Raw genomic sequence first — 57049 nt, forward strand, 5'->3', positions numbered from 1 at the left:
GGGTGCTGCCTGCGTCGAGTAACGCCAGCGCCCGTTGCCGCGCCCGTAACTCAATAAAACTGCTGTCGTTACGCATGAGCGACCTCCTCAAACACCTGTTCAATACGAATACGTGCGACACCCGGTGTAGCGCCAAAGTCATGAATCACCAGCTGGCCCGCAGGCAAATCAGTGAGCTGGGACAGGCGGTTAAACAGCGCTTCCCAGCGCGCCTGACTGTTGTTCACCGACGTGGTAATCGCGATATTCAGGACGTTTTTATCGTCAGCTGTAAACAGCACCTCCATATCACCCGATCCCACAACCCCCGCCAGCGCCTTACCGCTGAGCGTGCGGCTGGACGGGTATGACAACGTTATGTGTTCCATAGCTACCTCTTATTCATTGAGTGGCAATGCGTGAGCGCCCGTCATCCGGTCAAGAAACAATGTGGCGGCCAGTAAATCGGCGGCCCCGCCCGGTGAGGCGTTGAACCCCAGCATCGCGTTATCCAGTTTTTCCAGCGCCCTGCGCCCTGCCGGTTGTGCATAGCCCCCGGCGGCCAGGACCTGACGCGCGCCGTTCTGCAGGGCGCGCAGCGCTGGCAACCCGGCCCGGTGCAATACGCAGGTATCGGTCAGAGAAGTCAGAATGGCCATCAGCGCATCAATGCGCGCCGCCGTTTCATCGGCCCCGTTACGTCGGCTGGCCTGCAACTGCGGCAGCGCCAGTCGGGTGATATGGGGAAAGCCCTGCTGTGCTTCTTCGCGTGCACCGGGAACCCGGAAGCGATGCACCACCCGTAACCCTTTGCTGAAGGTTTTCGGCGCGGCGCGATCCGGCAAGGTTGCCAGCTGAGCAGCCAGCTCACAGATGTGCTGGCTGGTACCCGCCCCTGCCTGCATGGCGCAGGCACTGACCAGCAATCCCAGTGCCCAGATGGCACCGCGATGGGTATTCACCCCGGCGGTCACCATCATCATTTGTCTCTCACCTTCACGCCCCAGTTGCCCGATGGTTTCCCGCAGAGCGATATCCGCCGGACGTTGCCAGCTTTGCTGCGCCAGCGCGTAGAAAGTCGGTGTCAGGCTGCGGGCGGATTGCTCCATCAATGCCAGCGTGAGATCGTGATGTGCACCGCTACCGCGACGATCAACCAACCCAGGCTTGGGCGTGAGGTTCACTTCTTCAATCAGGCAATCGGTCGCCACCTGCGCCAGCCATTGCAGGCCATGTTCAACCGGGGTGGGTGAGAGTCGTTTCATTACCAGCTCCGGAATTTCGCGGGCGGGTTGTACAGGCCGTCTGACCATTCAACCAGGTCAGCGACGCTACCGGCCGCCAGCAGAGAACGGGTGGCATCTGAACGACGAATACCGATATCTTCCGGGAACACCACTTTGCCGCTGCGGCGCAGTTCGGCGACGCGTTTCGCATCTACGCCCAGACCGATATCGGTGATACCCGCCACCGCCGCCACCATCGCCCGACGTTCTTCAAGGCTGGTGGCGCGATACAGGTAAGCGATACCCTCTTCCGTCAGTACGTGGGTGACGTCATCGCCATAGATCATCACCGGAGCCAGCGGCATACCGGCGCTTTTCGCCACATCAACTGCATCCAGTTTTTCCACAAAGGTCGGTTTCACCCCGGCCTGGAAGGTTTCCACCATCTGCACCACCAGCTTACGGCCACGCTGGAGCGGATCAGGCTCGTTGATCATTGCCAGCCATGCGGGTGTGGCGTGACGACGGCCATGTGGATCGTGGCCCATGTTAGGTGCGCCACCAAAGCCCGCGAGACGGCCACGGGTAACAGTGGAGGAGTTCCCTGAGCCATCAACCTGCAAGGTGGAACCGATAAACATATCGACTGCGTACTGCCCGGCAAGCTGACACATGGCGCGGTTGGAACGCATGGAACCGTCAGCACCGGTGAAGAAAATATCGGGACGAGCGCGGATGTATTCTTCCATTCCCAGTTCACCGCCGAAGCAGTGCACGCTTTCCACCCAGCCGCTTTCGATAGCGGGAATCAGCGTGGGGTGCGGGTTGAGGGTCCAGTGTTTACAGATTTTGCCTTTCAGGCCGAGTTGTTCGCCGTAGGTTGGCAGCAGCAGCTCAATCGCCGCCGTGTTGAACCCGATACCGTGATTCAGCGACTGCACCTGATGTTCGGCGTAGATGCCCTTGATGGCCATCATCGCCATCAGGATATGTTCCTGCTTGATCAGACGTGGGTCACGGGTAAATAACGGTTCGATAAAGAAGGGTTTATCTGCCACCACCACGTAGTCAATCCACGAGCCGGGTATATCAACGCGTGGCAGATCGCATTCGTCATCCACCAGTTCATTCACCTGAGCAATGACAATGCCATCGTGGAAGGCGGCGGCTTCCACCAGCGCCGGGGTATCTTCGGTGCTGGGACCGGTGTACAGGTTACCTTTACGGTCGGCTTTGTAACCGGCAATCAGCGCGACGTTGGGCGCTAAATCGACATACAGACGCGAGTACAACTCTATATAGGTATGGATGGAACCGATTTCGAGAATGTTATCTTCCAGTAACTGGGAGATACGCAAGCTCTGCGTACCGGCAAAAGAGAAATCGAGCTTACGGGCGATCCCTTTCTCAAAAATATCCAGGTGCTCACTGCGCCCAACGCTCGGCATGATCATATGCAGATTGTTGACCTTAGCAGGATTGACCTGCGCCAGCATGCGTGAGAGGAAATCGGCCTGTTTCTGGTTATTCCCCTCCAGCACCACCCGGTCACCTGGTGAAATCAACCGTTCAAGCATTTCTACCAGTTGATCGCCCGGAAGCACTTTGCCCGCTACCGGTACGGATGCCAGTCTCCGCTGTTTTTCGATGCGCCGCGTATTCCAGACACGCGGCGTATTCTGTCCTGATGACATGACTAACCTCCTGAATTAGCGAATCTCAATGATTGCTGCAACTGGATTGAGTCTGGTCTTCAGGGGCAATTTCATCAATCAAGTCCTGGGACAGATTGTTAGCCTAAGAGTAATGATTGGATGTTAAAAAGTTTGATGGGGATCAACGACATGATGATAAATTGCGCGATAACCACGCTGCTACATCCTGTTCCTGACGGCAGCAGCGTGATTTTGAACGGGGTTATCTTTGCTGCCAGAACGATTTTTGCAGCGCAAATATTTCCTCATCCAGCTCATCGATCGGACCGACCAGATGAATCGCTTTCTGCCCATGCGCAAAAACCTCACTCGCCGCCAGGCTCATGGTTGGGTTTTCCTCATGGCTGCAGGTGCATTCCAGCAAGCGCGCTTCGCTCATGCCATACACCACTCGCCCGATATTCGCCCAATAGATGGTCCCGGCACACATACAGCAGGGTTCGACTGCGGTATAAAGCGTACATTGCCACAAATACTCGGGAGAAAAATTCGTTGCAGCGTTGCGCGCCAGCGTCGATTCCGCATGGTTCACGCTATCGATATTGCATTGTGTCAGCAGCACGGTTTTATTGTCTGGTGCCACCAGTACCGCACCAAACGGATGTTTTCCCAGCGCAATCGCACGTCTGCCTACCTCATTGGATAAGCGGATAAATTCAACATCATAATCATTAAGCATGGGTGCGCTCCGTTTGCGAGGCATGGCGATTCAGTACCGCGTTCAATAACACAGCGGTGAATCCCCCCAGGAAGATTCCGCTGTCGAAGACTAACTTTAACGACGGAGGCAAGGCATGGAAAATTGCCGGAAAAGCCATCGGCACGATCCCCACCGCTATCGAGACAGCGATAATTAATATGTTCTTTTCATTATTAAAATCTGTGTTCTTTAGCTCCTGAATCCCGGCGCTGATCGTCATACCAAACATCAGAATCCCTACCCCGCCCAATACCGGGCTGGGAATGGCGGCAATGATGGCACCCAGCTTAGGAAACACGCCAAGCCCCACCAGAATGGCTCCCGCCGCAATCAGCACCAGCCGACTGGTCACTTTTGTCAGCATGATCAGCCCGGCATTTTGCGAAAATGCATTGTAGGGAAAGCTGTTCAGGCAACCTCCGAGCAGAGTGGACAACCCATCAGCGCGAATCGCATCCGCCAGACGGTGTGAGGTCGTCGGTTGGCCAATCAGTTTGTCGATTAACAGAACATTGCCGGTGGTTTCCGTCATCACAATCAGCATCGAGAGGCACATCACCAGTATCGGCGCAAAATGAAACTCAGGCAGGCCAAAGGCGAATGGCATGCTCAACCCCACCCACCCCGCACTGGAGACCGCAGAAAAATGGGTCATGCCCATCATCCAGGCCAGCGCGGAACCGCAAAACAGGCCAAAAAGAATACTGAAATTACGAATCACCCCACGCGTCATGCAGTAGAAAATCAGGGTAATGATCAAGGTTCCGGCACCGAGCAGCAGCTTATCGACGCTGGCAAAATCCGGGGCGTCAGGATTGCCGCCTCCCAGCCAAATCGCAGCGGCGGGCATTAGCGATATGCCGATTAGCGTGATCACGCAACCAATCACCACGTGAGGGAAAAACCTCACCAGTTGACTGAAAACAGGTGCAACAAGCAAGGTAAATAAGCCACAGGCAATCGCGCCACCAAATACCGAGGTAATGCCATATTGCTGGCCGACCATCAACATCGGCCCGAGTACCACAAAAGAGCACCCCTGGATCAAAGGCAGGCGCGCACCGAAACGCCCTACCCCTAGCGATTGCAAAATAGTGGCTAACCCCGATGTCAGTAAACAGGCATTAATCAATACGATGGTTTCGCTGCCCGGGAGTTTTAACACCGATGCCAGAATCAGCGGAACCGTCACGGTACCTGCATACATCACCAATACATGCTGAAATCCCAGCGTCAAAATACGCCTTAAGGTCAATGGGTTATCCGCCCGCCCGCTATTTAACACGCTTTCCATACTGCCCCCTGAGAAATGAAAACGTTGACTGAACGACCGTTCGACTATATGTAATTAAAAATGGCAACCGATAATCAGCTGCTTTCAATAAAACTGAAAGGTGAGGCATTACGTGAAGTATTCATTGGATCAACTTATGACCTTCGAACAAGTCGCGAAGTCAGGTTCATTTTCAGCAGCAGCCCGAGTAATGAAGCGCTCACAATCTTCGGTCAATATGGCGATGAGCAATCTTGAGGACGAGTTCAACCTCAGCCTTTTTGTTCGCACGCCGCGCCAGATAAGCCTGACTCCGGAAGGCAACACCTTGCGTGAATATGTCAAAACCGTTCTGGAACAATGCAATGCTCTGGAGCAGCGTGTCAGTGCCTTCAACATTGAAACTGAAGCGCATGTCAGCCTGGCAATCGAAGTTCCCTATAAGACGGTCGCCACCGTGCTATACGAATTTGCTATGCATTTCCCGCAAGTAGATATTCATGTCCGTGAACCCTTTCAGGGTGATGTGGAAGCGATGGTGCGGAAAAATGAAGTGGATGTCGGTATCTCCATGTCGCGTCCGGTGGACAGTGATGCCATTGAGTTCGCCCAGTTAGGCAAGCTTTTCATGGTGCACGTGGTCAGTTCAGAACATCCGCTCGCGAAACGTCTGCCGGTGTCATTTGCCGATTTGCACCGCTGGCGACATATCACCTTTGGCGAACAACAGAAAACCATCCCCAGCACCGAATATCTCGGCAGCCCGCTGGTCTGGCGTGTCGAGAGTTACAATGCAATGATCGATGCGGCCCTTGCCGGACTCGGCTGGGCTTCGGTTCCACGCATTTTTGTACAGCGCGAACTGGAGACAGGGGTATTAACTGAGTTACGGCAAAAGGAGTATCCGCATACGGACTGGATTGTCGGAGTAGACCTGTTGTGGTCGCGAAAAAAACGCGCCGGACGCGCCATGAGCTGGTTAATTGATCGTTTACTTAAAAATAAAATTTTCGAAAAAGATCATGCCGGAAATAGCACTACGCTTTGAGGGGAATCCACACTATTTACGACCCTACACAAGCTTGTCTGTATAATTAGTTACTTTTAGATAAAAGACTAAGACAAAACTATACAATCACTCTACATTGACGTGCAGACATGGCTATTTTTTGTTTTTAATCAACGATTTCAAAAAAATTATTACGATAAACTTCACGAAACAAAAATCCAATTTCCGTGAAAAAGATCTGCATACGCCATGCGGGGAAGTTAATTATTCTATTTATCATTGAGATACGCTACTCAACAATTAAGTAATCCGTCAAAATGCTTCATGCGGTAGAACGAAATCTCGAAAAAAACTTTAGCAAATAATGCGATTTTTTTATTGATCAAAACTTCAATTTCTCCGGAAATATCCTATACACCCCAGAATCATCCTACCTAATTAGAGTTATGTACTCTTTTAGATAAAGCCTAAATTACGAAAACTCAATAACATCTCTCATTAAATGCTTACGGCTACTTTTAAGAATTTTCCCAGGCCACAAAAACACAACCAATTTTAACCCATTGAATTGGAAGGATTAAAACCTTAGGATTGTCTCAACTCTCTTACGAAGCGGTCGAGATCAGCTTATGAAGAACATAACCAGAGAGGACATTTGCTGCGTCAGTTGTAAGTTTGGTTGTCAGCTTACAGGCGAAGCAACAGACCTACTTAACCGGTGTCCCCTACAGAAGATCGCCGTATGGCCAGGTAGAAATTACTTCATGACTAAGGGGGTACTTTCTATTGTTAGCGGCCAATACGAAAGCGTATTTTGCAGAGGGTGTGTATTTGTTGATTTTTCAGCCAGGAACCTGCGTTATTTCACCAATAGAAATTGGATAGATTATCTCAGGTTGACAAAACTGAATATTATTCTGATCTGTGACGCCCCTATGGAGGCACTCGCCCTTTATTGGAAAAGAGAAGATCAGGCAATCAGCACCGTAATCACTGGTCGGGAAAGTCTTGAAGAAATCAAGAAGTCAATTAATTACTCCTATTACGGCATAAAGGGAGGGGGAAAGTATAAAGGAAATCCGTTAACTAAAGATGAAGTCAGATTTCTCGATCTGGTCGTTAATGATCGATCACTCATTTCGATTTCCAGAGAATTGATGGTCGAGGTCAAGAAAATTTATAACATGAAAGACTCTATCCGCAGAAAAACCGGTATCAGTCTTAATAAGCTTCTTTCAAGATAATAGAGATAAAGGAACTATTCGATGGCTAACAAAGTAACGAAAACATGTTTGTCACTGATCATGAGCGCAAGTCTGGTTTCGGGTTTTGCGTATTCAGCCTCTGATAACACCATCAGTTTCCAGGGCGAAGTCACCGCTGAGACTTGCTCCGTCACAGTCAATGGCAACACCACGTCACCGGTTGTATTGATGCCAACAGTAAGTACCACTGATTTAGCAGCCAGCGGTGATACTGCCGGTGAAACCACCTTCACCATGGGCCTGACCGGTTGTACTGGCGACTCAACGGCATCAACCAGTGTATCAACCGTTTTTGTCGGTAATAACGTCAGTTCAACCGGCAACCTGACCAACACCGGAACCGCGCAAAATGTAGAAGTTCAGATTCTGGACCCGCAAGACACGGTGATTGACCTGACTGACGGATACACCGCCAGCGGCGACCTCACCCTGGCGACGGGTGAAACCGAATCCAGCGCCAACTATAGCGTTCAATATTACGCTACAGGCGTGCCTACAGCAGGTACGGTTGTCGCTTCACTCCAGTATGCAGTGAGCTATCAGTAATATTTTTTGGTGCGTATCGGTTACAGGATACGCACTTTTTCTATTTGAGAACCCAGGTATGTTTGTAAGTCGTAATCTCTCGCTATTCAAAACAGTTCTGACCCTTTTATTGTTGTCATGCTTTATTTCAGTAACGGCTGAAGCCAGCGTCACCATTCAGGGAAGTCGTATTATTTATCCGGCGAATGCTAAGTCAGTTGATGTGCAGTTAAAAAATAATGACAACCTGCCTTATGTTATGCAGACATGGTTTGATGACGGTGATATTGATTCCCGACCGGAACAGACAACTCAGACGCCGTTTATTGTCACTCCACCGGTATTTCGTATTCAACCCAAATCAGGCCAAATTGTTCGGGTGATATTCAGTGGCAATCAATCTCTGCCTCAGGATAGAGAATCGGTTTTCTGGTTTAATGTCCTGCAAATCCCACCGGCAAATCGGGCAGGCGCGACACAACAAAATGCGATGATGGTGATGTTACGCAATCGTATCAAGATCTTCTACCGCCCTGCGGCTGTCGGTAAGCCGGGCAATATTTTAGACGGGCTCAAAATTCGGCATATCAGGGACAGCAAAAAAGGCAATGGTCTTGAGATTGATAATCCACAGCCGTGGCATGCCTCACTTGTTACCGTATCGCTGAAAATTGCAGGCCAGACATTTCAAGCCCGACCGGACATGGTCGCACCATTTTCTAAACAAATATTTTGGTTTCCGGCTTCGGGTAAACACTTGCAGGGTGCGGGTGTGGCATCGCTAGCTGCTATTAATGATCAGGGAGCAAGGATAAGTGAAAATTATACGGTTGAAGTGCAGTAACGTTAAATTCACTTTTTTCGCTTTAAGTATTTCCACGTATTTGCCAGCCAAAGGTTTTTGTGATGAATATTATTTTGATTCATCACTCTTCAAAGGCTCGGCTTTTGGCCAGAATCTCGAAAAATTTAATGAGAGCAGCACGCCTGCGGGAAACTATTTGGTCGATATTTACCTTAACAACCAACTGATCAAATCTGGCGTAAAGATCAACTTTGCGGCAGATAATGCCGGGAACAAATCTGAGCCTTGTATTCCTGATTCCATCGCTAAGTTAATGCAAATCAAAGCAATGCCAGATGGCAAAAATGACGATCAATGCCATCCCCTTTCATGGTGGGTAAAAACCGGAAAGTGGGAATTTGACCAGTCCTCCCTGCGCTTGCAATTGATGATTCCAATGGCCGATCTCCAGAGGACACCCAGAGGATATATTCCAGCTGCTGAGTGGGATGATGGGATGACGGCCTTATTTATTCGCCATAACACCAACTATACCTGGACGGAAAATCCAGGTACCGGGTACAGCTACCAATATCTATGGAGTGGTATTACTGCTGGCACCAATATTGCCAACTGGCAATTTCGTCACCAGGGAAACTTACGCTACCTCCAAACCAGCAGCAGCGGCAGCAGTTATCGCTACAATGCGGTGAAAACCTGGGTCCAGCATCCACTGGAAAGCATCAATAGCCTGATGTCAATTGGGGACAACTATACCGAAAGCTCACTTTTCGGCAGCTTGTCCTTTAATGGTATCAAACTGGCGACTGATGAACGCATGTGGCCACAGGGTCGGCGTGGTTATGCGCCTGAAGTCCGGGGCGTCGCCTCCTCTAACGCACGCGTGGTGATTAAACAGTTAAACAAAGTGATCTACGAGACGACGGTTCCTCCTGGTCCATTTGTCATCAACGATCTGTATAACACACGCAGCCAGGGTGATCTGGAAGTTGAAGTGATTGAAGCGAACGGTAAAACCTCTACTTTTACCGTGCCTTACTCCTCGGTTCCGGATTCAGTCCGTCCCGGAAACTGGCACTATTCGCTCGCTCTGGGCCGGGTACGGCAATATTACTCGGTGGATAATGCGTTCTTTGAAGGGATACTGCAAAAAGGTATCAGCAACCGCTTGACCGCCACTGCGGGTTCACGGCTGGCCAAAGACTACCAGGCATGGTTGTTGGGGGGTGTGCTGGCAACCGAAGCGGGTGCGCTGGGTGTTAACACCACGTTCTCCGATGCCAAAGCCGAGCAAAATAAAAATGTCACTGGCTGGCGTGCCGAAGTCAGTTACAGCAAAACATTCCAGACAGGCACTAACCTGGTGCTGGCCGCTTACCGTTATTCCACCAGCGGGTTCAGAGACCTGGAAGATGTGCTGGGCGTGAGGCGCCAGAGCCAATCAGGCGTCAGCTACTACTCGGATACTTTGCATCAGCGCAATCGCTTATCGGCCACCCTCAGCCAGTCTTTTGATGGTCTGGGAATGGTTAGCCTGAATGCCAGCACAGCAGATTACTATAATAATCAGTCACGTATTACACAGTTGCAGATGGGATACAGCAATACCTGGAAAAAGATTAGCTATAGCTTCAATGTCGCACGGCAACGCACATCCTATAACTACGATCGCTACAATGTTAGCGTCAATGATTCCGATGATGACTCCAGCAAACAGAAATACACGGAAAATACCGTCTCTTTGAATATTTCTATTCCACTGAACTGGGGCAACAACCTGTCGTCAGTGGCATACAACTATAACCAATCGAAGGAAACCCGCTCCTCAACCGTTTCATTAACCGGTTCTGCCGGACAAAACCGCGACTTCAGCTATTCAGTCTACGCAGGTACCGATCAGGATCGTACGGACGGCAACAGCAATTCCACCACCTTTGGTGGCAGCGTTCAGCAGAATACGCGCGTGGGTAACTTCCGTGCCAATTATGGTCAGGGAAGTAACTATCGGCAGGCAGGCCTGGGGGCATCAGGAACCCTCCTGATTCATAGCGGCGGGGTCACCCTCGGCCCTTACACCAGCGATACATTTGCCTTAATCCATGCTGATGGTGCTCAAGGTGCAGCAGTGCGCAATGGTCAGGGCGCGGTAGTCGATAGCTTTGGCTACGCCATTCTGCCCTCTCTGACACCTTATCGTGCCAATACGGTCAGTCTCGATACGCTGAATATGAGTTCGGATGCAGAACTGAGTGGTGGTAGCCAACGAGTTGTGCCCTATGCCGGTGCAGTGGCGAAAATTAACTTCGCCACTATCCGAGGTAAAGCCGTGCTCATTAATCTGATGATGCGTAATGGTGAAGTTCCGCCGATGGGCGCTGAAGTTCGTGATGCTGATAATACATTAATTGGTGTTGTTGGCCAGGGCGGACAGTTATATGCCCGCGTACCCCATGATTCCGGCACATTAAAAGTGAACTGGGGCGAATCAGCCACCAGCACCTGTTACGTCAATTATCAGATTACAGGACGTGATGACGAAGGAATTATTCACCTCAATAGCTCATGCAGCAAGGAATAACCCTGTGCGTTTAAAAATTTATTTCCCCATATTATTTATTTTTTACTTTATTAGCTTCTCAATTCAGGCGAGCTGCACCAAAGTCACCAGTTCCTCTTCCTTATCTTCTGCCGCGATTGCGGCAGGATATACGGCAACGTCCTGGACAGGAGCCTGTGATACCTGCAATGGCAACATAGGCTTACCTGCGGTGATAAGCATCAATAGTGGCAGCACATTCCAGGCTTCTGGCACATTGCTGGCAAGCGCTGTCGGTAACTTCCTGACCTCGGCCAGTAATACAGCGTACACAGCCAATCAGATTTTATATCGCTGTGATGTCGCCGACGCCGATAGTTTATATGAAATGTATGCAACCAATGGCGATGACAGCTACACCGGAAAATATACCACTTCTGAAGTGGACGGGGCATATTACGATCAGGCCAAAAATGTTGCTGTGCGCATGACTAACCTCAGCACCGGAGAATATTACAGCCGTTACTGGAAGCAACGGCAATTAACATCCGATAATTGGTACTCCGATGGTACTTATATTTACATACCCGCCAGCGCCTTCAGTAATGTGCTGTATGAAATGTTTAAGATCGATTCAACGACTTATTATTATAATTCCAGCAACTATTGGCTTGATTCCAGGAGCCAGCCGAGGGGATATATTGCGTTCAAAGGTCCGGGACTGGATACCAATAGCCTTACGGTCGGTATGGATAGCGCCAGCTATTTTTATGGCTGGTATGGCAACTGGCCAGGTACCTGGAGCAGCTACAGTGACGTGACCTATGTGCGTGGCGCACTGTGCGAGGTCAAGGATTATCCTTCCGTGGTCCTTTTGCCTACGGTCAGTATCAGTACACTTTCGGCCGGTGGCAGCAGTCAGGCTCCCTTCTCAGTCAGTATTGAGTGTGAGTCAGGTGCTATTTCCAGCACCAGTACATCCTCCTCAAGCTCTGCAAATGTCGCGATGGGTTTTTTAGTTAACCAATCAAACGCTGTCACCCAGGCAACGAATCTGGGCCTGGTCACTTCTGGCGGCGGGCTAACCTGGTTGCTTGATACCAATTATGGCAGCAGCGGCGTGGCATCTGGCGTAGGAATCAAAATCTATAACAGTAACGGCACAGCAATAAATCTGCTGCCAGACCTCACCAGCACCGGAACAGGAAATACCCGTGGGTGGTATGCCTATAAAGATCTCACCACGTTGGTTTCATCAGACTCCACCAGCATCTATAGCGGGGATTTCACCGCATCTCTCGAAGCCATCGATGGGCAAACTATTACAGCAGGAACAGTCAATGCACAATTGCAAGTTGTCATCAGCTTTCAGTAAGACAATGATTTTAATAATGACGATGGCTACTTTCACTGCCTCTGCTGTAGTCAATGTTGACAAAACGAGGGTTATTTTTAACGCCTCGGCGAATATGCAGTCGATTAATTTAGTTAACAGCAGTGAAAGCCCAACCATTGTTCAGGTATGGACTGATGATGGCGACATCAATGCCTCACCAGATCAAAGCAGAACACCCGTGATAGCTTTACCGCCTGTTATGAAGATGTTTCCTGGTGAACTCCGTTCACTGCGTCTGATGTTAACATCAAGGGGGTCTATTCCTGCTGACAGAGAAAGCCTCTATTGGCTGAATATCTATCAGATACCCTCGTTGAAAAGCGATATGAGTAAAGTTGAGAAGAAGGTGGTGTTGCCCTTACGGATTCGGCTTAAGGTGTTTGTACGACCTGCAGGGCTTAATGCACCGCAGATTGCCGACCCGGCAAAAATCCAGTTTATGGCAAAAGACAGGCAGTTGATTGTAAAGAATCCGACTCCCTGGTACATGAGTATCAATGCCACCATTGGCAGTCACGATAATTTAAAAAATCTCCTTATTGAGCCCCAATCCCAGTTAGTCGTGCCACTCAGCGAGGTGTTCAAACCAGGGGAGAAAGTTAAATATGACGTGATCGATGATAATGGCAATCCGGTAAATTACTCCGCCAACATTTTGCCTTTGGTGTAACTTTGGGCTGTGCTGTGCCGAATCTGGCGCAGCACAGCGAGGGACACATCATTGCCCTCTTCTTTCTTCCTCTTAACTGCATGATTATTTCAGATGAAACGCCAGCGCTGATACATTCGGATTCATGTGCCAGCAGCGAAAATAGGCCACCGTTTTTGGCCCCTTTTATTAAGACGATTCTCAGAAACAGGCCCGAAATTTAAACAGGCAAACAACAGAAGCCTATCTTATTTTACAGCATCAATTAACACCAATAGCGCCATCGCATTAACGAAACGGATATATTTTACAAAAAAATAATCCCTTGCAGCACAGAACATTATGCCAATCCCTTCAGTTAAATCCGTAAAAAAAGCCATTTCATTTTTCTCACCGCTTGCACTAAAGGAATATTGCATTAGGATTAATTGCGTAACACACATGTGATGTGAGTTGACCGTCATGTTATTTTTTACTCATGAAGAGGATATATTATGGTTGAACATAGAGGCGGTTCAGGAAATTTCGATGAAGACAAACACAAAGCATCCGAAACAGGAAAGAAAGGCGGCCAGAACAGCGGCGGTAACTTTAAAAATGACCGTGACAGAGCGTCAGACGCAGGTAAAAAAGGCGGCCAGCATAACAATCGCGGCTCCTGATCTGCGCTAACTGATTCAGGGATGACAGGCGCTGGAGCAGGGATGCTCCGTTGGAATTTTACATTCTCTACTGGCTTTTAAAATGTCTAAATATTCACAAAAAAGAGCTTTATTCCTTCAATTCATTCCATGAACAAAGCAAACTTCTCTTTACTGCTTGTATTAACAAAATCATAAACCACATTTTAAAACATCACTTCAAATTTCCATTAAGATTATTCACTCTGGATATGAAAGAGCATGAGAACCCCGCTCATTACTGGTGACTGGTCGGCAAGCCGGTAAGAATTGCGGTTTAAACCTGGATATTCCTCAAAGCAAGAGCATCGCAATCGTGCAGGCGATGATTTTGTTAAACACCTGATGCGGAACGAAAGACTGCACTCTCGTTACCTCACAGCTATCGTCATACTCTCTGATTAAAAAACTAATCCTCACGGTCGATTTTCTTCATTTAACATTATCTTTACATCTTTCTGGCCGTTGCTAATATAGCGACGCAAAGCACACACAGCAACGTGCTGCGAACGAGAGTTTTCCTGGTTTCGAATCTGATGCATTTTAACCCGCGATTCGCGGGTTTTTTCTTTCCGTTAACATGAATGCTGGTCTTGAAAAACGTCGAACTTTCAGTTGCTACACCGAAAAGTCAGCGAGCGGTATTCGTGTTGTTAAAGATTTCCTTCGCTGCAAAGATACCGTTAAGCGCCGCCGGGAATCCGGCATAAATAGCCATCTGTTGTATGACTTCGGTAATTTCAACCGGGGTTACCCCAACATTAAGCGCTGCGCTGATATGCACTTTTAACTGCGGCAGAGCCGAGCCAAGCGCAGTCAGCATAGCAACAATAGCCAGTTCTTTAGTGCGATGATTGATCACCGTCCGGGACAAGATATCCCCGTATGAAAACTCAACCACAAACCGGGCCAGGTCAGGCGCTATCCCCATCAGGCTTTGCGTAACGTTTTTACCCGCTCCGGCACTGATCGCTTCCAGTGCCGCCATGCCAGTTGCGTAGCGGTTGTCAGAGGCAGCTTGCATTACTGGCTGAAAAGAGGAGCCACGTTCGGCTAAAACTTCTTTAGCCACCAGTATGGCGTTCCCGGCGGCAGGAAAGCCCGCAAAGACCGCACAGAGCATGATCACTTCAATAACTGCTTCAGGCTTACAGCCTGCATTAAGCGCTCCCGCAATATGATACCTGAGCTGTGGCTGCGCATTCCCCATTGCCGCAAGAGCCGCGACGGTACTCAACTGGCGGGTCTGCAAGTCAAGCTCGCTACGTGACATGATGTCGCCATAGCAAAATTCAACCGTAAAACGGGCCAGATCCGGTGCGACATCTTTTAATTGATTCAGTGGGCCATCATAGCCGGCTCCGCCAACCTGCTTTAACGTTGCCAGACCTGAATCATAGCGAGTTGATGTTGACATAGTTCTCTCCTGAAATGATTAAGTTGACGAACTCTACAACCCGCGAAAGGATGTGGCGAATACCCTTTCTGTGATACCTTTTCGGTATGAATACTTCTATCGATCTTCGCCAGTTCCGCTACTTCCTTGCAGTCAGTGAGGAGCGTAACTTCGGGCGTGCTGCCCGGCGTCTGCATATTTCTCAGCCACCGCTCAGCAGACAAATCCGGCAATTAGAAGAACAGCTGGGCGTTGAATTATTTATACGCACAGGGAGTGGTGTCACCCTGACAGCGGCAGGAGAAAAATTTCTTCCGGAAGTGAAACGCACACTGGCACAGGCAGAAAAAGCGATTGCGGCGGCCAGATCGGCACAAGACGTGACTCAGGGAAAAATCGTTATTGGCTACACCACTGTTTTTGACAGAAGCGTATTTCCCGATGTTTTTTCCCGCTTTCAGCAACGCTTTCCCCAATGGCAGCTCATCACCAAAGGCAATCACTCAATCAACCTGGTGCGGGATATCAGGAACGGCGTAATGGATGTGGCATTTATTGGTTTACATACCGATACTGCCGAGCTTGCTACAGAAGTCGTTCACCGAGAATCGATGGTGGTGGCCCTGCCTGCGCATCATGCCCTCGCGCGTAAACGCAAAGTTAGCTTCAGCGATCTCAGTTACGAGTCAATGTTTTGGTTTGAGCGTCCGCTGAATCCCGGCTTTTATGATTATTGCCAGTCATTCTTCGATAAACTCGCTTTCCGGCCAACGATGTTGCCAGAACCACCGGATCATCACATCCTGCTTGGATTGATTGCCGAAGGGAAAGGGTTCGCGCTGATTCCCTCCTCATTGAGGAATATTAAACGGCAGGGGGTGGTGTTTCGCGAACTGAAACCGGAAGCCAGCACGCTGTCAATCGGTGTTAGCGTGGCGTTTCTCAAATCCAATACATCCCCCGCCTTACAGGCATTGCTTGAGATGGTCAGAAGCGCATGATAACGCCCGCCAGCGCGGGCGAATGTTCCCGAACCCGGGATAAATCAGGCACCAAATGCGCCATCGATAGTATGCATTGCCCCGGTGACAAAACCCGCTTCCGGGCCAGCCAGCCATGCGACCATCCCTGCAACTTCTTCAGGCCGCCCATGACGCTTAATCGCCATAAACCCGTGCATCAGATCTTTTAATGGCCCTTCCGCCGGGTTTGCATCCGTATCGACGGGGCCAGGCTGCACCACATTGATCGTGATACCACGCGGGCCGAAATCACGTGCCAGCCCTCGCGCCATGCCCTGCAAGGCAGATTTACTCAGGGCGTAAGACGCCATGCCGGGTATCGGCATGCGATCGCCATTTACTGAACCCATAATGATAATGCGCCCACCTTCTGGCATCTGACGGGCTGCTTCGACAGAGGCAAAATAAGGTGCATTGATATTGATACGAAAAAGCCGTTCAACCTCGTCAGGATCCTGCTCTAACGCATCGCCGAAGGCAATGATGCCCGCATTGACCACCAGCACATCCAGCGGGCCACAGTCCCTTACGCGGGCAATCACGGCATCGCGGTCTGCGCTATCAGTCTGGAAAGGCTGGCTACCCGTTGATTCAGCAAGTTGTCTGGCGGCATCGGGCGATCCGGCATAGGTGAAGATGACGTTAGCGCCTTCAGCACAAAAACGCCGGACAATCGCCGCACCAATTCCCCGGCTGCCGCCGAGCACCAGGACAGACTTACCTTGGAAATAAGACATGGGCACTCCTTAGTGATTTCGGGTAGCCGCCATTGGCTACGATGCACTCAGTTTAGCTGACGTTTATCGCGCTATCGCCGCACGTTTCCCGACAAAGACGTAACCTGAAGTTCGCAGATGCATTTTCGTGCCAGCGAAAACTTTATCTTTCAAAATCAGTGCGCCCGGCGTAACCTATATATAAACCATATACGTTTCATATAGGCCATGTGATGGGTATCGTAAAAATCTCCGATCTGATGCACGAGAATCTGCGCGTAGCGAGCACGGCGTTAAGCCGCTCGATCAACGCTCAGGCGGAGCATTGGATGAAAATCGGCATGCTGGCCGAACTCTATCCACAATTAAGCCATCAGGAACTGACACGTCTGCTGATGCGGGTAGAAATCGATGGCGGCTCCGATCTGGCTAAGCTGCTTAACACCTCTTTACTGACACCGCAGGGAACCGCGCAATGAACGACATCAAATTGCATTCACCCCAGGAAATTGAACTGGCACGCGCTGCCGGTCATGATGCCGCCAAAGTGCTGGCAATGATCACCCCTTATGTCAAACCCGGCGTCACGACCGACGAACTGGACCGCATCTGTCACGATTTTATCGTTAACGAATTAAAGGTGATTCCGGCCAATATCGGCTATCACGGTTATACCCGTACCACCTGCACTTCCGTTAATCATGTGGTGTGCCACGGTATTCCGGGGGAGAAGAAGCTGAAAGACGGCGATATCGTTAATATCGACGTGGCGATCATCAAAGATGGCTGGTACGGCGACACCAGCCGGATGTATTTCGTTGGCACGCCGTCAGTGCGCGCCAAACGTCTGGTGGAGATCACCTATGAATCGATGGTGGCTGGCATACGCGTAGTGAAACCCGGCGCAACGCTGGGTGATATTGGCGCAGCGATCCAGCAGGTCGCGGAGAAAGCCGGTTTTTCGGTGGTGCGTGAGTATTGCGGTCACGGCGTCGGTGAAATTTATCATGGTGACCCACAAATTCTGCATTACGGTACAGCAGGAACGGGGATGCCGCTGGAAGCCGGCATGATTTTCACTATCGAACCGATGATCAATGCCGGTAAGGCGGGCACCAGCGTGTTGTCCGATGGCTGGACGGTGGTGACAAAAGATCGTTCGTTGTCAGCCCAATGGGAGCATACCGTGGCGGTGACGGAAAGCGGATTTGACCTGCTGACGCCGTGGCCGGACGGCACCGGAGAATACCCGGCCATCTGACATGTCGGACGATGGCGCTTTCCCTGCCAGTGATGTAGGGTAGCGCCATCATTTATTTCAGGGTCAGGATATTAGCGTGAAAAGTGAAAGCGCGATTTTTGCCGGTGGCTGCTTCTGGTGCACCGAGGCGATTTTTCAGTCCATCGATGGTGTAATCTCAGTGGAAAGTGGTTATATCGGCGGCCATGTGGCCTCTCCGACTTATGACCAGGTGTATAGCGATACCACCGGCCATGCTGAAGCGGTCAGAATCGTGTTTGATGCCGACATCGTCAGCTACGACGATCTGCTGGATATCCACTTCGCGACTCATGATCCAAGCCAGCCGAATATCAAAGATGGCGTTGAACGTTCCCGCTACCGTTCTTCATTGTTCCCCACCTCTGAAGTACAACGTATTGCCGCTAAACAGGGTATCGCACGCGCAGAAGCTGAAATCGGTAAGCCTCTGGTGACCACGCTTGAACCGCTAAGCGAATGGTATCCAGCCGAAGATTACCATCAGAACTTCTGGGAAAAAGAGGGCCAGGAAAATGCCTTCTGCATGATGAATATCCCCGCCAAACTGCAAAAACTGCGCAACAAGTTCCCGAAACAGGCAAAAGAAAACCCGAACTGACTTATCGCAGCGGGTTGTAGCGGCGTGATTTATCACGCGGGGTTTACGCACCGTGCACAGAATAGCGCGATAAATCGCGCCGCTACGGCTCCGTGTGGTTATTGACCTGGTCGGCGTTTCCACCTCAGCGTTAACCGTTAAAGCACAGGTTGTTTTCAACCAGCAACGGAACGCTAATTATGCATGATGACAATGGAGTAAAAATCGCCCTCTCGCCTGTGCAGATGGCGGCCGTGCTGTCGGATAAAAGTATCAGCGAAGGTGAGACGCTCAGCCACCGGGCGGCGTCATCTCATCAATCACTTCGGTAATGCGCTGAATCACCCGTTGTGCGGCACGCGACAGCTGGCGGGAAGGTGCCGTACACAGTGCCAGCGTCAGGGGGCGCAATACGCTGTTTTTCAGCGGCACAAAGTTCAACTGCTTTTCTTCCACTTCACTCATCACATCCAGTCGGCTTAACACGCAGATACCGGTGCCCTGGGCAATCAGGCTGCGGATCAGCCGAATATCGTTGCAGGCGATGATATTATCCGGTTCCAGCCCCTGCTTGCGATACAACGCAGCGACGCGTTCATGCACCACCAGCGACTCACCGGGAATGATATGGCGTTCACCACTCAGCTCACTGAGCGATAACGATGCCCGGCCACTCAGCGCATGTTCTGGTGGCAGCACCACCCCCATATCCAGTTCGACAAACGCCAGCACTTCCAGCCCGCTTTGTCCGGCGGGATCGAGAATCAGGCCAAAATCAATTTCCGCCTGGCGGATTAACTGGCTGATGGCATGGCTATTGTCTACCGTCAGCTCCAGCCGCAGCCACTGATGTTGCCGGGCGATTTCCGCCAGCGCATCGGCCACTCTGCCTCTGGTCAACGCCTGCACCAGTCCGGCGCTGACATTGCCGCGTTTCAGCCCCTGAATATCATCAAAACGCTGGCGAGTGACGCGGAACTCGCGCTGCCAGCGCATCACATCGTCATACAACAATTCACCGGCGGTCGTCATACGCAGACCATCAGGCAGACGCTCAAACAGCGGTGTACCGAAACCTTCCTCTGCCTGCAAAATCTGCCGGTTGATGGCAGATGCCGATACATGCAACTTCTCCGCCGCTTTGCGCAGACTGCCGCTGCGCGCCACCTCGGCAAAATAAACCGCGAATCGGGAAAATGGACTCATGTCTCACCTGTACTAATTTTTGCAACACATAATTGAATTAATGCTGATGGATTTGTACAGGGATAATTATCAACAATGACCAGACAAAAATGAAGTCTTTTAATGTGAGCAACCGACAGGACATCGCTATGAACACCATCACCCCACCCGCCCACTGCACTTTTGAACCTGATGACTGGTTGCGTCTGGCAAGCCAATGGCATCCGGTGGCACGTTCCTGTGACATCGCCGGTGCCCCCACCAAAGCGGTGCTGCTGGATGAGCAGCTGGTGGTGTATCGCATCAAAGGTCAGGTGGTGGTGGCACGCGATGTGTGTCCGCACCGCGGTGTGCCACTGACCCTCGGTTTTCATGATGAAGAAGGGGTGGTGTGTCCTTATCACGGCCTGCGCTTCGGTGAAGGCGGGCGTTGTAACCGTATCCCTTCCAGCCCTGGACAACCGATCCCCGCCAAACTCAACCTGATCAATTATCAGGTGGAAGAACGTTACGGGCTGATCTGGGTGTGCATGGCCCCGGACGCTGACAACCCCGCTCCGCTGCCGGTGATGCCGCACTGGGATGATGCCGGATTCCAGCAGATTAACTGCCCGGGCTTTGATGTTAACGGCTTTGCCGGTCGTCAGGTGGAAGGCTTTCTCGATGTGGCGCATTTCGCCTGGGTGCATACCGAAACCTTTGCCGACCCGGCGAACCAGACCGTTCCGCCTTATAATCCCATCGAAACCGCCTATGGTTTCGCGGTGGATTACTGGAGTTCCGTCAGTAACTTCGCCGCCGACAGCGGCCAGCAGGCGCCGGAAGGCTTCGAGTGGCTGCGTCATTTTGAGATGCACCTGCCCTTCACTGCCACGCTGACTATCCATTTTCCCGGCGAGGCGCGACTGGTAATCATGAATGCGGCGTCACCGGTTTCAGCACGTAAAACCCGCATGTTCGCCCCGATTGCCCGCAATTTTGATTTGCACATTCCGGTGGAAGATGTCCACGCCTTTAACCAGCGTGTGTTCGAAGAGGACCGGCTGATGGTGGAAACCCAAATGCCAGAACGCCTGCCGCTTGACCTGACGCTGGAGGCACATATCCCGGCAGATCGCAGCTCGATCGCCTATCGTCGCGGCCTGAAACGTATGGGCTTTGGTGAGTTTTTCCTGGTGTAATGGAGGCGATGATGAGCAACATGTTACGGGTCGTGGTTGATGGGATTTATCGCCAGGGTCGTCACAATCTGGGGATTAATCTGGTGGCAGAAAATGGGCAGCCTTTACCCTGCTGGCAGCCAGGGGCGCATATCGATGTCCATCTCCGTGAGGGGCTGGTACGGCAATATTCGCTGACCGGACACAGCGAAAACACCGGCCATTACCAGATTTGCATCGCGCGCGATAAGCAATCACGCGGTGGATCGCGCTACGTGCACGATATCCTGCGCCCTGGCCAGGTGATTGACATTTCTCCGCCACGTAACCTTTTCCCGCTCACTCTCGCTGGAAAAGTGATTCTGATGGCAGCGGGTATCGGTATTACACCGCTGTATGCCATGGCGCAGGCGCTGGAAACCGCCGGTGTCCCCTTTGTGCTCCATTACTATGTCAGGGAACGGGGTGACGAAGCTTTTTTGCCGGAATTATCCCAACCCTTTCAACACGGTTTCTGCGAAATCTGGCACAGCAGCGAAGGACGCAGTCCGCGTAATCATGTCCCGGCAGAGTTGCTGGAACCGGCAGACGATACCCATCTTTATTTGTGTGGCCCGGAAGGGTTTATGGCCCATATGCGTACCACGGCAACGCAGCACGGCTGGCATGAGGAGAATATCCATATTGAGGCCTTTAAGCCCCTGACGACTGCCCTGACGAGTGGCAACGAAGAGAGTTTTACCATCACCCTCGCCTCCAGTGGTCAGCAATGGCCGGTGCCGCCAGAAAAAACCATCGCCACGGTGTTACTGGAAAACGGCGTCGATGTTCCGCTCTCCTGCGAGATGGGTATGTGTGGTGCCTGTCTGACGCGCGTGGCCGCAGGGGAAGCCGATCATCGCGATACGGTACAATCAGACGCCGAGAAAAGCGCGGCAGAGCAATATATCGCCCTGTGCTGTTCGCGCAGTTTGTCGCGCAATCTGGTGATTGACCTTTAGAACATTTCCCACAGGTTATAGCCCACGCCAGCAAGGGCAATCAGCAGCAGAAAGCATTGGGATAACACCTCCAGCCGCCGTTGTTGTTTGCCCGTCACCCAGTGACGTACCACCAGGATATAGCAAGTCATCACGCTGAAATCGAACACCATCCACACCACTGTCAGCAGCATCAGGCTGGTGCTGACGTGAGGCGTGACGCTGATGAATTGAGGAAACAGCGCGGCGAAAAACAGAATATCTTTCGGATTCGCCACCCCGACCCAAAAACCCTGACACACCCCGCCCTGCATAACATGTTGCTGTCCTGCGGGTGATGCTGACGCGGTTAATCCCCGCCATGCGCCAAAACCGATATAACCGCATCCCACCAGCGCCGCGATGCGCAAACTTAGTATATTGATCGAAACCAATCCAACCAGCATCAGGGTTGCCAGCATAATCAGCACCAGCGACGCACCGTGTGTGCCCATCACCGTAGCAAAGGCCCGCCGTGTACCGTGGCGTGCAGCGGTGCCGGTTACCAGCGCCACCACCGGGCCTGGCGTCGCTAATAGGGTGAGAACGGTCAACATATAGGTACTGAGCAACACCAGGTTCATAAGCGACATCTGCGGAGAAAAAGGAAGCGCCAGTATCCCCTGCTCTGATCCAGTTGAAAAACGGATAAAACTGACGTTGAATATGAGTTTTACTCACAATAGAAGACGATGATGTCGCTTCCACCTCTCTATGCTCTGCGCGCCTTCGCCTGTGCGGCCCGGCTTGGGTCCTTCAGCCAGGCTGCTGCTGTGTTGCATGTCACCCCCGGAGCCATCAGCCGTCATATCCGTACGCTGGAAACCGTGTTTGGCTGTGAACTCTTCATCAGACGTGGGCCAAAGGTGGAAGTCAGCCCGACGGGAAAAATACTGGCGCTGCAATTGCAGGAGGGATTCGACAACCTTGAACGTGCCTGTGCCGCCTTCAGCCAGCAGGGTAAAGCATTGCGTCTGAAAGCACCGTCAACGCTGACCATGCGCTGGTTGCTCGATGTATTGCAGGCCTATCGTGAGCGAAACTCAACACAACCCGTGGCAATCACCAGCGTCTGGATGGAAACCGACAGTGTCGATTTCAGCAGTGAGCCTTTTGATTGCGCTATCCTGCTCGGCAACGGTGATTTTGGCCCTGATAGCGAAAGTCGGTTGTTATTTAAAGAGTGGCTGATTCCGCTATGTGCCCCGGCCCTGAAACACCAGGCGCAGCAGGATCTTGCCAACTGTGAATTAATTCATCCCACGGCCGATCGGCGCGACTGGCGACGCTGGTTGCACGCCACCGGGCACACCCCCGCCCCCAATCTCTGGCAGGGCAAGGTGTTCGACACACTGGAACAAGGCAATATGGCGGCAATCAGCGGCCACGGTATTTCGGTGGGTGACCTGATGTTGAGTCTCACGGCGGTGCGCGATGGATTGCTGACGCTGCCTTTTACACAGGCGGTGGCAACCGGTGACGGATATTATTTTGTCTGGCCCCGCGCCTGCGCGAAAACCTCTCAGACCGAAGCGTTGTGTTGCTGGCTGAAAGAACATGTCCCTGCCGAACTGCCGGAGGAAGTACAACGGTTAAACATCGGCGATTAGAACATTAGGCTGGGAATTATTTTGTAGCTATCGAAATCAACGAAAATAATTTTCGCAACAGAATTTAAATCCGACAAAACTGCAAACTTAGGATTATTCCTAGACCACGATAATTAAAATCACCGCTACAGTTACTCTTGCTTCATGAGGTAAAAGAAGCATGTACCGTTAATCGCCAAATACATCGATGAGGAATAAACAATGACACAACGTCGTGGTGGTTCAGGTAACTTTGCAGAAGATAAGCAGCGCGCGGCTGAAGCGGGTCGCAAAGGTGGTCAGATGAGTGGCGGAAACTTCCGCAATGACCCGGAACGCGCCATCGAAGCAGGCCGAAAAGGTGGAAAAATCAGCCGCCGCAAGTAACGAAAACATCCAAATATTCCATATTTACTTCTTCCTTTTGTGGGAAATTCTTTCCTGACGAACATGTTAAATGCTATCGGAGAGTTATTTTCCCACAAACACCAGGATATTCCCCGCCATCTTATACAAGCAGCCTATTTAATTTGTACAAGGATATTATCCTTGTACAAATTAAAAAAAATCCAGAACTGAATATATCTCAATTAATAAATGGACCTGACACTAACTAACCTTATAAAAAGTCGTGATTTCTTGCATTTCTGATGCTACTTTCCTGAAGCATATGTGTTTCGGTATGACGAATTATGCGAAGTGATACTTTGATGATTTGTACAGAATCACAACATCAGTCGCGATAAATCGCGCCGCTACAATTCCGCAGCGCGTTTTCGCACAGGTTTAACGATTAATGTTCTGCCATTTGCGCAGGCAGCCGCAGTGATGTGCGCTGTTTCGCCACGTCGTCAGTGGTCACCGCGGGCGCAGCATTGCCCCAGCTGTTACGCAGGTAAGTCGCTACCGCCGCCACTTGGGTATCCGAGAGTTTCCATGCAAAGGATGGCATCGCACCGCTGGTAGGATTGCCGGTGGTGACAGCCCCGCGCCCACCCTGCAACACGGTGGTGATGATTGATGATGTATCTTCAGCCATCAGCCCCGGATTCCCTGCCAGACTGCTCGCCAGGTTGGGTATGCCTTCACCATCACTGTTATGGCAGGCACTGCAGTTGGCCGAATAGACATTTTCACCCATCTTCATTTGTGCAGTATCCGCAGACAGGGGGTGCGGACGCTGCGTTGCTGAAGCCGGTACCGATTTCAGATACACCGCAATCGCCTGCAAATCCTGATTGGTCAGATGCTGAGTCGAGTTGGTCACCGCCTCAGCCATCGGACCCGATGCCACCGCAACAGGGTTGCTGCCCAGCTTCAGGTACTGCACGATTTGGTCATTGCTCCAGCCACCGATGCCGGTGTAATCATTCGGCGTGATGTCCGGTGCGTGCCACTCCGCAAGGTTGCTGCCCTGCAAATAATCGCTGGTGTCACCGCCAATCAGGTTTTTCGCAGTATGGCACGCGGCACAGTGCTCCGGCCCTTCCACCAAGTAAGCCCCACGATTCCACTCGGCGGAATGATTCGGATCCGACTGGAAACCGGCATTTTTGAAGAACAAAAGATTCCAGCCCATCATCGCCAGACGGATGTTATACGGGAAACCGAGGTGTGTTTCCGGCACCTTGTAGTGCACCGGCTGCACGGAACGCATATACATCCACAAGTCATGCATATCCTGATCGGTCAGCTTAACGTAGGCGTTATAAGGCATCGCCGGATAAAGGTTCTCACCCTGTTTGCCTTTGCCATGTCGTACCGCGCGGAAAAAATCCCGCTCGGTCCAGCTGCCAATACCGGTTTCCGCATCAGGCGTGATGTTGCTGGCGTAGATGCCACCAAATGGCGTGCTGATCGAATAACCTCCGGCCAGATGCAATTTGCTCTCCGGCATGGTGTGGCACGCCGTGCAGTCACTGGCAATCGCGACATAGCGACCACGAGCGACGGCCGCAACATCATCAGCACCTGGCGGCTGGCTGGTCAGCACATCCTGACTTGCGACATCATCCGCCGATGTGTTCCCGTTTTGCCACAGCAATGCCGCAGCCACGGCGGCGGCCACAATGACCACACCACCTGCAATCGTTGTTTTTTTCATGTCACACCTTCACCAGCGGGCCAGGGTTTTTCCAGTACTGCTCGATAATGGCTTTCGCCGTCCACAGACTGAGTGCACCAATGGTGCCGGTGGGGTTGTAGCCCGCATTGTTCGGAAAGGACGATGCCCCGAGAACAAACAGGTTATGTACATCCCAGCTCTGCTGATAACGGTTCAAAACGCTGGTTTTCGGGTCGGTGCCCATCACCGCACCACCAATGGTGTGATCGCTGGCGAAGTTATAAGGGGAATAGCTACCCGATGCCGAGTTGGTGCCAATCACCTGTTGTGCGCCCATTGCTTTACCAATTTCGACGCTTTTTTCTTCGATGAACTTCGCTGAGCGACGGTCGTTCTCGTTGTAGTCATAGGTGACGCGCAGCAGTGGATTGCCGTTGTCGTCTTTGTATTCCGGGTCGAGATCGAGGTAGTAATCTTCGTGCGAGTAACTGGTGCCCTGACCGAAAATAAAGGTGGCGTTCTGGAACGCGTGGGTATACGCCTGTTTCCACTCTTTACCCCAACGCGGCGTACCCGGTGGCAGCACATCGGCGTTACCAATCGGTCGCGCACCGCGCGCGACCACCAGAATGCCCGCACCACCGATAAAACCGAGGCCAGTATGGTCGAAGTTATCACCGTTATAATCATCAACCTGCTGTGATAACGCACCGGCCCCGATGTACTGATTAAGGTTCTCATCGGCAAAAAACAAATTGGCACCGGACACGGTCTGGAAGCTGTAGGCACGGCCCACTACGCCGGTTTTGCTCACCGGATCGTAAGGCTTACCAATTTGCGACAGCAGCAGCAGGCGCACGTTTTGCATCTGGAATGCGGACAAAATCACGATATCCGCTGGTTGCTCCCACTCTTTCTTGTTCTTGTCGATATAGGTCACGCCGGTGGCCGTTTTACCGTCGGCGGCTTTATTGACGCGTACGACGGCAGAATCCGTCAGCACGGTGAAGTTTTCACGCTGCATCAGCGCCGGAATCACACAGGCGTTGGGGCTGGATTTGGAGAAGTTGCCGCAGCCGTAATACAGGCAGTAGCCACAATAGGTGCAGGGCCCCATACGCACGCCCAGCGGATTGACATAGGCGCGCGAGGCCTGCCCGGCAGGCACCATAAATGGATTAAGACCCAGCTTCTTCGCACCATCCCGGAACAGATCGGTCAGACGCATACTTTCCAGCGCGGGTAACGGATATTCGCTGCTGCGATTGCCTTCGAACGGGTTGCCATCGGGGATGATTTCGCCATTCAGCTTGCCCGCTTTGCCCGACACCCCGGCAATCTTCTCGAAACGGTCATAGAAAGGTTCCAGTTCGTCATAAGTGACACCCCAGTCCTGCAAAATCAGACCTTCGGCGATCTGTTTTTTGCCATAGCGGGTGACAGTTTGCGTGTAAGGTTCAAAATCGAACGGGGTAAAACGCCAGGCCATCCCGGCCCAGTGGGTGCCGGACCCGCCGACGTTGTAGCCCAGTTCGTTCAGGTTCCACTCCCGCGACGGCAGCGCGGTCTGGCTGCGGTTGTTACGGAACGTGGTGGTTTCCACTGCGGGCGGCAGCAGCATACTGCGACGGGTATCCCAGCGCAGTTCATCGGTATCAATCGAAGGGGGGAAGTCAGTCGCGGTTTCAAACCACGGGCCACGTTCAATGGCAACGACATTCAAACCAGCACGGGTCAATTCTTCGGCGATCAAAGAACCACACCAACCCAGACCGACGATGACGACATCAGCTTTTGGACGGACATTATTCATGTTCAGAACTCGTTATTGCGCAGCAGGCAAAGAATTAAAGGGTGTTATCGATCAGGCTAGTGGGAATGATATTGAGCTTCTGCCCTTTCTTCGCCAGCAGGTCACGGAAGTCGTAGCGTGCGCCAGGGAAGCCAATCATCTTCCAGCTGGCCATCTCTTTATTGCCACCGTAGATCGGATCAGAAAGGAAGCCTTCGCGGACGTTTTGCAGCAGCAGTTCGAAGAACACCTTCGTCTCCACTTGCTGGCCGAGATCCAGCTTGTTGTTCTCCATAGCCTGTAAAACCCCATCCTGTTGCTCACCTGTTAGCGCCACAAACGTATTGCCGTACTGTTTTTGCGTCGCGTTATCGAGCGCCGTAAGGCCCAGACGATAGCGTTGTGCGGGAGTCAGCGGTGACTGTGGGCCTTGTTCCGGAGTGCCTTTAACAAAGCGGCCAAGACGATAGACCGCCACACCATTGCCGTAATCACCGGCCAGCTGACGATCGATAAAAATGGCGCAACCAGCGTCTTTGCCGCTGATGCTCATATCATCAGCCGGAATAAAACGTTCGGCGATAGCACCTACGGTGTCGAATTCGTGTTGCGTGAGGTATTGCAGCCCCCCTTTTTTCGGGGGTGCTGGTGGCGTTTGCACTTTGCCCGGTTCCCACGGCTGCCCGCCATTAACAACGTCGGCCTGTGCCAGCGTAGGCATCGAGGACGCCACTCCCAATGCAGTGATGGAGGTGAGAAATTCTCTGCGTTTCATATTTTCCCTGCCAATGAATTTGTCACATTGCTAACCGGGCTAAATAACAGACGTGTTTTAGCCTGGCGATAAACTTGCCATAAAGAAAAGCTGTATGAATTAAATACAGACATGCCCATTGGGCGTTTAATAATCAGAATAACAACGAGGTAATAACCTTTACATTCAAATCAAGGAATTAAATAAAATTTAACAACGTTGCAAAGGTTAATTTCTCACCCTGCATTTTGGAAGGGTTTTCTTGATGGTTTCCCATCATTGATTTTTTTAATTGCGGCAACGATAAGTTGTACAGTGCGTTTTTGTTTCGCAACATTTAGTCGCTTGCACGCGATGATCGCCTGAGCATAATACGGCGCAAAAATAAGCCCTGCTGTGATGTAAAACGCAAACTTTGCTGCCGGATGATGCAGCACAATTTTTATACTGGTGCGCTGAGGAAAAAATGAAAAAACTCACCCTGATTAAAGTGGCCGAACTGGCCGGGGTTGGGATTGCGACCGTCGACAGGGTGTTAAATGAACGAGGTGGCGTCCGGCCAGAGACAGCTCGCAAAGTGTTGCGCGCCGCGCGTCAGGCGGGTTTGCAGCGTTTGCTGCCGGAGGAATCACAGCAACCCTGGCAAATTGAGGTCTTTTTAAGCAGCAACAACACCTGGTTTTTCCGTCAGCTGGCGGAAGAATTCGCCCATATTGCCGATCGGATTGGCTATCGAAAAATAAAATTATTCCGTACGCTGGTGGCGGAATCACAACCGGAAAAACTGGCAGAAAAGATAAATAAAAGTAGTGAGTTACGCGACGGTATTATTGTCTTTGGTCACGATTATTCGGTTATTCACCAGGCATTGTCAGAGTGCCAGCAAAAATCGGTTCCGGTGATTTCACTGGCCAGTGACTTACCCGAATCTCATCGTTTATGTCATGTGGGAATAAATCAATATCAGGCCGGGCGTACTGCCGGTTTATTAATGAGCCGCAGTATGCCAACGGAAGGCGACGTCATTATGGTCAGTGGCCGTTTTGATTTTCGCGCCCATATTCAACGTATTTCCGGTTTCCGTGATGCCATCAGTCAACGCGCCCCGTGGCTGCGGCTGCGTGAAGTGCTGGCCGGTGAAGATGAACGCCACAAAATACGCGCTCTGTTACACCAGACATTGCAGCAATCAAACAAGGTGGTCGGCTTATATAATTCCGGCGACAGCAATAGCGATATCAGCGAACTGCTGCACCTGCATGGTCTGGCTGGTCACTGCTGCTATATCACCCATGAGCTGTATGATGTGACCCACCGTTTATTACAGGAAGACGTGCTGGCCTATACCCTCGACCAGAACGCACGCCAGCATGCTGAACTGGCCACACAGCTGCTGCTGCGTCATCTTGAGCAAGGCTACCAGCCTGATATATATCAGGATGGCAGCGTAGAACTAAGGATTGTCACCGCCGAAAACCTCCCGCACAATCGGTAAAACTCTGCACAGACGATTTATCAGGCTTAAACAGCAAAAGGAGCGACAACGATGGCAGCACGGGAACATCATTATCAGGTGACGGTTCGCTGGACCGGCAATCGCGGTGACGGCACCGCCAGTTACACTGCTTATGACCGCAATGGCGAGCTGCTGGCAAACGGCAAGCCCACCATGCCGCTGAGTGCCGATCCCGCCTTTCGTGGTGATGCCACACGCTGGAACCCGGAAGAATTGCTGCTGGCGGCAGCCTCAGCCTGCCATAAATTGTGGTATCTGCATCTGTGTGCGGACGCAGGGATCATCGTTGAGGGTTATGAGGATGCAGCGGAAGGGACAATGGTGGAAGGTACGCGCGGTCGGTTTACGCAAATCACCTTAAAACCGCGCATCACCTTGCGCAATCCGGCAGATGCTGACCGCGCGCGGGAGCTGCATCATCAGGCTCATGAAGCCTGTTATGTTGCCAACTCCTTTAACTTTCCAGTGAACTGCGAACCCCGCTTCGATTAAGTTTCAGGCCGCGCCAGCCAGCGCGGGTTGCCACAAGCGTACCCCGTTCCGTCCGGCGCGTTTCACCTGATATAAAGCTTCATCGGCGTGACGCAACCAGTAGCCGAGCGATTCCGCGCTGGCGGCACCCGCAATGCCAATGCTCACCGAGCAACTGAAATCGGCTGATGCCGGCAACCGCAGCTGCGCAATTTTTTCTTTTAAACGCTCCGCCAGTGCCACCACCGATTCGTCGCAGGCATGGTGCACAATCACCCCTAACTCATCGCCGCCAAAACGGGCCGGGATGTCCTGCAGCCCAACATAATTGCGCAACAACGCTGAGATCTCAGCCAGCAGAAAGTCGCCCGCTTCATGTCCCCAGGTATCATTGACCGCCTTAAAATTATCGACATCGATCAGCAGCAGATAGGCGGAACTGTCACCCCGACGCGTACTGAGGAATTCACTCTCCAGTCGCCGTTCGAACAAGCGCCGATTGGGGATTTCCAGACCCGGATCCATCAGCGCGATGCGCTCCAGTTCGCGGTTACGTTTACGTAATTGCCAGGTCAGATTGTAGGAAGCTACGCTCAGCGCCAGCATATACACCGTTGCCAGAGGCAGCGTTAGCCAGACTGTCTGGGTACTGAACGCCCAATGGAAACCTTTGCCATCGAACAACCACACCACCATAAAGGTGCAAAAGAATGCCTGAAGGGCCGCCAGCAGTTGTGCACCACCGCCAGCGGCATAGCGGTCCGATGCCAGCACCGCCATGATGACAAATGACGGCATCGGGCTCATCCCCATCAGCGCCACCCAGATGCCACCGAAGGCGGCATCCAGAGTCAGATTTCGTCTCTCTGTCGCGGTAGAATCTTCTGCCCGTAACGCGAGGCGATAAGCTATCCAGGGCCAGATGAACGCGTTGGTAAACAGCAAACCACAGAATGCCAAGCCGCGATTCATTTCCATCAGAACCGAGAGGATCGGGAAGAAACACAGGATCGTGCCAAGCTGGCGCATCAGGAACATGCGACGGACGAAGCGAACAGACCGTCGCTTCAGGTGGTTATCATCAGGTGAGTAGTAATTCATTCACGGGAAATATCAGATCGTCAAGAAATCCAGTTTATCGGAAAAGCACGAATCCGAGCGGACTTTTTCAGATTTTTTCCCTTGCGCATAAGTAACAGAATAAATTTCTGACGATATGCGAGTAAAACCAGCATCGCAGGCCATACAGGCGGCCTGCGATGCCTTTTTTATTTAGCGGGCAGTTCCCTGTAAACGGAACTGTGCCACCAGACGTTCCAGCATAACCGCCTGTTCTTCCAGCGAGTTAGCCGAAACCGATGAAGCGCTCACCAGAGAAGCGTTTTGCTGGGTGGTGGTATCCAGTTCACCCACCGCGCGGGCAATCTGTTCAATACCGCGACTCTGCTCATCCGAGGCTGCCGAAATCTCTTCCATGATTTCATTGACGCGCGCAATGCTGCTGAGAATGTGATCCATGGTTTCACCGGCGCGTGCCACCTGCTGATGACCATTGCTGATGCGGCTGACCGATTCACTGATCAACTGTTCGATGTCTTTTGCGGCCTGCGAGCTACGCTGCGATAAGTTACGCACCTCACTTGCTACCACCGCAAAGCCACGACCCTGTTCACCGGCGCGCGCCGCTTCAACCGCCGCGTTCAGTGCCAGGATATTGGTCTGGAAAGCGATGCTGTTGATGACGGCGGTAATATCGGCGATTTTCTTCGAACTTTCCGAAATCTCGCCCATGGTACTCACCACATCCCGCACCGCGACGCCGCCCTGATTGGCATTGCGGGTGGCCTCCGCGGCAATCTGGCTGGCCTGACGGGCGTTTTCAGCATTGTTTTTCACCGTCGCGGTGAGCTGTTCCATGCTGGCAGCCGTTTCGACCACCGCCGCCGCCTGCTGCTCAGTACGCGAAGACAGATCAAGGTTGCCCTGATTGATGGCGCTGGCCGCGTGCGACACGCTGTTAACGCTGCTTAATACATCGCCAATCATGCTGCGCAACCGTTCGTTCATTCTCCCCATCGCCGACGTCAGCTTGCCGAGTTCATCATGCCGATCGGTGGCAAACTGCGAGCTGAGATCGCCATTGGCAATGCGCTCCGCCAGTTCAAGGTTATGAAAGACCGGCTGAGTAATCTGACGGATAATGTACCAGGCTACCAGCACACCAAACAGAATCGCCAGCCCACCAATCAGCAATAACAGCGCAGAAGAGCCGTTAGCCAGTTCATCATTGCGTGCTTTCACGATGGTGATGATTTGTTTGATCGCCGCACTGCTTTTATCACCCGCGACTTTCACACCATCTTCCGCGCTACGCAGTTGCGTATAAGCCTGTGCTGACTGCAGGCTGAGATCTTTAAAACGCTCGGTGTCCTGCCACAGCGCGTTAAATCCACCCTGCTGTTCCGGCGGTAATTGCGCCAGCAGCGCTTTCATCCCTTGTTCCGCCTGGCTGAAATGGGTTTCCAGCGTTTTGCGCAACGGTTCGCTCACGTTAAACCGCAGCGCCAGCGCTTCTTCGCGCACGTTGCTGATGGCGAACAACTGGTCATAGATTTGGTTGGTGAGTTCCGGGGTGGCAACCGGGGTACGGATCAGTTGCGTGTAGCGTGAGGTGGTGTCCCGCTGGCTGATGCTATCAAGCTGCGCACGCAGGCTATTGAGTTGCTGTGTTGCCTGGGTCATCGCCCCAATGCGTTGCTGAAAACTCGCCAGCTGGGTACTGATGTCGTTGATGATTTCCGTGCCGCCATCTGCCCAGCTAAGTTTTTTGGCTTCATCGGTCAGTTGCTGTGCATGCGTGACATACTTCGCCATCACCGCGCCTGACGCATCATCGCCATAGAGATATTTAAGGCGGTTAATTTTCGCCTGGAAGACCTCAATGTTGATGTCATAAATCAGGTTGGTTTTCTGATAGATATTATGGATTTCATTAAAGCGCTGCACACTCAGCCCGGAGGCAAGCGCCACCAGCAGCAGCACGATGCCGAATCCCGCCGACAATTTTCTGGTGATGCGCACGTTCCGCAATCGCGATACCAATCCCATGTTTCCCACTCCTGCGTTTTTCGTTTTTGTTAAGTTTGCTGCTGGAGTTATCGGAGGAATTGCGGAATTGTTTATTGTCTGCCGCATAAAAAAGCGCGATAAATCGCGCCGCTACCGATCGCATCAAACCGGAGCGGCACGATTTATCGTGCAATGATTTCCGTCACCCTTGCCAGCGGCGGAAAATCAGGCTGGCATTAACCCCGCCAAAGCCAAATCCATTGGAGAGTACGTACTCCATCGGCATCGGGCGAGCCGTCAACGCCACTAAATCGAGGCCGGTAGCCGCCTCGTCGGGCTGATGCAGATTCAGTGTTGGCGGTGCCAGCTGGTCGCGCAGCGCCAGGATGCTGAAAATCGCCTCAACGCCGCCTGCTGCACCCAGCAGATGCCCGGTCGCGGATTTGGTTGAAGTGATCGCCACTGGATTGTCGGCAAAAACGGAACGAATGGCGGCCAGTTCGCCTTTATCACCCACCTGCGTTGAAGTGGCGTGGGCGTTGATATGCTGGATAGCGTCAGGGGTGATCCCTGCCTGACGAATCGCCGTCTCCATCGCCCGGCGAGCACCGCTGCCATCTTCCGGTCCGGCCGTCAGATGGTAGGCATCAGCACTGGTGCCATAACCCACCACCTCCGCCAGCGGCGTAGCACCGCGCTCCAGCGCATGATCGAGCGATTCAATCACCAGCAAGCCCGCCCCTTCACCCATCACAAAACCGTCGCGTTGCTGGTCAAAAGGACGTGAGGCGCTGGTGGGTTGATCGTTAAAGCCACTGGAGAGCGCTTTCGCCGCCGCAAAACCGCCAAGGCTGACGCGATGGATTGCCGCCTCGCTTCCACCACACAAGGCAATATCCGCCTCGCCACTGCGAATCATCCGCGCGGCATCACCGATCGCCTGCGCACCGGCGGCACAGGCGGTGACGGGCGCGCCAATCGGACCGCGAAAGCCATGCGCAATCGAAACATGACCGGCCGCCAGATTGGCAAGGAATGATGGCACGGTGAACGGTGATAAACGGCGTGGGCCGCGATTGTTGGTGGTTTCTACTGCCGCCGCGATTTCGTTAAAGCCGCCGATACCGGTCGCAATGATGGTCGCGGTACGCTCACGCAGCGCCTCCAGCTGCGGGAACCAGTTGGCCTGCGTCAGAGCTTCCTGAGCCGCAACCAGCGCGAATTCGATAAAGCGATCCATTTTTTTGCGCTCTTTGGCCGGGATAACCGCCAGCGGGTCGAAACCATGTTGCGGATCCTGTTCAACCGAAGGCACCTGGCCCGCCACTTTGCAGGGAATATCCTGCGCAATAGCTTCAGGTAGCGGGCTGATGCCGGACTGTCCTTTCACCAGGTTACGCCAGACATGTTCCACACCACATCCCAACGGGCTGACAATACCCATGCCAGTCACGACGATGCGCTTTAATGAGATATCCATATGATCTCCGGATAGTGAGACTTAAGTTTTTGGCACTTTCATAAACGGCACCAGTAAGGCGGCGATAAAAAACCCGATCATGATCAGCCAGAAAGCATCCGCGAAAGCCTGGGTTTTGGCTTCGCGGAGCGTAAGTGCCGCAAGATTTTTCAGCGCGGCGGTCTGTGCAGCATCGGGGCTGAAGCCCTGTTTTATCAGTGCTGCGGTGGAAGATTGCATAAATTCGCCCAACGACAGGCTGGCGCTATTGAGATGGTCCGCGAGGCGACTGTAATGCAGGTTTGTTCGATCATTAAGTATAGTGCCGCACAACGCGATGCCGATGGCGCCGCCCAGGTTACGCATCAGATTGAACAACCCGGATGCCAGTTTGAGACGTGGCGGCGGCAAGCTGCCGAGGGTGAGCGTCACCGTCGGTGCCACCGCGAACTGCTGGGCCATGCCGCGAAAGGCCTGCGGCAACAACAGTTGTTGCGCGCCCCAGTCGTGGGTAATGGGCACAAAACTGTACATCGACACACCAAAAGCAATCAGCCCCGCTGCCAGCAGCCAGCGCAAATCAACCCGGTTGGCTAACCAGGAATAAAGCGGGATAGAAAGCACCTGAAACAGGCCGGTAGAGAAGATAGCCAGCCCAATTTGCAATGCGCTATAGCCGCGCACCGTGCCGAGAAACAGTGGCGTCAGATAGATGGTGGCAAAAATGCCGACCCCGGCCATAAAGGAAAAATAGCAGCCGAGGGTAAAGGTGCGGTCTTTTAACGCGTATAAATCCATCACCGGTTGCTTATGACGCAGCGTGCGCACAATAAACAGCACCCCGCAAATCAGCGCCAGCCAGCCGGTGATGGTCAGGGTACTGTCGTCAAACCAGCCCCAGCGCGGGCCTTCTTCCAGCGTGTATTCCAGACATCCCAGCGACACCGCCAGCAGAACAATGCTGAGATAGTCGGCACCGCGCAACAGCGAGGTATCCGGTGAGTCAATGTTCACCAGCGCGGGTACGGCGAACGTGATGTAGATGCCCGGCAGGATGTTGATAAAGAACAGCCAGTGCCAGTTAAAATTCTCGGTGATCCAGCCGCCGACAGTAGGGCCAAGGGTAGGTGCCAGAGATGCCAGACCGCCGATGGTGGCGGCGGCGATCACCCGCTGTTTTCCCTGAAAGAACGCAAACGCCGTGGTGAACACCAGCGGAATCATCGAACCACCTGCCAGCCCCTGCAACGCACGGAAGGCAATCATGCTTTGAATATTCCACGCCCAGCCGCATAACACGCTCATCAGGGTAAAACCTGCTGCTGAGGCGGCGAATAGCCAGCGCGTAGACATCACCCGTGCCAGCCAGCCGGAAAGCGGGATGATGATGATCTCTGCAATCAGGTAGCTGGTCTGCACCCAGACGGTTTCGTCATCTCCTGCCGACAACCCCCCGCCGATATCCCGTAACGAAGCGGAGACGATCTGAATATCCAGCAAGGCGATAAACATCCCCAGACACATGGTGGCAAAGGCAATCACCTTCTGGCTGACCGGCATCTGCAATGTCGGAATGGCAGGCAGAGCAGTCTGGTTGCTCATGGCAATGGCTTCTCATCAACCGTTACCGTGACTGACAGCCCAGGGCGCAGCAGGCCGAGATTCGCTGCATCGCCCTCCAGCGCGATACGCACCGGTACGCGCTGAACAATTTTGGTGAAATTGCCGGTGGCATTTTCCGCTGGCAGGATACTGAAACGCGAACCGGTAGCCGGAGACAGGCTGACAACATGGCCGGTAAAAGTACGCCCCGGTAATACATCGGCAACGATCTGCGCCTTTTGCCCCGCCTGTAAATGTGCCAGCTGGTTTTCTTTAAAATTGGCATCCACCCATAATCCCTGCGCGGGCACCAGCGACAACAATTGCGTACCGCTGGTGACATAAGCTCCCGACCAGGCGCGCCGGTTGCCGATCACGCCGTCAAAAGGCGCTCGTATCTCGGTGTAGCTCAGGTTGAGTTTTGCCATCTCCAGCCCCGCCTGCGCCTGGACCAGCGCCGCCTGAGTCTGCTTTTCACGCGCATCCAGCACCATCAACTGACGTTCTGCCACATTTTTGTCGGCGCGCGCCTTCCCTTCCTGGGCCACCGCCTGGTGATAATCAGCCTGCGCATATTCGCGGGTCTGTGCTGAAACGATAGAATTCAGCGCCAGCGCACCATAACGTCGGCTGTCTCCGGCGGTTTTCTCCGTCACCGCCTGAGCGGCATTCACCGCCGCAGACGACCCGACAATGGTCGCCAGCTGCAATTCACGTGTGGCGGCGATATCAGCCAGGGCGGCCTGTTGCGCATCCACCTCGCCGCTGGCCTGCATCAGCGCGGCCTGATAATCACGCGCGTCGAGCCGCACCAGCAGCTCGCCTTTTTTCACTCGCATGTTGTCCTGCACCGCAATATCCTGCACGTAGCCCGCCACTTTGGCGGAGATGGCGCTAATATCGCCGCCAACATAGGCATCATCGGTTGACTCGATAAAGCGACCTGATTGCCACCACCACAGGCCGTAACCGGATGCCAGCACCACCGCTGCGACGGCCACCACCGGGATCACCACGCGTCTGTTCATGGCTGTACGCCTTTTTGCGTCTGCGGCATAAACTTCAGCGCAGCCTCACCCGCGCGTTTTTTCTGCAAATACTCGTAGCGATAGTGGAGGATGGGTGCCGCTGCGGGGGCGGGGATCATGCTGTATTTATCTGACGTGACTGGCTGGCCGGTTGCACTATCCACCATAATCGCCTGCACCGGGCGTTGAGTGGCGGTTTCCACCAGCTGCATCTGACGCCCTTCCGGTGAAAAATGGCGGCTACCCCATTCGGCCAGCGCCAGCATCACCGGCCGGAAATCCCGTCCCCGCTCGGTGAGATGGTATTCGTAGCGCGGCGGCGTGCTGCTGTAGCACACCTTTTCCAGCAGACCATCATCCACTAGCTCTTTCAGGCGACGGGAAAGGATGTTGGGCGCAATGTCAGCGCTTTTCTGGAACTCATCAAAACGGGTAAATCCAGCCAGGGCATCGCGCAGGATGATCATGCTCCAGCTGTCACCAATCCTCCCGAGGCTGCGCGCAATCGGACATGGGGTCTGGCAAAGCGGTTCGTTTTTCATGGTGCTGACTCAGATAAGGTCTTAATGCGCACAGATTTCCATAGTGACTTTCAAAATGCAAGTCACTACAGTATCGACAGCTCAAAGTGGATAACGACTGTACAAAACGTCGCGGCGCAATTTATTGCGCGTCTTTTGGCCTGGAAAACGCTGAACACTGCGCGATAAATCGCGCCACTACGGGATCAAAGCGGAAATTAAGGTTTCGGAGCGGGTCCGACTGATTCGCGCATGATCAGGCTGGCATTGAAACTTTTGCGCTGGCCGATCTCGCCGCCGTCCAGCATCGAAACCAGCTGTGCAATGGTTTGCTGCACCATCTCCGTCACCGGGATTTTCATGCTGGATAAGGACGGGATGGTGTAAGGTGCCAGGGGGATATCATCAAACCCCACCACGGAAACCTGTTCAGGAATGGCGATGCTGGCCGCAGCAAGTTGTTTCATGGCCCCCACGGCCATTTCATCGTTGCTGGCGATAATCGCCGTGAAGCGGCAACCGCCCGCCAGCAAGGCTTCCACCGCTGCCATCCCGCTGTGCGCATTCCACTTACCGGGGATAATCAGTGCGTCCTGCACCGGAATCTGATGTTCAGCCAGCGCCGCTTTATAACCTGACAGGCGCTCCAGCCCGGTGGGAGAATCGAGTGATCCGGTGATAAAGGCGATATCACGATGCCCGAGCGCCACCAGCTGGTTTACCGCCTGCATACAGTTGGCTTTCTGATCGGAATAAATGCAAAAACTATGGTGCTGCCGCAGGCGACGATTGATCACCAGAATCGGTTGTTTATGCTGAGAAATGATCTCATCCATCTCATCGATGGAGAGAAAACGCGGGTAAATGATGATGCCATCACAACGCAAATCCAGCAGAAACTGAATCGCCGCCCGCTCCTCCGCCGCGCTGTGTTTACCGTCGGCGAGAATTAACTGACGCCCCTGCTGTTCCAGCAGGCGTGCAGAATGGGACATCAGCTCGCTAAAGTAGCTGCCGCTATACAAGGTATTGGTGATCACCAGGCCGATGGTCTGGGTCGATTTAACCGCCAGATTGCGCGCCAGCAGGTTGGGGCGAAAGTCAGTCTCAGCAATCGCCCGCAGCACCCGTTCACGTTTTTCCTGGCTGACATAGCCATTTCCCGACAACACGCGCGACACCGTGGCCTTCGACACACCGGCTTTTTCAGCCACTTCAAGAATGGTTGTCATGGTTTTCTCATCTTATTCAAGACGTTTCGCAGTCTACCTAACATGCTCATTGATTGGGAAATTTTTCGCATGTCCGGCTTTGACACGCAATCGCCATTAAGTGATTCAGTTCACAATGTCATAAATCAAATTTTAAATATCTTGCCAGGTTAAAAATACAATTTCATTATTTTGTGAAACCGGTTTCTCATGGCGAGAAACTGAGCAATCGTTCCGCCTCTGTCCCTACAACGGATGTGCGACCGGCCAGCAAGTGACCTTTTGATAAGAGACGAAAAATCCATGTCGAAGAATTATGCCGAAGTCTCCCGCGCCATAGTCCAGGCGTTAGGTGGGCTGGAGAATATCGAAGCCGTTACGCATTGCATGACCCGCCTGCGCTTTGTGGTCAAAGACGGTAATCAAATCAACAACCCGGTATTGAAGGCCATCCCCGGCGTGATGGGGGTGGTGCATAACGATGCGCAATGCCAGGTGATCATCGGCAATAACGTCGGTCTGGCCTATCAGGAAGTGTTAAAGCTTGGTACGCCAGGAGCAACCGCCGCCGCGACATCGGTGAAACGAAAAATCACGCTGAAAAGTATCGGCGCAGGTATCCTTGACGCGCTGGTGGGCACCATGTCACCCCTGATTCCTGCCATCATTGGCGGATCGATGGTGAAGCTGCTCGCCATGGTCCTGAATATGTTCGGTGTGTTCGCCGAAGGGTCATCAACGTTAGTGATTCTCAACGTGATTGGCGATGGCGCGTTCTTCTTCCTGCCGGTGATGGTGGCCGCCTCAGCCGCGCTGAAGTTCAAAACCAATATGTCGCTGGCGATTGCCATCGCCGGGGTGCTGATCCATCCCAATTTTATTGACCTGATGGCCAAAGCGGCACAGGGGCAACACGTTGAATTTGCATATATTCCGGTGACCGCCGTCAAATACACCTACACCGTTATTCCGGCGCTGGTGATGACGTGGATCCTGTCGCATATCGAACGCATCGTCGATCGTATCACCCCGGCGGTGACGAAAAATTTCCTTAAACCGATGCTGATTGTGTTGATTGCTGCACCGATCGCCATTGTGCTGATTGGCCCGCTGGGTATCTGGATCGGCAGCGGCATCTCCGCGCTGGTTTATACCATCCACGGTTATCTCGGCTGGCTGTCGGTGGCCATTATGGGTGCGCTGTGGCCGCTGCTGGTGATGACGGGCATGCACCGGGTATTTACCCCGACCATCATCCAGACCATCGCCGAAACCGGTAAAGAGGGGATGGTGATGCCTTCGGAAATTGGTGCCAACCTTTCCCTCGGCGGCTCCTCACTGGCAGTCGCCTTCAAAACCAAAAACCCGGAACTGCGCCAGACGGCACTGGCCGCCGCCGCGTCAGCGATTGTCGCCGGTATCTCTGAACCGGCCCTATATGGTGTGGCGGTACGCCTCAAGCGTCCGCTGATCGCCAGCCTGATCAGTGGTTTTATCTGCGGGGCAGTGGCCGGGATTGGTGGCCTTGCCAGCCATTCCATGGCTTCCCCCGGCTTGTTCACCAGCGTGCAGTTTTTTGATCCCAATAATCCGATGAGTATTGTCTGGGTCGGTGCCGTGATGGTGCTGTCGGTGGTGCTCTCATTTATTTTGACCCTGATGCTGGGCTTTGAAGACATTCCGGTGGAAAAAACCGCCGCTGCAACCCCGGCAACGGCACCTGAAATCGTAAAACCCGTAAACGCCAATTAATTGAGGCTATTCATGTCTGAACTGACATTTCCAGCAGGATTTTTATGGGGCGGCGCTTTGGCCGCTAATCAGTCTGAAGGGGGCTACCTGGAAGGCGGTAAGGGATTAACCACTGTTGATATGATCCCACATGGTCAGCACCGTATGCCGGTGAAACTGGGCCTTGAACAGCGTTTTACCTTACGTGATGACGAATATTATCCCAGCCACAACGCCATCGATTTCTATCATCGCTACAAAGAAGATATCGCGCTGATGGCAGAGATGGGTTTTACCGTGTTTCGGACTTCCATCGCCTGGAGCCGCCTCTATCCGAATGGCGATGAGTTGCAGCCCAATCCTGCGGGTATCGCTTTTTACCGCGATGTATTCAGCGAATGTAAAAAATACGGTATCGAACCGCTGGTGACCCTGTGCCATTTTGATGTCCCGATGCATCTGGTGACCGAGTACGGCTCATGGCGCAATCGTAAAATGATTGAGTTCTTTGCCCGCTACGCACGCACCTGTTTTGAAGCCTTTGATGGCCTGGTGAAGTACTGGCTGACATTTAATGAGATCAATATCCTGCTGCACAGCCCCTTTTCCGGTGCCGGGCTGGTGTTCGAAAGCGGGGAAAACCCCGAGCAGGTTAAATACCAGGCGGCACACCATGAGCTGGTCGCCAGTGCCCTGGTGACGCGCATTGCCCATGAGGTCAACCCGCAAAACCAGGTCGGTTGCATGCTGGCGGGTGGCAATTTCTATCCGTGGTCGAGCAAGCCGGAAGATGTCTGGGCGGCGCTGGAAAAAGATCGTGAAAACCTGTTCTTTATCGATGTTCAGGCGCGTGGTGCCTACCCCTCCTATTCCGCACGGGTGTTCCGCGAGAAAGGTGTGAAGATCGAGATGGAGGAAGGCGATAGCGAGATCCTGAAAAACACCGTGGATTTTGTTTCCTTCAGTTACTACGCTTCGCGCTGTGCCTCAGCGGAGATGAATGAACAAAACAGCAGCGCGGCAAACGTGGTGAAATCGCTGACCAATCCGCACATTAAACGCAGCGACTGGGGATGGGGTATCGACCCACTTGGGCTGCGAATCACCATGAATACGATGTACGACCGCTACCAGAAGCCCTTGTTTCTGGTGGAAAACGGGCTGGGCGCGCGTGATGAGTTAACCGCTGATGGCGAAATCAATGATGATTACCGTATCAGCTATCTCAAAGAACATATTTATGCCATGGCGCAGGCGATTGATGATGGTATCCCGGTCATCGGTTATACCACCTGGGGATGCATTGACCTGGTGGCCGCCTCGACGGGTGAAATGAGTAAACGCTATGGTTTTGTCTACGTTGACCGCGATGACCATGGGCAAGGCACCCTGAATCGCACGCGCAAGAAATCGTTCTGGTGGTATAAAAAAGTCATCGCCAGCAACGGGCGGGATCTGAACTAATCCCTCGCTTTGTTTGGCGATTTCAGCCTGAAATCCCTGCCCTGACGGCAGGGATTTTGCCGTATTACCAGCGCGTTGCCTGCATATCAATGACAAAGCGATACTTTACGTCACCCTGCAACATACGTGTAAACGCCGCTTCAATCTGTTCACCAGCAATCAGTTCGATATCCGCCGTGATGTTGTGCTCACCGCAGAAATCCAGCATCTCCTGGGTTTCTTTGATGCTGCCAATCGACGAGCCGCTGATACTCAGGCGACGGAACACCATCGGCGTCACATTGGGTGACGGGTGCGGCTGATCGGGAATGCCCACCAGCACCAATTTGCCATTGGTTTTCAGCGTGGCGAGATAAGGATCGAGGTCGTGTGGGGCGGCCACACAATCAACAATCATATCCAGCGAGGTCTGGCAGACCGCCATCTGCGCCGCATCACGCGATACCACCACCTGCTTCGCCCCTAAGCGGCGTGCATCAGCACCTTTCTCCGGCGACGTGGTGAAAAGCGTCACTTCCGCCCCCAGGGCCGTCGCCAGTTTCACTGCCATATGGCCTAAGCCACCCAAACCGACCACACCGACGCGGTCTCCCGCTTTGACGTTGAAATGACGCAGCGGCGACCAGACCGTCACGCCAGCACATAACAGCGGAGCAACCCCCGCCAGCGCCAGCTGCGGTGGCACTGCCACCACAAAATGCTGATCGACCACCACATGCTGCGCATAACCGCCCCAGGTGCGGTCGCCAGTATATTTATCGATGCCGTTATACGTCGCGGTAAAGCCGGCTTCGCAATATTGTTCTTCCTGCTGCTGGCAAAAATGGCACTCGCGGCAGGAGTCAACCATCACGCCCACACCGACGACGTCGCCCACTTTAAAACGGGTGACATCGGCACCGGTTGCCATCACGCGCCCGACAATCTCGTGCCCTGGCACCAGGGGATAGTGGCTGACACCCCATTCGTTACGGGCCATATGCAGATCTGAGTGGCACACGCCGCAGTACAGAATCTCGATTTGGACATCCCGTGGCTGCACGCTACGCAGCGCGATCTGGCCGGATGACAAAGGTTGTGTGGCATGGGGTGCGACTAACGCGTTGATTTTCATTGCGCCTCCGAAAGCTTACTGGCAATGGCTGAGTGAAGGCGGCAGACTATAGTGAAGATGGTTCAATATTGGTAGTAGTCACCATTTGGTGACCATAAAGCGAGAAACTGACTATGCCTGCCTGGGTTGATGGCAAACTGATGTTCTACGCGGATTCTCCGCCGCGTCGTCTGATGGATCTTTTTTCACTTAAATGGAGCAGCATGGTGCTGCATGCGTTGTATCACTGGCCGGGACATCGCGCCCGTACCGGCGAATTACAGCGCAGTTTGCAGGGGATTTCGAAGAAGATGCTGTTTCAGACCTTAAAAGAACTGGAGCAGCGTGGTTTGATCGCCCGCCATGTCTATGAAGTGATCCCGCCAAAGGTGGATTATCGCCTGACGCCCCTCGGCATGACCTTTGCCGCGCCGATTGAGCAGATGTATCAATGGGGCCTGGAGAATCAGGCAGCGCTGGATGAGATGGCCACGCATTATCAGGCCGCTATGGACGAGCCATCAGCCGCGTCATACAGGCATGATCCTGTTCCCGATGCGGATTAAAAACCACCAGGCTGAGTCCAGGTTTGCCCTCTACCGCGAAGGTGCTGTACTCCAGTTCCAGCACCCCTTCGTCCGGTAGCCACAGCTGCTTGATACCTTCGCCATGCTGGCTGACTTCCTGCGATTGCCACAAACGGCGGAAGGTTTCGCTCATGGTGCACAGCTCCTCCACCAGCGCTCGCACATGAACGCTGGCACCGGTGCGCGCCACATCAGCGCGGAAATTCGCCACCAGCCCCCGTGCAACGCTCTCCCATTCGGGTAAGCGCTTTTTCATCTGCTCATCGCGAAATATCATCAACAGGATATTGCGTTGTGCAGGCGGCAACTGGGCGTAATCAACAAAGACTTTCGTCGCAGCCCGGTTCCAGGCCACCACCTGCCACTCGGCGGTTTTCACCAGCGCCGGTGTCACGGGCATACTGTCGAGCACCCGTTGCAGCGAAGGTGAGACCGTGACGCCCGCCTGCCAGGTGACACCGGGCAGGCGGTTCTGCGCCAGCAGAAACAGATGGTCACGCTCCGCCGCACTCAGTTCCAGCGCATGTGCCAGCCGCTCCAGCACCACTTCTGATGGCGCCCCCCCTCTGCCCTGCTCCAGCCAGGTGTACCAGGTGGTGCTGACGCAGGCGCGGATCGCGACTTCTTCCCGCCGTAAACCGGGTGTGCGGCGACGCTGCATCGGGTAGCCCAGCCGGGCCGCATCCAGCCGCTGGCGGCGTTCACGCAGATAATTGCCCAACAGATTGTCGTCTTGCATCGTCATGGTTTTATCCTGTTAGTCCCGATACCCGTATAAGCTCACGACTTTTCGTCGCGCCGCAGGCTTTTATCATAGTGCCTGTTACCAGTCAGTGAGGAGCACGATTATGCGAATTTTTGTGACCGGGGCGAGCGGCTTTGTCGGCTCAGCCATTGTGAAAAAACTCCACGCGCGTGGATATCAGGTGCTGGGTCTGGCGCGCAGCGACGCATCAGCAGAAAAGCTACAGCTACAAGGCGTGACGGTGATACGCGGCGACCTGGAAGATATCGCCAGCCTGCGCGCGGCAGTGCAGCAGAGTGACGGCGTGATCCATGCCGGTTATATCCATGATTTCAGCCGTATGGATCATGCTGCGGCGGTCGATCAACGCGCCATTCTGGCGATGGGAGAAGAACTGGCAGGCTCAAATCGCCCGCTGATTGTCACCTCCGGCACCGCGCTGGTGGCACCAGGGCGTATGGCAACCGAGCAGGACCCACCGGCAGCGGGCGCGCATCCCCGTTCTGACTCCAACGTCGCCGCGCTGGCGCTGGCGGATAAAGGTGTGCGCGTGGCGTTAGTGCGCCTGCCCCCCACGGTGCATGGCGCAGGGGATCACGGTTTTGTGCCCATTCTAATCAACCTGGCGAAAGAAAAAGGGGCTGCGGTTTATGTTGAATCAGGCGAGAACCGCTGGCCTGCGGTGAATCGCTTTGATGCTGCCGAACTGTTTTGCCTGGCGGCTGAAAAGGCCGAAGCCGGTACGATTTTGCATGCGGTGCAAGAGGAAGGCATAGCCTTCCGGCAGATTGCCGAAACCATTGCCAGCGGGTTATCGCTGCCGGTGAAAAGCCTGACGATGGATGAAGCGCAAAGCTGGCTGGGCTGGATGGCGCGGTTTGCTGCCATCGATAATCTGGCTTCCAGCGAATGGACGCGTAAAACGTTTAACTGGCAGCCGAACGGGCCGGGATTATTGCAGGATATGCGCGAGACGGATTATTTTCGTTAACCGAAATGGCGCGATTTATCGCGCCATCAGGTGAAAATCAGGCAAACGGAAATTCACGCGCCAGCAGGCGGGCAATCACATTCAACACGCCGTCGTCATTGTTGCTTTCAGTTTTGTAACTTGCCACAGCACTGACCTGCGGGGCGGCGTTCGCCATCGCGAAGCTGTAACACGCCTGACGCAGCATTTCGAGGTCATTGGCGCTGTCACCAATCGCCAGCACTTCACAATCATCGATACCCCATTTCTCCTGTAACAAGGCGATGCCGTGCGCCTTATGGCATCCGGGGATAATCAGATCAACAAAACCGAAACCGCTGGAAACCGGATGCATAATATTTTCAATCGCATTCAGTTCTGAGTGCAGGCGTTCCAGCAATGCATCCACCCCTTCGTGTGCCAGATTGAGGGAGAATTTAAAGATGGTGTCATCGATGTCGTAGAGATTGTCGCGCTTTTCCAGCCGATGATAATGGTTAGCCAGCATCGCCATCACCTCATCCGGCATTGAGGTATGGACATAGGCACCGTTACGACCACACACCACGGTGCTGATTTCCGGTTCTTTCGCCAGAATGTCGAGCACCTGACGCACCGCCTCGGGAGCCAGTTCGCCACAGAAAATCTCTTCGTTGCTGTCTGATACCCAGGCACCGTTTTCCGCCACAAAGGCGATTTCATTTTTGATTTCGGGAAAATAGCGCAGCAGCTGGTAATACTGATTGCCACTGGCGACCACGAAGCGGATGCCTTTGTCTTTTAACAACGCGTACTGGCGCAGAAAGCGCTGCTTGTTGTACTGCTTGTTGTCATCCAGAAAAGTGCCATCCATATCCACCGCAATCATTTTCACTGCCATATTACTCTCCCGTATCAGAGTGCCGTCGAATCCGTCCGGCGAAAAGGTTTTATAAAGCTTACTCGTGGTGTGGGTTCTTGAGAATGCGAATTCGCGCTTTCAGAGCTTTCCAGCCCTCTTTTCGTGCATTTCGTGCATTTTTGCCCCTTTCCCCGCGATCCAGGCACAGAACATGGTTGCCATCTCGCTGGCATAAGCCTGGATTTCTGCCGGGGAGCGTGGCGTTTCCGAAAAATGCTTGCCTACATTCCCCAGCGTGCTGTTAATCAGATCCGCCGCCCGTGCGCATTCATCATCAGGCAAATGCGGCAACATCTCACGCAGAAAATGGCTGACGATATGCTCACCCGCAGCACGCGCCTCATGGACTTCGGGTGCGTCGCGATACAGCGGTGCCGCGTCGTTAAGCGCAGTGCGCATCGCCGCTTCTTCACATTCGGACTGTAAAAAAGCCAGCGTCAGGTCGTGTAATCGCTGCTCTCCGCTTCGTTGCGGGTTGCGTAAAATATCGCCCAGCAGGCTACCGGTACGTTGCCATTCTTCGCTTTGCAGGCGAAACAGAATCGCCGCTTTGTTGGGAAAATATTGATACAGCGATCCAATGCTGACGCCAGCACGTTCCGCTACTCGCGCGGTAGTAAAGCGAGTCGCACCTTCCTGCGCCAGAACCTGAGTAGCCGCCTCCAGAATAGCCGCAACCAGCTCGCTGGAGCGTGCCTGCCTTGGCTTTTTCCTCTCTGAAATCCGTAAGTTACGACCTTGTCCCATGACGTTGTCCCGAACGCGAATAGTGAAATGCGATGAATTCATCGTATTCTTATCGCACAACGAAATCTACCTCTTACTATGGGAAAATCTGATGAATACCTTAACTTCTGCACCACTCGCGCCGCTGCTGGCTTACCTGTTTGAACTGGCGGAAAACACCACCCCAGTCAGCAATAGCAGCCTCGCAGCGCTCTCGGGGGATGAGCAAATCCGCCTGATGCAAAGCAAAACCGAATATCGCCAGCTTTATGCTCAACTGAAGGATATGCCGCTGGCAGTATCGCGTGAAACCGGACGGTTGCTATATATGCTAGCGCGTAGCTGCAAGGCGCAGCATATCGTGGAGTTTGGTACCTCGTTTGGTATCTCGACGCTGCATCTGGCGGCCGCAGTGCGCGATAACGGGGGCGGGAAAATCATCGCCAGCGAGTTCGAGCTGTCTAAAGTCGCGCTGGCGCGCAATCATTTTGCCGATGCGGGCGTCAGCGACCTGATTGAACTGCGCGCCGGTGATGCGTTGCAAACGCTGGCGACGGATTTGCCAGCATCGATCGATATGCTGTTGCTGGATGGGGCAAAAGGGCTTTACCCGGAAATTCTGCGCCTGGTCGAACCTCAGTTGCGCCCCGGGGCGCTGATCATTGCCGACAATGCTGATTACAGTCCGGAATATCTGGCCCGCGTCCGGGCCGCCGACAGTGGTTACCTCTCCCTGCCGTTTGGTGAGGATGTGGAAGTCTCGGTATTTACAATGAGAAGCCCGACATCGTCTGCAGCGCAATGTTAATGAACTCCACCAGCGCCCTGACCCGCTGCGGGATAAACCTCGCATCAGGAAAAACGGCATACAAATAGCGATCCGGCAGGCGATAGTCTGGCAAGATGTGCACCAGCCTGCCCGAATCCAGTGCCGCCGCGCTAAGCGGCAGTTGCAGGCCCCCGATGCCAATACCCGCTTCTATGGCCTGCATCAGCACCTGGCTGGTGTTGGCCCTGAATACGGTATTCACCGCCAGGGAACATATCCCCTCGCTGCCGATTAGCGTTAACGGCGCATCTCTGGCGATCCCCCGGAAACGCACATGTGGCAACGCCGTCAGCTGCGTAACATCATTAACCGGCGTGGCCCTGATAAATGCCGGAGCCGCCACCAGTACCGTTTCTACCCGCGCCAGTGAACGCGCTGCCATGGTTGTCGGCGGCTGTTCCGCCAGACGCAGCGCGACATCAACCCCTTCAACGACCACATCCGATAAGCGATCGTCGAGCGCGATATCCAGCCTGATCCCCGGATGCTCCCGCTGGAAATTGAGTAAATAAGGCAGGAAAAGCTGACCGATCCCACTGGGCAACTGCATATGCAGATTTCCCTGCAACTGTTGCTGTGCCGGGCGCAGCTGGGTTTCAATCTCATCCATGGCCTCCATCAACGGCAATATCTGCTGCAGATATTGCCTCCCCGCCTCGGTCAGCGTCATCGAGCGGGTGGTGCGTCTAAGCAACACCACACCCAGTTCCGCTTCTAATGCGGCGATTTGCTGACTTATCGCCGATTGTTTAAGACCTGCCTGCCGCGCCGCTGCCGAGAACGAACCGGCTTCCGCGACGCGGATAAAGGTGATGATGGCATTGAGTTTGTTGTTCATTTATTAAATTTCATGATAAGTGCTATCGAATAGATGGGATATAAACACAAAAAATAATAGATGAGAATGCAGCCACAACCTCATGCGGAGACGGTCAAATGCATCATTCATCACACAACAAGGTGGCCCTGGTGGCAGGGGCAAGCGGGATTGTCGGCAGCCAGCTGGTTAACACCCTGCTGGAGCAGCAGTGGCAGGTGATTGGACTGACGCGTCAGCAGGCGCGACAAAATCAACCGATTCCCTATGTCAGCGTTGATCTGCTGGATAGCACCGGGAGTGCGGCGGCGCTGGCACCGCTGACTAACGTCACCCACATTTTTTATAGCGCCTGGCTCGATGCTGCGGACTGGTCAGCGATGGTCGAACCGAATGTGCGGATGCTACGCAACCTGGTACAAGGCGTTGAGGCGCATGCCCCACTGCAACACGTTAGCCTGATGCAGGGCTATAAGGTTTATGGTGCACATCTTGGCCGTTTTAAAACCCCGGCGCGTGAAAGCGATCCCGGTGTACCAGGCGCGGAGTTCAATGCAGCACAGCTGTCATGGTTGTCAGCATGCCAGCAGGGGAAAAACTGGCACTGGAGTGCCCTGCGCCCAGGCGTGGTGGGTAGCGCGGTACCGGGTAATATGATGAATCTGGCACTCAGCATCGCGGTTTACGCGTCATTATGTCAGGCAGCGGGGTTGCCGTTACGGTTTCCGGGGTGTGAACTGAGCTGGCAAAGTATGGTGGATCATACCGATGCCCGCTTACTGGCTTCGGCCAGCGTCTGGGCGGCCGAAGCCCCGGCGGCACACAACCAGGCGTTTAATGTTAATAACGGCGATCTCTGGCGCTGGAGTGAACTCTGGCCAGCCATTGCCCGCTGGTTTGAACTTGACTGTGCCCCGGCGGTCGCGTTGTCGTTCCAGCAGCTGTTCCGCGACTTCCGGGATCACTGGCAGGCGCTGGCACAACAGCACGCGTTGCAGCAGGCGGATATCCTGCAACTCAACGACGGTCGTTTCGCTGATTTCGTTTTTGGCTGGGATTACGACATGTTTGGCGACGGCAGCAAATTACGTCGTGCCGGTTTCAGTCAGTACCGCGCCACTGACCAGATGTTTTTTGATCTGTTCAGCGCATTTCGCCAGGCGAGGCTGATTCCTTAACTTCTGATTCGTAGAAGAAATTACACAGCAGCTGCCAGAGATAGCTGGCAGCCGGGGTGAAACGATGATCGGCACTGCGCAACAAATGGCTCTGGCTTTCGCGGGCAATACGATGATCCAGGGGAATCGCCCTGAGTTCCTGCTGGCGTAACACTTGCGGGATGGCCTGCTCGGTCATAAACGCAATGCCCAACCCGGCCTGACACAGCGACAACGCACTGGAAAACAGGTTGCAACAATAGGCGGGGGCCAGCACCTGCCCTTCGCTTTTGAAGATGGCGCTGAGATAACGTTGCAGGCCAAAGTTTTCACTCATGGTGATCAATCGGTGCTGGGTCAGTTCAGCAATGCTGATTTTGCTATATCCGGCAATCGGATGGTCCGGACGCACAATGGCGCAAATGGGTCCACGACGAAAACTGTGGGACTTCAGTCCCGGCGGCCCGGCAGTGCCAAAACCGACCGCCATATCCACTTCGCCGCGCATGATCAGATCCACGGTGCTTTGCATATCACCCGAGCTGATATCGACAAACACACCCGGCCAGGCGACGGAAAACTCCTTCAATACGTTGTTGACCACCTCTTCCACGATGCCCTGCCCCACCCGCAATGTCACCGAGCCACCGCGCATATGCCGCATATCGCGCAACTGCCGTTCCAGCAGTTTGCGCCGTTGGCTGGTCTGCGCGTAATCATCCGCCAGTAACTTACCAGCTTCCGTTAACACCACATTACGGCCACGTCGTTCCAGCAAGGGTAATTGCAGGCTACGTTCCAGCAATGATAACTGACGACTGACGACCGAAGGGTTGATGCCCAGCGCATCGGCGGCACGCCGTATCCCGCCATGCATCCCGACTTCATATAAATAACTTATCGCTTTCTCCGGATAAGTGGCCGTTGTCATAAGTTGTTCCTATCTGTTGCTCTCAGAGCAACAATTCTAGCATTCCCACCTCATTTTTATACGCAGAGTTTTCTGCGCATACTGCCGTCTGGACTAAGGCAGGAAACTATAAATGAACAACATAAAAAATTACTTACAACAGCATGCTGATGACATTCTGGGTGATATCAAACGGCTGGTACAGGCGGAATCACCGTCATTAGATAAGGCTGCGGTGGACCGTTGTGGCGAAGTGCTGCAAAGCATTTTCCAGCAGCGCCTGGGCATTGATGCGCAGGTGGATCAGCAGACGGAATATGGCAATCATCTGCGTTTTTCACTCGGAAACGAGGGGCCGCAAACCACCCTGATTGGTCATTTCGACACGGTCTGGGATCACGGTGATTTAGCCTTACGCGAAGAGGATGGCAAACTTTACGGCCCTGGCGTGCTGGATATGAAAGCGGGCCTGGTACAGGCCATCTGGGCGGTGCGCGCCCTGCAACAGCTGGGTTTATTAAGCGGCCAGCGCATTGTGTTCCTGTGCAACAGTGATGAAGAGGTGGGTAGCCCCAGCTCCAGTGACTGGATTGGCCGCAACGCCGCAGGATCACAGCAGGTGCTGGTGGTGGAACCCGCGGTAGCAGGCAGCAACGACCTGAAAGTTGCGCGTAAAGGCACCGGACGTTATGACGTGGTGATTACCGGCCAGGCGGCGCATGCCGGCAACAATCCTGAAGAAGGCATCAGTGCGGTGCAGGAGATGGCGCATCAAATCCACTTCCTCCATGCATTGAATGCACCGGAACGCGGGACCACGGTCAACGTGGGCATCGCCAATGGCGGTAGCCGGATCAATGTGGTAGCCGACCATGCTGAACTGGGCATTGATACCCGTGTCACCAGTGAAGCCGAAGCCCAGCGCATCCATGATGCTATCACCCAACTGCAACCGGTGCTGCCGGGCATTGTGTTGTCCGTTACGGGCGAACAGGGCCGTCCGCCGATGCGCCAGACTCCGGCATCACAGCAGATGCTGCAACACGCGCAGCAGATCGCACAACAGCTCGGATTTGCCGTTGAGGGTAAATCCGTCGGCGGCGGCAGCGACGGCAACTTCACGGCGGCGCTGGGTCTGCCCACCCTTGATGGTCTCGGTGCCACCGGCGCGGGCATTCACGCACGCCATGAACACATCATCGTTGCCAATATTGTCCCGCGTGCCGCACTGGTGGCAGGCATGGTGCTTGGCAACCGTGCAGCAGGGGATGCGGTATGAGCCAGGTAAATCTCGCGAAGCCAGCAGTGGCACCTGTCGCCCGCCCCGTCGGGCAAAGTCCGTATCTGCTGCTGTTTATTATGCTGGTGGTGGCCGCTGTTGCCACCTGGCTGATCCCGGCAGGCGCATTCGATTATGTCACCCGTGAGGGGATTAAGTTTGCGGTGAAAGGCAGCCTGCATGCGGTGCCACAGTCCGGTGTCTATCCGCTGGAGATTTTTACCGCCATCGCTGAAGGCATGGTAAAAGCCGCGCCGATTATCTTTTTGATTCTGTTTACCGGCGGTGTGCTGGCGGTGGTGGAATCCACCGGGGCGATTAAAACAGCGCTGAACTCGCTGGCCCGCAGTACCAGTCTGAGTGATACCCGCATCATCCTGATCTTTGGTGTAATTTTCGCCATTCTCGGTACCACTGGCGCGGTAATCAATGCGGTCGTGGCCTTCGTGCCGATTGGTCTGCTGGTAGCGCGTTCGCTGGGGCTGTCGCCGATCCTTGGAGCATCGCTGGTGTACCTCTCCTGTGCTGCCGGGTTTAACGTCTCGGTATTAGGCCCGGCCACCACTGGCCTGACGCAACATCTGGCTCAGCTGCCGATTTTTTCCGGCATGCTGCTGCGCGGCATAACCTTTCTGTTGTTTGCGCTGAGCGCCATTGCTTACCTGATCTGGTCGGTACGTAAAGCGCGTCGCGAAGGTCATCTGCGCCCGCAACAGGCTGAAGAACAGGATGCAACGCTTGTCGTCACCGGTCGCCATAAGCTGATTCTGATCACCTGCGCCCTGGCGCTGATTATTTTCATCAGCGGTGCCGTGCGGCTGCACTGGGGCACCAATGAAATGTCCGCCATGTTTATCCTGCTGGCCATTGTGGTGGGGCTGATTGGCCGCATGTCCGGGACGGATATCGCCAATACTTTCCTTTCCGGCTGTTCTGGCCTGGTGAAAGGTGGCTTTATTGTCGGCCTGGCGGGCGCAGTGTCGCTGGTGCTGCAACAGGGCCATGTGCTCGATCCTATTGTTGGCTTCCTCACCGACCTGCTGGCACCGGTGCCGCAAAAGCTCGCGGCGATTGGCATGTTTATCAGCGCAGCGTTGATTCACTTTGGCATCTCATCCGGCTCTGGCGAATCGGCGGTGCTGATCCCAATCTTTTCTCCGCTGGGCGATAACCTGGGCCTGACACGTCAGGTCACGGTGCAAACCGTGTTGCTGGGTGAAGGCATTGTGAACTGTATCAGCCCCACCTCCGGCGTACTGATGGCAGTGCTGGCGACCGCCGGTATTCCTTTCGGTAAATGGCTGCGTTTTATCGCGCCGCTGATCGCCGTGTGGTTCAGTATCTGCGTGGTGATGCTGTTGATCGGCGTGTCGATTAAGTGGGGGCCTTTCTAAGCCCGAAACGACGTAAACGCAACCTCCTGACACGGCGCGATTTTTCGCGCCGTTTTCTTTTGAGCAAAATTTCCCCTGGGTATCTGTGAGCGATCGCAACATTTTGATGTTGCGCTTTTGTTACTTCCGCTTAATATTACGAATGAAAGTTAATTAAGATTCATTCGAAACACACCGAACCGACCAGGAGTTGCTATGAACACCTCTTTTACCTCAGTGACCCTACCTGACGATCACAAAGCAAAAATCCGGCTGCTGAAACAACAGCTGAGAGCGCAAATTGGCGACGTTGAAGGCTTATTCCTTCAGGTGAAAGCCAAAATCACCCAGGCCATTGCCGAAGCAAAGGAAGATGAAGCACAGCGGGGAACAGCCTGGCCGGTGGTGAGCTGGCGTGATATCGCGGAAAAAAATATCTCTCAGGAGCAAATCGACTTTATTAAGCGTCGCGGCTGCGTGGTGGTGAAGCAAAACTTCGCCCGTGACGAAGCCCTGGCCTGGGATAAAGCGATGCTGGATTACCTTGAACTGAATGATTTTGACAACATCTATCGTGGCCCCGGCGATACCTTCTTCGGCAGTCTGGAAGCCTCGCGACCAGAAATTTATCCCATCTACTGGTCCAAATCGCAGATGGAAGCTCGCCAGAGCGAAGGGATCTCCCTGACGCAGTCCTTCCTGAATCGGTTATGGAAATTTAATAGCGGTGGTGTGACCTGGTTCGATCCTGACGTCAGCATTATCTATCCCGACCGTATCCGTCGCCGCCTGCCGGGTACCACCTCGAAAGGGCTGGGCGCGCATACTGATTCCGGTGCACTGGAACGCTGGTTGTTGCCCGCTTATCAGCAGGTATTCCGCAACATCTTCAATAACCAGTTTGCTGACTACGCCCCCTGGGATGCCGCGCACCGTACCGAAGTGGATGAATATGATGTCGCCAATACCACTAAATGTTCGGCTTTCCGCACATTCCAGGGCTGGACCGCGCTTTCAGATATGGAAGCGGGCCAGGGCTTGTTGCATGTGGTGCCGGTGCCTGAAGCCATGGCGTATGTGCTGTTGCGCCCGTTGCTCAGTGATGTGCCGGAAGATGAACTCTGTGGTGTGGCACCCGGCAAAGTACTGCCGATTTCGCAGCAATGGCACCCGGATCTGATCGCTGGTTTATCTTCCATTCCGCCGTTGCAGGCAGGTGACTCGGTGTGGTGGCATTGCGATGTGATCCATTCCGTCGCTCCCGTTGAATCACAACAGGGCTGGGGCAATGTGATGTATATTCCCGCAGCCCCGTTATGTGACAAAAATCTGCGTTACGCGGAAAAAGTCGCCAATGCGCTGGATTTCGGCATCTCTCCCCCTGACTTCCCGCGTGAAGATTATGAGCGTGACTGGCAGGATCGCTTCACCACTGCGGATCTGAATGCCATTGGCAAACGTAGCCTGGGGCTTGCCTGATGAAATCTGCCCGGTGGTCCATCGTTCGCCACCGGGCGCACTGCTTTCTGCTAGACTGGCGAGGTTTACCCTAACCGTGCCACCTAAAAACGCTATGAATACCCGACACGAACAGATCATCCAGCTGGTGAACGAGCGCGGCAGCGTGAGCGTGAGCGAGCTTTCGCAGTTGACCGGCGTTTCCGAAGTGACCATCCGCCAGGACCTCAACGCACTGGAGCGCGAAAATTTCCTGCGCCGCGTGCATGGCTCAGCCGTGGCCCCCGACAGCGATGATGTCGGTTCGCGCATGCGTACCCGCTATAAAATCAAGCAGGCGATTGCCGAACACGCTGCGTCGCTGGTTAATGATGGCGAAGCCATTTTCATTGAGGGCGGCAGCACCAACGCGTTGCTGGCGCGTTGCCTTGCCAGCCGCAAAGATCTGACCATCATCACCGTGAGCCACTACATCGCCCAACTGCTGCGGGATTCGCAGTGTGAAGTGATTATCCTCGGGGGTCAGTACCAGAAAAGCAGTGAATCGATGGTGGGATCGCTGACCCGCTTCTGCCTGCAGCACATCAATTTCCATAAAGCCTTTCTCGGCGTCGATGGCTGGCACCCGGATACCGGTTTTACCGGTCGGGATATGATGCGATGCGATGTGATCAATGCGGTAATGGCCAAACAGACTTACACCATCGCCGTGACCGACTCCTCCAAATTTGGCGTGATCCATCCCTATCCCAGCGCACCGGAACACCCGTTTGATGCCGTGATTACCGATGACGGCATTCCCGCCACTGCACGCGAGCAACTGACGGAAACCGGGGTGCGGTTAGAGCTGGTCGCCCAGCCTAAGTAACGTTATAACGCACAAATTGATCGTTGCCGGTTACGCTGATAAGCGCATGATGTCTTCCTTTGGCATGAAACCAGGATAAACCCATGAGCAAATTGTTTAGCCCAATCAAACTGGGTGCGCTTCAGTTAGATAACCGCATCGTGATTGCCCCGATGTGCCAGTATTCGGCACAACAGGGATGCGCCACGGCATGGCACCGTATCCATTTAGGCCAGCTGGCATTCTCCGGCGCAGGGTTGTTGATCATCGAAGCTACGGCGGTAGAACCGGAAGGCCGTATTTCGCCCCAGGATCTCGGCCTGTGGGATGACACCACGGAGCACGCCCTGCAAACCGTGGTTAACGATATTCGCCAGTATGCAGATATTCGTCTCGGCATTCAGCTGGGCCATGCCGGACGCAAAGCGTCTACCTTCGCCCCATGGCAAGGCGGCACACAGATTCCGCTGGAGCAGCAAGGCTGGCAGACCGTTGCGCCCTCCGCTATCCCGATGCATGAAGGTGAGCGCCCACCCACCGCGCTGACCCATGCAGACCTCGAACGTATCAAACTCGCTTTTGTTGCCAGCGCACAACGCGCGGTGCGTATTGGTTTTGAATTGATCGAGCTGCATGCCGCCCATGGCTATCTGCTGCATCAGTTCCTGTCACCGCTTGCCAACCAGCGTGATGATGAGTATGGCGGCAGCCTGGAAAACCGTATGCGCTTCCCGCTTGAAGTGTTAGCAGCGGTACGCGCTGCCGTGCCGGAGCATGTCGCGGTGGGCGTGCGAATTTCCGCGACTGACTGGGTTGAAGGCGGCTGGGATGTGGCGCAGTCTGCTGAGTTCTGTCAGAAAATCGAAGCGCTGGGCTCGGCCTATGTTCATGTCTCCAGCGGTGGCCTTTCTGCACAGCAGAAAATCACCGTATCAGCCGGTTATCAGGTGCCCTTCGCCCGTGAGCTGCG

Annotated in this window: 57 protein-coding genes (2 of these 57 only partly in view); 29 read left to right on the forward strand and 28 right to left on the reverse strand. The window is 53.7% G+C overall.

What is annotated here, in order from left to right; all coding sequences use genetic code 11:
- From RCF31_RS21865 to RCF31_RS21890, 6 genes are all read right to left on the reverse strand, one after another.
- On the reverse strand, window positions 1-76 hold the start of the coding sequence (locus RCF31_RS21865) for a biotin-independent malonate decarboxylase subunit beta (protein WP_416413368.1). It extends 761 nt beyond the left edge of the window; only the first 76 of its 837 coding nucleotides appear in the window; its start codon is at window positions 74-76; the stop codon falls past the left edge of the window.
- Window positions 69-368: a malonate decarboxylase acyl carrier protein gene (gene mdcC, locus RCF31_RS21870; RefSeq protein ID WP_313685062.1), complete on the reverse strand. Its 300-nt coding sequence runs from the start codon at window positions 366-368 to the stop codon at window positions 69-71. The genes RCF31_RS21865 and mdcC overlap by 8 nt, the downstream gene beginning before the upstream one ends.
- Window positions 369-377: 9 nt before the next feature.
- Window positions 378-1244: a triphosphoribosyl-dephospho-CoA synthase gene (locus tag RCF31_RS21875; protein ID WP_416413369.1), complete on the reverse strand. Its 867-nt coding sequence runs from the start codon at window positions 1242-1244 to the stop codon at window positions 378-380.
- Complete coding sequence (mdcA, locus tag RCF31_RS21880) at window positions 1244-2899, reverse strand: malonate decarboxylase subunit alpha (RefSeq protein WP_299450286.1); 1656 nt, start codon at window positions 2897-2899, stop codon at window positions 1244-1246. Before mdcA ends, RCF31_RS21875 begins: the two co-directional genes overlap by 1 nt.
- Window positions 2900-3122: 223 nt before the next feature.
- Window positions 3123-3599 carry a nucleoside deaminase gene (locus tag RCF31_RS21885; protein WP_416413370.1) on the reverse strand — a complete coding sequence of 159 codons (477 nt, stop codon included), beginning with the start codon at window positions 3597-3599 and terminating at the stop codon, window positions 3123-3125.
- Entirely contained in the window at window positions 3592-4914 is a 1323-nt protein-coding gene (locus tag RCF31_RS21890) for a nucleobase:cation symporter-2 family protein (protein ID WP_416413371.1), read from the reverse strand. The genes RCF31_RS21885 and RCF31_RS21890 overlap by 8 nt, the downstream gene beginning before the upstream one ends.
- A gap of 136 nt (window positions 4915-5050) precedes the next feature.
- On the opposite strand from RCF31_RS21890, the gene RCF31_RS21895 reads away from it, so the two are divergent.
- The 7 genes from RCF31_RS21895 (at window position 5051) to RCF31_RS21925 (ending at window position 13099) form a co-directional block, all read left to right on the forward strand.
- Window positions 5051-5941 carry a LysR family transcriptional regulator gene (locus tag RCF31_RS21895; protein ID WP_416413372.1) on the forward strand — a complete coding sequence of 297 codons (891 nt, stop codon included), beginning with the start codon at window positions 5051-5053 and terminating at the stop codon, window positions 5939-5941.
- 725 nt (window positions 5942-6666) lie between these two features.
- The gene (locus RCF31_RS21900) at window positions 6667-7146 is read left to right on the forward strand and encodes a LuxR family transcriptional regulator (RefSeq protein ID WP_416413373.1); all 480 of its coding nucleotides are present in this window, start codon (window positions 6667-6669) and stop codon (window positions 7144-7146) included.
- Between the two features lie 21 nt (window positions 7147-7167).
- Window positions 7168-7713: a fimbrial protein gene (locus RCF31_RS21905; RefSeq protein ID WP_416413374.1), complete on the forward strand. Its 546-nt coding sequence runs from the start codon at window positions 7168-7170 to the stop codon at window positions 7711-7713.
- 58 nt (window positions 7714-7771) lie between these two features.
- Window positions 7772-8536, forward strand: a complete 765-nt coding sequence (locus tag RCF31_RS21910) for a fimbria/pilus periplasmic chaperone (RefSeq protein WP_416413375.1) — start codon at window positions 7772-7774, stop codon at window positions 8534-8536.
- Window positions 8508-11075: a fimbrial outer membrane usher protein gene (locus tag RCF31_RS21915; protein WP_416413376.1), complete on the forward strand. Its 2568-nt coding sequence runs from the start codon at window positions 8508-8510 to the stop codon at window positions 11073-11075. The genes RCF31_RS21910 and RCF31_RS21915 overlap by 29 nt, the downstream gene beginning before the upstream one ends.
- On the forward strand, window positions 11029-12408 hold the full coding sequence (gene stbD, locus RCF31_RS21920) for a fimbrial usher protein StbD (protein ID WP_416413377.1): 1380 nt from the start codon (window positions 11029-11031) through the stop codon (window positions 12406-12408). The genes RCF31_RS21915 and stbD overlap by 47 nt, the downstream gene beginning before the upstream one ends.
- A 16-nt stretch (window positions 12409-12424) precedes the next feature.
- A complete protein-coding gene (locus RCF31_RS21925; RefSeq protein WP_416413378.1) occupies window positions 12425-13099 on the forward strand; it encodes a fimbrial assembly chaperone in 675 nt (224 codons plus the stop codon).
- Window positions 13100-13326: 227 nt separating this feature from the next.
- Here the strand turns inward: RCF31_RS21925 and RCF31_RS21930 are convergent, their stop codons facing one another.
- The gene (locus tag RCF31_RS21930) at window positions 13327-13542 is read right to left on the reverse strand and encodes a hypothetical protein (protein ID WP_416413379.1); all 216 of its coding nucleotides are present in this window, start codon (window positions 13540-13542) and stop codon (window positions 13327-13329) included.
- 30 nt (window positions 13543-13572) lie between these two features.
- Between RCF31_RS21930 and RCF31_RS21935 the strand changes: the two genes are divergently transcribed.
- Window positions 13573-13740, forward strand: a complete 168-nt coding sequence (locus RCF31_RS21935) for a general stress protein (protein WP_416413380.1) — start codon at window positions 13573-13575, stop codon at window positions 13738-13740.
- A 649-nt stretch (window positions 13741-14389) separates the two neighbouring features.
- Here RCF31_RS21935 and RCF31_RS21940 read toward each other — a convergent pair.
- Window positions 14390-15175, reverse strand: coding sequence for a carboxymuconolactone decarboxylase family protein (locus RCF31_RS21940; RefSeq protein ID WP_416413381.1), 786 nt, complete (start codon window positions 15173-15175; stop codon window positions 14390-14392).
- Window positions 15176-15261: 86 nt separating this feature from the next.
- Here RCF31_RS21940 and RCF31_RS21945 point away from each other — a divergent pair, with 86 nt between their 5' ends.
- A complete protein-coding gene (locus RCF31_RS21945) occupies window positions 15262-16155 on the forward strand; it encodes a LysR family transcriptional regulator (RefSeq protein WP_416413382.1) in 894 nt (297 codons plus the stop codon).
- Between the two features lie 44 nt (window positions 16156-16199).
- Here RCF31_RS21945 and bdcA read toward each other — a convergent pair whose 3' ends face one another.
- Window positions 16200-16913 carry an SDR family oxidoreductase gene (gene bdcA / locus RCF31_RS21950; RefSeq protein WP_416413383.1) on the reverse strand — a complete coding sequence of 238 codons (714 nt, stop codon included), beginning with the start codon at window positions 16911-16913 and terminating at the stop codon, window positions 16200-16202.
- Window positions 16914-17125: 212 nt separating this feature from the next.
- Here bdcA and RCF31_RS21955 point away from each other — a divergent pair, with 212 nt between their 5' ends.
- The 3 genes from RCF31_RS21955 to msrA all read left to right on the forward strand — a co-directional run bounded on the left by RCF31_RS21955 (window position 17126) and on the right by msrA (window position 18772).
- Window positions 17126-17371: a ParD-like family protein gene (locus RCF31_RS21955; protein WP_084881122.1), complete on the forward strand. Its 246-nt coding sequence runs from the start codon at window positions 17126-17128 to the stop codon at window positions 17369-17371.
- Window positions 17368-18153, forward strand: a complete 786-nt coding sequence (map, locus tag RCF31_RS21960; RefSeq protein WP_416413384.1) for a type I methionyl aminopeptidase — start codon at window positions 17368-17370, stop codon at window positions 18151-18153. The genes RCF31_RS21955 and map overlap by 4 nt, the downstream gene beginning before the upstream one ends.
- Window positions 18154-18229: 76 nt before the next feature.
- Complete coding sequence (gene msrA, locus RCF31_RS21965; RefSeq protein WP_416413386.1) at window positions 18230-18772, forward strand: peptide-methionine (S)-S-oxide reductase MsrA; 543 nt, start codon at window positions 18230-18232, stop codon at window positions 18770-18772.
- Between the two features lie 270 nt (window positions 18773-19042).
- Here msrA and RCF31_RS21970 read toward each other — a convergent pair whose 3' ends face one another.
- A complete protein-coding gene (locus tag RCF31_RS21970) occupies window positions 19043-19957 on the reverse strand; it encodes a LysR family transcriptional regulator (RefSeq protein WP_416413387.1) in 915 nt (304 codons plus the stop codon).
- A 128-nt stretch (window positions 19958-20085) separates the two neighbouring features.
- On the opposite strand from RCF31_RS21970, the gene hpxD reads away from it, so the two are divergent.
- Window positions 20086-21117: a molybdenum cofactor-independent xanthine hydroxylase subunit HpxD gene (gene hpxD, locus RCF31_RS21975; protein ID WP_416413388.1), complete on the forward strand. Its 1032-nt coding sequence runs from the start codon at window positions 20086-20088 to the stop codon at window positions 21115-21117.
- 11 nt (window positions 21118-21128) lie between these two features.
- Complete coding sequence (locus tag RCF31_RS21980; protein ID WP_416413389.1) at window positions 21129-22097, forward strand: PDR/VanB family oxidoreductase; 969 nt, start codon at window positions 21129-21131, stop codon at window positions 22095-22097.
- Here RCF31_RS21980 and RCF31_RS21985 read toward each other — a convergent pair.
- Entirely contained in the window at window positions 22094-22699 is a 606-nt protein-coding gene (locus tag RCF31_RS21985) for a LysE family translocator (protein ID WP_416413390.1), read from the reverse strand. The genes RCF31_RS21980 and RCF31_RS21985 overlap by 4 nt on opposite strands.
- Window positions 22700-22810: 111 nt before the next feature.
- Here RCF31_RS21985 and RCF31_RS21990 point away from each other — a divergent pair, with 111 nt between their 5' ends.
- Both RCF31_RS21990 and RCF31_RS21995 read left to right on the forward strand, forming a co-directional pair.
- On the forward strand, window positions 22811-23725 hold the full coding sequence (locus tag RCF31_RS21990) for a LysR substrate-binding domain-containing protein (protein ID WP_416413391.1): 915 nt from the start codon (window positions 22811-22813) through the stop codon (window positions 23723-23725).
- Between the two features lie 201 nt (window positions 23726-23926).
- Entirely contained in the window at window positions 23927-24091 is a 165-nt protein-coding gene (locus RCF31_RS21995; protein ID WP_013511857.1) for a general stress protein, read from the forward strand.
- Between the two features lie 406 nt (window positions 24092-24497).
- Here RCF31_RS21995 and RCF31_RS22000 read toward each other — a convergent pair whose 3' ends face one another.
- The 4 genes from RCF31_RS22000 to RCF31_RS22015 all read right to left on the reverse strand — a co-directional run bounded on the left by RCF31_RS22000 (window position 24498) and on the right by RCF31_RS22015 (window position 28752).
- Complete coding sequence (locus RCF31_RS22000; RefSeq protein WP_416413392.1) at window positions 24498-25808, reverse strand: c-type cytochrome; 1311 nt, start codon at window positions 25806-25808, stop codon at window positions 24498-24500.
- A gap of 1 nt (window position 25809) precedes the next feature.
- Window positions 25810-27582 (reverse strand): GMC family oxidoreductase, encoded by a 1773-nt coding sequence (locus RCF31_RS22005; RefSeq protein WP_416413393.1) that lies wholly within the window; start codon window positions 27580-27582, stop codon window positions 25810-25812.
- Between the two features lie 34 nt (window positions 27583-27616).
- A complete protein-coding gene (locus RCF31_RS22010; RefSeq protein ID WP_416413394.1) occupies window positions 27617-28336 on the reverse strand; it encodes a gluconate 2-dehydrogenase subunit 3 family protein in 720 nt (239 codons plus the stop codon).
- A 215-nt stretch (window positions 28337-28551) separates the two neighbouring features.
- A complete protein-coding gene (locus RCF31_RS22015) occupies window positions 28552-28752 on the reverse strand; it encodes a hypothetical protein (protein ID WP_313685785.1) in 201 nt (66 codons plus the stop codon).
- A gap of 29 nt (window positions 28753-28781) precedes the next feature.
- Between RCF31_RS22015 and RCF31_RS22020 the strand changes: the two genes are divergently transcribed.
- Both RCF31_RS22020 and RCF31_RS22025 read left to right on the forward strand, forming a co-directional pair.
- On the forward strand, window positions 28782-29810 hold the full coding sequence (locus RCF31_RS22020) for a LacI family DNA-binding transcriptional regulator (protein ID WP_416413395.1): 1029 nt from the start codon (window positions 28782-28784) through the stop codon (window positions 29808-29810).
- Window positions 29811-29861: 51 nt separating this feature from the next.
- Window positions 29862-30323 carry an OsmC family protein gene (locus RCF31_RS22025; RefSeq protein WP_299450330.1) on the forward strand — a complete coding sequence of 154 codons (462 nt, stop codon included), beginning with the start codon at window positions 29862-29864 and terminating at the stop codon, window positions 30321-30323.
- 3 nt (window positions 30324-30326) lie between these two features.
- Here the strand turns inward: RCF31_RS22025 and RCF31_RS22030 are convergent, their stop codons facing one another.
- The 7 genes from RCF31_RS22030 to RCF31_RS22060 all read right to left on the reverse strand — a co-directional run bounded on the left by RCF31_RS22030 (window position 30327) and on the right by RCF31_RS22060 (window position 39213).
- Entirely contained in the window at window positions 30327-31403 is a 1077-nt protein-coding gene (locus RCF31_RS22030) for a diguanylate cyclase (RefSeq protein WP_416413396.1), read from the reverse strand.
- Window positions 31404-31574: 171 nt separating this feature from the next.
- Window positions 31575-33410, reverse strand: a complete 1836-nt coding sequence (locus tag RCF31_RS22035) for a methyl-accepting chemotaxis protein (RefSeq protein WP_416413397.1) — start codon at window positions 33408-33410, stop codon at window positions 31575-31577.
- 163 nt (window positions 33411-33573) lie between these two features.
- Complete coding sequence (gene fabF / locus RCF31_RS22040; RefSeq protein ID WP_416413398.1) at window positions 33574-34851, reverse strand: beta-ketoacyl-ACP synthase II; 1278 nt, start codon at window positions 34849-34851, stop codon at window positions 33574-33576.
- A gap of 21 nt (window positions 34852-34872) precedes the next feature.
- Window positions 34873-36432: a DHA2 family efflux MFS transporter permease subunit gene (locus RCF31_RS22045; RefSeq protein ID WP_416413399.1), complete on the reverse strand. Its 1560-nt coding sequence runs from the start codon at window positions 36430-36432 to the stop codon at window positions 34873-34875.
- Window positions 36429-37460: an HlyD family secretion protein gene (locus tag RCF31_RS22050; protein ID WP_416413400.1), complete on the reverse strand. Its 1032-nt coding sequence runs from the start codon at window positions 37458-37460 to the stop codon at window positions 36429-36431. Before RCF31_RS22050 ends, RCF31_RS22045 begins: the two co-directional genes overlap by 4 nt.
- Window positions 37457-38002: a winged helix-turn-helix transcriptional regulator gene (locus RCF31_RS22055; RefSeq protein ID WP_299450339.1), complete on the reverse strand. Its 546-nt coding sequence runs from the start codon at window positions 38000-38002 to the stop codon at window positions 37457-37459. The genes RCF31_RS22050 and RCF31_RS22055 overlap by 4 nt, the downstream gene beginning before the upstream one ends.
- Before the next feature lie 197 nt (window positions 38003-38199).
- A complete protein-coding gene (locus RCF31_RS22060) occupies window positions 38200-39213 on the reverse strand; it encodes a LacI family DNA-binding transcriptional regulator (protein WP_416413401.1) in 1014 nt (337 codons plus the stop codon).
- 282 nt (window positions 39214-39495) lie between these two features.
- Between RCF31_RS22060 and ascF the strand changes: the two genes are divergently transcribed.
- Window positions 39496-40944 carry a PTS cellobiose/arbutin/salicin transporter subunit IIBC gene (gene ascF, locus RCF31_RS22065; protein WP_416413402.1) on the forward strand — a complete coding sequence of 483 codons (1449 nt, stop codon included), beginning with the start codon at window positions 39496-39498 and terminating at the stop codon, window positions 40942-40944.
- 12 nt (window positions 40945-40956) lie between these two features.
- Window positions 40957-42387 carry a 6-phospho-beta-glucosidase gene (locus RCF31_RS22070; protein WP_416413403.1) on the forward strand — a complete coding sequence of 477 codons (1431 nt, stop codon included), beginning with the start codon at window positions 40957-40959 and terminating at the stop codon, window positions 42385-42387.
- A gap of 64 nt (window positions 42388-42451) precedes the next feature.
- Here RCF31_RS22070 and RCF31_RS22075 read toward each other — a convergent pair whose 3' ends face one another.
- Entirely contained in the window at window positions 42452-43501 is a 1050-nt protein-coding gene (locus tag RCF31_RS22075) for an NAD(P)-dependent alcohol dehydrogenase (RefSeq protein ID WP_416413405.1), read from the reverse strand.
- Window positions 43502-43614: 113 nt separating this feature from the next.
- Here RCF31_RS22075 and RCF31_RS22080 point away from each other — a divergent pair, with 113 nt between their 5' ends.
- Window positions 43615-44046 carry a winged helix-turn-helix transcriptional regulator gene (locus tag RCF31_RS22080; protein ID WP_416413406.1) on the forward strand — a complete coding sequence of 144 codons (432 nt, stop codon included), beginning with the start codon at window positions 43615-43617 and terminating at the stop codon, window positions 44044-44046.
- Here RCF31_RS22080 and RCF31_RS22085 read toward each other — a convergent pair.
- Window positions 43988-44812: a helix-turn-helix transcriptional regulator gene (locus RCF31_RS22085; protein ID WP_416413408.1), complete on the reverse strand. Its 825-nt coding sequence runs from the start codon at window positions 44810-44812 to the stop codon at window positions 43988-43990. The two genes, RCF31_RS22080 and RCF31_RS22085, sit on opposite strands and share 59 nt — an antisense overlap.
- Window positions 44813-44915: 103 nt before the next feature.
- Here RCF31_RS22085 and RCF31_RS22090 point away from each other — a divergent pair, with 103 nt between their 5' ends.
- Entirely contained in the window at window positions 44916-45803 is an 888-nt protein-coding gene (locus tag RCF31_RS22090) for an SDR family oxidoreductase (RefSeq protein WP_416413409.1), read from the forward strand.
- Window positions 45804-45840: 37 nt separating this feature from the next.
- Here RCF31_RS22090 and RCF31_RS22095 read toward each other — a convergent pair whose 3' ends face one another.
- Both RCF31_RS22095 and RCF31_RS22100 read right to left on the reverse strand, forming a co-directional pair.
- Window positions 45841-46662, reverse strand: coding sequence for a Cof-type HAD-IIB family hydrolase (locus RCF31_RS22095; protein WP_416413410.1), 822 nt, complete (start codon window positions 46660-46662; stop codon window positions 45841-45843).
- A gap of 99 nt (window positions 46663-46761) precedes the next feature.
- Entirely contained in the window at window positions 46762-47430 is a 669-nt protein-coding gene (locus RCF31_RS22100) for a TetR family transcriptional regulator (protein WP_416413795.1), read from the reverse strand.
- A 91-nt stretch (window positions 47431-47521) separates the two neighbouring features.
- Here RCF31_RS22100 and RCF31_RS22105 point away from each other — a divergent pair, with 91 nt between their 5' ends.
- Complete coding sequence (locus RCF31_RS22105; RefSeq protein WP_416413411.1) at window positions 47522-48217, forward strand: O-methyltransferase; 696 nt, start codon at window positions 47522-47524, stop codon at window positions 48215-48217.
- On the opposite strand, the gene RCF31_RS22110 is transcribed toward RCF31_RS22105, so the two are convergent.
- Window positions 48177-49076, reverse strand: a complete 900-nt coding sequence (locus RCF31_RS22110) for a LysR substrate-binding domain-containing protein (protein WP_416413412.1) — start codon at window positions 49074-49076, stop codon at window positions 48177-48179. The genes RCF31_RS22105 and RCF31_RS22110 overlap by 41 nt on opposite strands.
- Before the next feature lie 98 nt (window positions 49077-49174).
- On the opposite strand from RCF31_RS22110, the gene RCF31_RS22115 reads away from it, so the two are divergent.
- Window positions 49175-50233, forward strand: a complete 1059-nt coding sequence (locus RCF31_RS22115) for an SDR family oxidoreductase (RefSeq protein WP_416413413.1) — start codon at window positions 49175-49177, stop codon at window positions 50231-50233.
- Here RCF31_RS22115 and RCF31_RS22120 read toward each other — a convergent pair.
- On the reverse strand, window positions 50199-51143 hold the full coding sequence (locus RCF31_RS22120; protein WP_416413414.1) for a LysR family transcriptional regulator: 945 nt from the start codon (window positions 51141-51143) through the stop codon (window positions 50199-50201). The two genes, RCF31_RS22115 and RCF31_RS22120, sit on opposite strands and share 35 nt — an antisense overlap.
- Window positions 51144-51255: 112 nt before the next feature.
- Between RCF31_RS22120 and RCF31_RS22125 the strand changes: the two genes are divergently transcribed.
- The 5 genes from RCF31_RS22125 to RCF31_RS22145 form a co-directional block, all read left to right on the forward strand.
- Complete coding sequence (locus RCF31_RS22125; RefSeq protein WP_416413415.1) at window positions 51256-52401, forward strand: M20 family metallopeptidase; 1146 nt, start codon at window positions 51256-51258, stop codon at window positions 52399-52401.
- Window positions 52398-53795, forward strand: coding sequence for a YfcC family protein (locus RCF31_RS22130; protein ID WP_416413416.1), 1398 nt, complete (start codon window positions 52398-52400; stop codon window positions 53793-53795). The genes RCF31_RS22125 and RCF31_RS22130 overlap by 4 nt, the downstream gene beginning before the upstream one ends.
- 195 nt (window positions 53796-53990) lie before the next feature.
- Window positions 53991-55253: a DUF1479 domain-containing protein gene (locus tag RCF31_RS22135; RefSeq protein WP_416413417.1), complete on the forward strand. Its 1263-nt coding sequence runs from the start codon at window positions 53991-53993 to the stop codon at window positions 55251-55253.
- 94 nt (window positions 55254-55347) lie between these two features.
- Window positions 55348-56100, forward strand: a complete 753-nt coding sequence (locus RCF31_RS22140; protein WP_084881156.1) for a DNA-binding transcriptional regulator YciT — start codon at window positions 55348-55350, stop codon at window positions 56098-56100.
- 83 nt (window positions 56101-56183) lie between these two features.
- Window positions 56184-57049, forward strand: the 5' portion of a protein-coding gene (locus RCF31_RS22145; protein ID WP_416413418.1) for an NADH:flavin oxidoreductase/NADH oxidase. The gene runs 232 nt beyond the window's last position; 866 of the gene's 1098 nt are visible here — the first part of the coding sequence; the start codon lies at window positions 56184-56186; its stop codon lies beyond the right edge, outside the window.

It is taken from the genome of Pantoea sp. App145 (genome assembly GCF_047947045.1).
Lineage (GTDB): Bacteria > Pseudomonadota > Gammaproteobacteria > Enterobacterales > Enterobacteriaceae > Pantoea.

Bases quoted from the DNA above. Each gene is read 5' to 3' on its own strand.
- mdcC (WP_313685062.1), bottom strand. From the start codon at position 368: ATGGAACACATAACGTTGTCATACCCGTCCAGCCGCACGCTCAGCGGT.
- RCF31_RS21875 (WP_416413369.1), bottom strand. From the start codon at position 1,244: ATGAAACGACTCTCACCCACCCCGGTTGAACATGGCCTGCAATGGCTG.
- mdcA (WP_299450286.1), bottom strand. From the start codon at position 2,899: ATGTCATCAGGACAGAATACGCCGCGTGTCTGGAATACGCGGCGCATC.
- RCF31_RS21885 (WP_416413370.1), bottom strand. From the start codon at position 3,599: ATGCTTAATGATTATGATGTTGAATTTATCCGCTTATCCAATGAGGTA.
- RCF31_RS21890 (WP_416413371.1), bottom strand. From the start codon at position 4,914: ATGGAAAGCGTGTTAAATAGCGGGCGGGCGGATAACCCATTGACCTTA.
- RCF31_RS21895 (WP_416413372.1), top strand. From the start codon at position 5,051: ATGACCTTCGAACAAGTCGCGAAGTCAGGTTCATTTTCAGCAGCAGCC.
- RCF31_RS21900 (WP_416413373.1), top strand. From the start codon at position 6,667: ATGACTAAGGGGGTACTTTCTATTGTTAGCGGCCAATACGAAAGCGTA.
- RCF31_RS21905 (WP_416413374.1), top strand. From the start codon at position 7,168: ATGGCTAACAAAGTAACGAAAACATGTTTGTCACTGATCATGAGCGCA.
- RCF31_RS21910 (WP_416413375.1), top strand. From the start codon at position 7,772: ATGTTTGTAAGTCGTAATCTCTCGCTATTCAAAACAGTTCTGACCCTT.
- stbD (WP_416413377.1), top strand. From the start codon at position 11,029: ATGACGAAGGAATTATTCACCTCAATAGCTCATGCAGCAAGGAATAAC.
- RCF31_RS21925 (WP_416413378.1), top strand. From the start codon at position 12,425: ATGACGATGGCTACTTTCACTGCCTCTGCTGTAGTCAATGTTGACAAA.
- RCF31_RS21930 (WP_416413379.1), bottom strand. From the start codon at position 13,542: ATGACGGTCAACTCACATCACATGTGTGTTACGCAATTAATCCTAATG.
- RCF31_RS21935 (WP_416413380.1), top strand. From the start codon at position 13,573: ATGGTTGAACATAGAGGCGGTTCAGGAAATTTCGATGAAGACAAACAC.
- RCF31_RS21940 (WP_416413381.1), bottom strand. From the start codon at position 15,175: ATGTCAACATCAACTCGCTATGATTCAGGTCTGGCAACGTTAAAGCAG.
- RCF31_RS21945 (WP_416413382.1), top strand. From the start codon at position 15,262: ATGAATACTTCTATCGATCTTCGCCAGTTCCGCTACTTCCTTGCAGTC.
- bdcA (WP_416413383.1), bottom strand. From the start codon at position 16,913: ATGTCTTATTTCCAAGGTAAGTCTGTCCTGGTGCTCGGCGGCAGCCGG.
- RCF31_RS21955 (WP_084881122.1), top strand. From the start codon at position 17,126: ATGGGTATCGTAAAAATCTCCGATCTGATGCACGAGAATCTGCGCGTA.
- map (WP_416413384.1), top strand. From the start codon at position 17,368: ATGAACGACATCAAATTGCATTCACCCCAGGAAATTGAACTGGCACGC.
- RCF31_RS21970 (WP_416413387.1), bottom strand. From the start codon at position 19,957: ATGAGTCCATTTTCCCGATTCGCGGTTTATTTTGCCGAGGTGGCGCGC.
- hpxD (WP_416413388.1), top strand. From the start codon at position 20,086: ATGAACACCATCACCCCACCCGCCCACTGCACTTTTGAACCTGATGAC.
- RCF31_RS21980 (WP_416413389.1), top strand. From the start codon at position 21,129: ATGAGCAACATGTTACGGGTCGTGGTTGATGGGATTTATCGCCAGGGT.
- RCF31_RS21985 (WP_416413390.1), bottom strand. From the start codon at position 22,699: ATGAACCTGGTGTTGCTCAGTACCTATATGTTGACCGTTCTCACCCTA.
- RCF31_RS21990 (WP_416413391.1), top strand. From the start codon at position 22,811: ATGTCGCTTCCACCTCTCTATGCTCTGCGCGCCTTCGCCTGTGCGGCC.
- RCF31_RS21995 (WP_013511857.1), top strand. From the start codon at position 23,927: ATGACACAACGTCGTGGTGGTTCAGGTAACTTTGCAGAAGATAAGCAG.
- RCF31_RS22000 (WP_416413392.1), bottom strand. From the start codon at position 25,808: ATGAAAAAAACAACGATTGCAGGTGGTGTGGTCATTGTGGCCGCCGCC.
- RCF31_RS22005 (WP_416413393.1), bottom strand. From the start codon at position 27,582: ATGAATAATGTCCGTCCAAAAGCTGATGTCGTCATCGTCGGTCTGGGT.
- RCF31_RS22010 (WP_416413394.1), bottom strand. From the start codon at position 28,336: ATGAAACGCAGAGAATTTCTCACCTCCATCACTGCATTGGGAGTGGCG.
- RCF31_RS22020 (WP_416413395.1), top strand. From the start codon at position 28,782: ATGAAAAAACTCACCCTGATTAAAGTGGCCGAACTGGCCGGGGTTGGG.
- RCF31_RS22025 (WP_299450330.1), top strand. From the start codon at position 29,862: ATGGCAGCACGGGAACATCATTATCAGGTGACGGTTCGCTGGACCGGC.
- RCF31_RS22030 (WP_416413396.1), bottom strand. From the start codon at position 31,403: ATGAATTACTACTCACCTGATGATAACCACCTGAAGCGACGGTCTGTT.
- RCF31_RS22035 (WP_416413397.1), bottom strand. From the start codon at position 33,410: ATGGGATTGGTATCGCGATTGCGGAACGTGCGCATCACCAGAAAATTG.
- fabF (WP_416413398.1), bottom strand. From the start codon at position 34,851: ATGGATATCTCATTAAAGCGCATCGTCGTGACTGGCATGGGTATTGTC.
- RCF31_RS22045 (WP_416413399.1), bottom strand. From the start codon at position 36,432: ATGAGCAACCAGACTGCTCTGCCTGCCATTCCGACATTGCAGATGCCG.
- RCF31_RS22050 (WP_416413400.1), bottom strand. From the start codon at position 37,460: ATGAACAGACGCGTGGTGATCCCGGTGGTGGCCGTCGCAGCGGTGGTG.
- RCF31_RS22055 (WP_299450339.1), bottom strand. From the start codon at position 38,002: ATGAAAAACGAACCGCTTTGCCAGACCCCATGTCCGATTGCGCGCAGC.
- RCF31_RS22060 (WP_416413401.1), bottom strand. From the start codon at position 39,213: ATGACAACCATTCTTGAAGTGGCTGAAAAAGCCGGTGTGTCGAAGGCC.
- ascF (WP_416413402.1), top strand. From the start codon at position 39,496: ATGTCGAAGAATTATGCCGAAGTCTCCCGCGCCATAGTCCAGGCGTTA.
- RCF31_RS22070 (WP_416413403.1), top strand. From the start codon at position 40,957: ATGTCTGAACTGACATTTCCAGCAGGATTTTTATGGGGCGGCGCTTTG.
- RCF31_RS22075 (WP_416413405.1), bottom strand. From the start codon at position 43,501: ATGAAAATCAACGCGTTAGTCGCACCCCATGCCACACAACCTTTGTCA.
- RCF31_RS22080 (WP_416413406.1), top strand. From the start codon at position 43,615: ATGCCTGCCTGGGTTGATGGCAAACTGATGTTCTACGCGGATTCTCCG.
- RCF31_RS22085 (WP_416413408.1), bottom strand. From the start codon at position 44,812: ATGACGATGCAAGACGACAATCTGTTGGGCAATTATCTGCGTGAACGC.
- RCF31_RS22090 (WP_416413409.1), top strand. From the start codon at position 44,916: ATGCGAATTTTTGTGACCGGGGCGAGCGGCTTTGTCGGCTCAGCCATT.
- RCF31_RS22095 (WP_416413410.1), bottom strand. From the start codon at position 46,662: ATGGCAGTGAAAATGATTGCGGTGGATATGGATGGCACTTTTCTGGAT.
- RCF31_RS22100 (WP_416413795.1), bottom strand. From the start codon at position 47,430: ATGGGACAAGGTCGTAACTTACGGATTTCAGAGAGGAAAAAGCCAAGG.
- RCF31_RS22105 (WP_416413411.1), top strand. From the start codon at position 47,522: ATGAATACCTTAACTTCTGCACCACTCGCGCCGCTGCTGGCTTACCTG.
- RCF31_RS22110 (WP_416413412.1), bottom strand. From the start codon at position 49,076: ATGAACAACAAACTCAATGCCATCATCACCTTTATCCGCGTCGCGGAA.
- RCF31_RS22115 (WP_416413413.1), top strand. From the start codon at position 49,175: ATGCATCATTCATCACACAACAAGGTGGCCCTGGTGGCAGGGGCAAGC.
- RCF31_RS22120 (WP_416413414.1), bottom strand. From the start codon at position 51,143: ATGACAACGGCCACTTATCCGGAGAAAGCGATAAGTTATTTATATGAA.
- RCF31_RS22125 (WP_416413415.1), top strand. From the start codon at position 51,256: ATGAACAACATAAAAAATTACTTACAACAGCATGCTGATGACATTCTG.
- RCF31_RS22130 (WP_416413416.1), top strand. From the start codon at position 52,398: ATGAGCCAGGTAAATCTCGCGAAGCCAGCAGTGGCACCTGTCGCCCGC.
- RCF31_RS22135 (WP_416413417.1), top strand. From the start codon at position 53,991: ATGAACACCTCTTTTACCTCAGTGACCCTACCTGACGATCACAAAGCA.
- RCF31_RS22140 (WP_084881156.1), top strand. From the start codon at position 55,348: ATGAATACCCGACACGAACAGATCATCCAGCTGGTGAACGAGCGCGGC.